Below are 55,662 nucleotides of genomic sequence, written 5' to 3'. Positions count from 1 at the left end.
GGCCGTTCACCAGCCCGACGCTGTCGAAGTGGAACTCGTAGCCGGCGACGCTGGTCTGGTCGCCCGGCTTCATCGACGTGATGGACTCCGTCTGCCAGGCGGAAGTGCCGGTCATGCCCAGGATCGACAGGCCGATGCTGGCATGGGCGATGGTCATGCCCCAGGCGCTGCGCGGCAGATGCACCGCGCGGTTCCAGCTGTTGCGGAAAGAGGTGCGGAACAGGGCGATGCGGTCGGCGAACTCGACCAGAGAACCGACGAAGGCCCAGGCGGCGAGCGCCATACCGACCAGCGCCATCAGCGGTCCGCCGCCCGCCTTGACATAGGCGGTGATGGCGACGGCGATCACCACGGCGACGCCGGCCACCCACAGCCGGGTCAACGCCGACCCCAGATCCGCCCGTTTCCAGGACAGGTAGGGGCCGACCACCATGGCGATCACCACCGGGATGGCGACCGGAACGAAGGTGGCGTTGAAGAAGGGGGCGCCGACCGACACCTTGCCCAGCTTCATGATGTCGAGGAACAGCGGATAGAGCGTGCCGATGAACACCGTCGCCGTCGCGGTCGACAGCAGCAGGTTGTTCAGCACCAGCGCCCCTTCGCGGCTGATCGGCGCGAACAGCCCGCCCGCCTTCAGCGACGGCGCCCGCAGGCTGTAGAGCAGCAGCGAGCCGCCGGTGGCGACCGCCAGCAGCACCAGGATGAAGATGCCGCGCTTGGGATCGACGGCGAAGGCGTGGACCGAGGTCAGGATGCCGGAGCGCACCAGGAAGGTGCCCATCAGCGACAGCGAGAAGGTGACGATGGACAGCAGGATGGTCCAGCTTTTCAGCGCGTCACGCTTCTCCACCACGATGGCGGAATGTAGCAGCGCCGTGCCGGCCAGCCAGGGCATGAAGGAGGCGTTCTCGACGGGGTCCCAGTACCACCAGCCGCCCCAGCCCAGCTCGTAATAGGCCCACCAGGAGCCCATGGCGATGCCCATGGTCAGGGTCGACCAGGCCGCCAGCGTCCAGGGCCGCACCCAGCGCGCCCAGGCGGGATCGACCCGCCCCTCGATCAACGCGGCGACCGCGAACGAGAAGGCCATGGAGAAGCCGACATAGCCGGCATAAAGGAAGGGCGGGTGGAAGGCGAGGCCGGGGTCCTGCAGCAGCGGGTTCAGGTCGTTGCCGTCCAGCGGCGCCGGGACCACGCGGATGAAGGGGTTGGAGGTGATCAGGATGAACAGCAGGAAACCGACCCCGATCAAACCCTGGACCGCCAGAACCCGCGCCTTCAGCGTCGGCGGCAGGTTCCGCCCGAACATGGCCACGGCGGCGCCGAAGATCGTCAGCATGACGATCCACAGCATCATCGAGCCCTCGTGGTTGCCCCAGACGCCCGACACCTTGTAGAGCATCGGCTTGGCCGAGTGGCTGTTCTGCACCACGTTCAGCACGCTGAAATCGGACACCACATGCGCCCAGGTCAGGGCGCCGTAGGCGATCAGCACCAGCATCATCTGGGCGATCGCCGCGGGCACCGCGACGTTCATCCAGGCGGTGTTGCGGGTGGCGGCGCCGACCAGCGGCGGGACCGACTGCACCAGTGCGACGAACAGCGCCAGCACCAGCGCGTAATGGCCGAGTTCGGGGATCACGGGCCCGCTACTCCTTCTTCGCGGTCTTGGTCTCGGACTCCGCCGGCTTCTTGTAGACGCCGGCCTGCTTCAACGCCTCCGACACCTCCGGCGGCATGTAGTTCTCGTCATGCTTGGCGAGCACCTCGCGCGCGACGAAGACGCCGCCGGTCATCTTGCCCTCCGCCACCACGCCCTGACCCTCGCGGAACAGGTCGGGCAGCTGGCCGCGATAGCGGACGTCCACCGTGTTGGCGGTGTCGGTGACGCGGAAGGAGGTGGTGACGCCGTCCGGCAGCTTCTGCACGCTGCCTTCCTCGACCAGCCCGCCCAGGCGGAAATTGCGGTCACCCACATGCTGGGCCTGCAACTGGCTGGGGCTGTAGAAGAAGACGATGTTGTCCTGGAAGGCGGTCAGCGCCAGGGCGGTCGCGGTGCCCAGCCCGAGAAGGGCGAGGCCCAGCATGTAGAGGCGGCGTTTCTTGCGGGTCATCCTTCGCTCGCTTCCGCCGGCGTTCCGGCGTTCTGATCGGCCGCTTTGCGGCCAGCATTATTGGGGCCATTGCGGGTGCGGCGGCGGGCCGGGCGGGCGCTTTCCAGCGCCTTCAGCGTCGCCTCGGCGTTGCGCAGCCCCTTCCAGGTGGCGGCCAGCAGGCCCAGCAGGACCAGGGTGGCGATGCCGTAGGCCGGCCAGACGTAGGCGGCGTACCCGCCCATGTGGAAGAATTCGCTCATCATCCTTACCCCCGCATCCCGTCCGCCACGGCGCCGTCACCGGCGACCGAAAGCCGCAGCGTCTGGATTTTGCGCTGGGCGATCTCGGTGCGCACGCGCAGCATGACGACCGACAGGAAATAGGCGGTGAAGGCGCTGGCCATCACCAGAAGCGGCGTCAGCATGCTGGGGTCGATGCTGGGACCGCCCATGCGCACGACGCTGGCGGGCTGGTGCAGCGTGTTCCACCAATCGACCGAGAACTTGATGATCGGCACATTGACGATGCCGACCAGCAGCAGGACGTTGCCGGCCTTCATGCCGCGTTGCGGATCGTCGAAGGCGTTCACCAGGGCCATGTAGCCGAGATAGAGGAAGAACAGGATCAGCACGCTGGTCAGCCGCGCGTCCCACACCCACCAGGTGCCCCACATCGGCGCGCCCCACAGCGACCCGGTCACCAGGCAGACGAAGGTGAAGCCGGCGCCGATGGGGGCGGCGGCCTTGGCGAACAGGTCGGCCAGCGGATGCTTCCACACCAGACCCGCCGCGGCGGCGATGGCCATGTTGGTGTAGATGAACATGCTCATCCAGGCGGCGGGCACATGGATGTACATGATCCGCACCGTCTCGCCCTGCTGATAGTCGGGCGGCGAGCTGAACAGGCTGAGCCACAGCCCGAGGATCGTCAGGATCACGGTCGCCCCGGCGCACCATGGCAGCAGCACGGCCGAAAGGCGCAGGAAGCGGGCGGGATTGGCGAAACGATGCATAGAACGATGGCCCCGGTACAGGTGACCTTGGTCAGGCTTGCCGACGATATAAGCGCATGTATGGCGGACTGCGAGGGGTTTCGCCTTGATCTCGGTCAGGAAGATTCGCCATTCATTCGTACTCTTACACAAAGGTATCAGGCGCCTCAGGCCATTGCAGGTGCCTGTTTCACTCCCCGTCAGACGCCGGCGGCAGGGATTTTCATCCCTGTCCGCCGGTGATTTTTATGCGATCAGGCCGCCATGTCCTCCCGCACCGCCGCCCGCATCGCCTCGGCGATCCGGTCGAAATCGCCCAGGCTGACCGGCAGCAGGCCAAAGCGGAAGGGATAGCCCCAGTTCCGCACCCCAGCGGTCAACTCCAGTTGGTGCAGCAGCGGCTGGATCGGCGCTTCCTCAGCCGGCCACCAGGACACGTCGCGCCGGAAGGGAATGAAGCCGCCGCCCATGTCGAACTGATAGGGCTCGCCCGGCAGGACGGTGCCGATGGCGGTGAAGGATTTCAGCCCATCCGCCGCCCCGAACTTGTCGGTGGGGGAGTAGTAGACCACCCGGTCGCCCGGCCGGATCCGCCGCAGCGGGGCCGCCTTGCCGTGGCAGACCTGCATGAAGCCACCGGCCCGGCCGCGCCGCACATGCTCGGCGCTGGCCACCGCGATCCAGGCTGCCATCTGGGCGCCGGTGCGCGCGCTGCCGCCGCTCACGACCGCACCTGTTCGGACTGGGCTTCCTCACCCTGGTTGGGGGCGAACACGCGCAGACGGTGGCCGTCGGGGTCCTGTGCAACGAAGGTATGACCGAAATCCATCGCCGTCGGCTGTTGCAGGATGGTCAATCCACGGGCGCTCCAGTCGGCGTGCAAGTCGCGCACCGCGGCCTCGTCGGCGACGGTGAAGGCGATCTCGCCGCCGCCAGGGGCGGTCGATGCCGGCTCCACCGTGTGGCGCGACCACAGGCCCAGCATCAGCCCGTTGCCCGCCTTGAACATGGCGAAGGTGGGGGAGGCTTCCACCGGCGGACGGCCCAGCAGGTCGGCGTAGAAGGCGGCGCTGGCGGCCGGGCTGTCGACGTAGAGCAGGACGAAATCCAGGGCGAGGGCGGCGGTGTTGGTGACGGTCTGGGTCGCGGTCATGGCTGGCTCCGGTCTTGAAGGATTGGGGTGGGGCGGTCGGTTCGATCCGTTCGTCGCCCTCACCGGCAAAGCCAAGACTAAGCCGACATGCTGACAGTTTCCGTCAGCATGGTGTCACCGTTGCGGGATGCCCTCCGCCGTGCGCCACTCCTTCAGCATCGCCTGTCGGCGGCGGGGATAGCGGGTCTCGCTGGCGGTCAGCGCCACGATGCGGTCGGTGCGGAAATGGCGGAAGGACTGGCGCAGCTCGCACCACGCCACCATCACCCGCACCCGGTCGAAGAAGCCCAGCGCGAAGGGCCAGACGATGCGCCGGCTTTCCGACCCGTCACGGTCGCGGTAGGCGATCTCCAGCTTGCGCTCGGTTCGGATGGCGCTGCGGATGGTCGCCAGTTCCGTGTCACCGGCCGGGATCGGTTCACCCGGGCCGACCAGCAGGGCGGAGCCGTCCAGCCCCTCGCGCTTGTCCGGCGGCAGCACCGCGGCGATCTTGGCGAGCGCATTGCGCGCCGCCCCACCCAGCCTGCTGTCGCCGCGGTCCACCACCCAGCGCGACCCCAGCACCAGCGCCTCCACCTCCTCCTCGGTGAACATGAGCGGCGGCAGCAGGAAACCGGCGCGCAGCAGATAGCCGACCCCCGGCTCCCCCTCGATCATCGCACCCTGCGCCTGCAGCGTGGCGATGTCGCGATAGAGCGTGCGCAGGCTGACTCCCAGCTCGCCGGCAAGCGACTTGCCGCTGACTGGCTGGCGATGCCGCCGCAGAACCTGCATCAGATCGAGGAGTCGTTCGGCGCGCGACATCGGGAACTGCGAAAAGGAAAGGGGGTCTCATAATGACAAGGGGCGCTCCCCGATGGGAAGCGCCCCTCTTCATGGCAGGTCTCGCCCGGCAATTGCCGGGCGTTCCCGAACCTATCGGCGGATCACTCCGCCTTCTTGGTCAGGTCCTCGCCGGTGGCCTGATCGACCTGCTTCATCGACAGCTTGACCTTGCCGCGGTCGTCGAAGCCGATGACCTTGACCTTCACCGAGTCACCCTGCGACACGACGTCCGACACCTTGCCGACGCGCTGCTGCGCCAGTTCGGAGATGTGGACGAGGCCGTCGCGCGAACCCAGGAAGTTCACGAAGGCGCCGAAATCGACGACCTTCACCACCTTGCCGGTGTAGACGACGTTCATCTCCGGCTCGGCGACGATGCCCTTGATCCACTCGATGGCGGCGTCCGACTTCTTCTGGTCGACGGCCGAAACCTTGACGGTGCCGTCGTCGTCGATGTCGATCTTGGCGCCGGTCTGCTCCACGATCTCGCGGATCACCTTGCCGCCGGAGCCGATCACGTCGCGGATCTTCTCCTTCGGGATGTTGATGACGGTGATGCGCGGGGCGTTCTCATTGACGCCTTCGCGGGCGCCGGTCAGCGCCTTCGACATCTCGCCCAGGATGTGCAGGCGGCCGTCCTTGGCCTGACCCAGCGCGATCTTCATGATCTCCTCGGTGATCGAGGTGATCTTGATGTCCATCTGCAGCGCGGTGACGCCGACCTCGGTGCCGGCGACCTTGAAGTCCATGTCGCCCAGGTGATCTTCGTCACCCAGGATGTCCGACAGGACGGCGAAGCCGTGGTCTTCCTTGATCAGGCCCATGGCGATGCCGGCGACCGGACGGGCCAGCGGCGCACCGGCGTCCATCAGCGACAGCGAGGTGCCGCAGACGGTGGCCATTGAGGAGGAGCCGTTGGACTCCGTGACTTCCGACACGACGCGCAGCGTGTAGGGGAAGTCTTCCTTCTTCGGCAGCAGCGGATGGATCGCGCGCCACGCCAGCTTGCCGTGGCCGATCTCGCGGCGGCCCGGGCTGCCCATGCGGCCGGCTTCACCCACCGAATACGGGGGGAAGTTGTAGTGCAGCATGAAGTGCTCGCGGTACTCGCCTTCGAGCGCGTCGATGATCTGCTCGTCCTGGCTGGTGCCCAGCGTGGTGACGACCAGCGCCTGGGTCTCGCCGCGGGTGAACAGGGCCGAACCGTGGGCGCGCGGCAGGATGCCGACTTCCGACACGATCGGGCGCACGGTCTTAGTGTCGCGGCCGTCGATGCGGCGGCCGGTCTTCAGGACGGCGCCGCGCAGGATGTCGGCCTCAAGCTCCTTGAACTCGAAACCGATCGACTGGGCGTCGAATTCCTCGGCCAGCGTCTCGAGGGCCTTCGCCTTGGCGGCGCCGACCTTCTCATAGCGGCTCTGCTTCACCGTCTCGGTGTAGGCGGCCTCGACGGCGGCGCCAACGGTCTCGCGCAGGCGGGCCTTCAGGGCCTTGCGGTCATAGGCCGGCTCCGGCAGGTCCCACGGCTCCTTGGCGGCTTCCTCGGCCAGGTCGATGATCATGTTGATCACCGGCTGGAAATTGGTGTGGCCGAACATGACGGCGCCCAGCATGACCTCTTCGGTCAGCTCCTTGGCTTCCGATTCGACCATCAGCACGCCTTCGACGGTGCCGGCGACGACCAGATCCAGGTCGCTGTCCTCGACCTCGTCCATGGTCGGGTTCAGGATATACTGGCCGTTCTTGTAGCCGACGCGGGCGGCGCCGATCGGACCCAGGAACGGGATGCCGGAGATCGTCAGGGCGGCCGAGGCGCCGACCATCGCCACGACGTCCGGATCATTCTCCAGATCATGGCTCAGCACGGTGCAGACGACCTGCGTCTCGTTGCGGAAGCCATCGGCGAACAGCGGACGGATCGGACGGTCGATCAGGCGGCTGACCAGCGTTTCCTTCTCGGTCGGACGGCCTTCGCGCTTGAAGAAGCCGCCGGGGATCTTGCCGGCCGCGAACGCCTTTTCCTGGTAATTGACGGTCAGCGGGAAGAAATCGATGCCCGGCTTCGGCGCCTTGGCGGCGACGGCGGTGCACAGGACGGTGGTGTCACCATAGGTGACCAGAACCGCACCGTTGGCCTGACGGGCGATCTTGCCCGTTTCCAGGACCAGCTTGCGCCCGCCCCATTCGATTTCTTTGCGATGAACAGTGAACATGGATTCTTTCCTTCCATCCGACACCCTGCAACGGCCGGATTGCCGCCCAAGGCCGGGGCCATCGGTCGTAGGACCCCGCGAGAAAACTGGAGATATGGTGTTCGACAACAGGACTAAACGCATCAAGATAGAAGTGTCGTGGATGCAAAAAAGGCCGGTCCCCGAATAATCGGGCCGGCCTGTCCGTCACGAAACGCTCAAGATCGAGTTTCTATTGCCAATAACCAATGAGGTGTTCCGGAACGATACAGGGAAAAGGCATCTTCGATGGTCCGCTGGACTGGGCGGGAAACCCCCGGCCGGTGGCCGGCCAGGGGAACCCGAACCCGTCAGCGGGACAGCGCGCCTGATTAGCGGCGCAGGCCCAGACGCTCGATCAGAGCGGCGTAGCGCGACTGATCCTTCTTCTTCAGGTAGTCGAGCAGACGGCGGCGCTGACCGACCATCACCAGCAGACCACGGCGGGAGTGGAAGTCCTTCTTGTGGCCCTTCAGGTGATCCGTCAGGTTGCTGATGCGCTCCGTCAGGATCGACACCTGGACCTCGGGCGAACCGGTGTCGTTGGTGCCGCGGGAAAATTCCTTGATCAGCTCTTGCTTGCGCTCGGGCGTAATCGACATCGGGGTCTCCTAAATCACGTGAGGTTGAGTACGCGCACCGGACGGACCTCCGCCCCCTCGACGCGGGCCAACGCAACCGGCGTTCCGCCGAAAAGCGCAATGACGGTGCCATCCCCACCGTCAGCACCCTGAACCGCCATCAGGCGGTCACGATCCTGTCGGGTGAGGAGAGCGACCGTCTGGCCGTGCCTCAGTCGGTGCGCTTCCGCTTCCGTCAGGGCCAGCGCCGGGATGTCGTCCAGCGCGGTCTCGATCGGCAACAGAAGTCGTTCGACGGCCGCACCTTGCTCCATGGCGGCCAGTTCGTCCAGGGAAATCGCGCGGTCCAGCGTGAAGGAGCCGACGCGCAAACGGCGCAGAAGCCCGACATGGCCGACCGTGCCAAGCGCTTCCGACAGGTCGCGGGCGAGCGAACGGACATAGGTGCCCTTGCCGCAATCGACCTCGAACACCGCATGGTCGGCGTCGGGTTCCTCGACCAGTTCGAAGCGGTCGATGCGCACGGTGCGGGCGGCCAGATCGACCGCGTCGCCTTCGCGCGCGATGTCATAGGCACGCTCGCCGTCGATCTTGATGGCGCAGAACTGCGGCGGCACCTGCTGGATCTCGCCCAGGAAGGCGGGCAGGGCGGCGCGGATCTGCTCGGTCGTCGGCCGGTGGTCGGAGCGGTCGATCACCGCGCCTTCGCGGTCGTCGGTGGTGGTGCGCTCACCCCAGCGGATGGAGAAGCGGTAGGTCTTGGCGCCGTCCATGGCGTAGGAGACGGTCTTGGTCGCCTCGCCCAGCGCGATCGGCAGGATACCGGTCGCCAGCGGGTCCAGCGTGCCGCCATGCCCGGCCTTCTCGGCGTTCAGCAGGCGGCGCACCTTCGAAAGCGCCTGGGTGGAGGTCATGCCTTCCGGCTTGTCCAGCACGATCCAGCCATGGATCGGCGTACCCTTGCGCTTACGAGCCACGACGGCCGCCCCGGCTCTCGTCCCCGCCTTCGCTCTCGCCCCTATCCTCGCCCCTGTCCTCGCCCTTGTCCTCGTCGTCGAGCATGGCGTGGTCGTCTTCGTCGAGGTCGTCGTCCTCGTCCGTCTCGTCGGGGCCGAGATCGTCGCCGTCCTCATCCCAGGAGTCGTCCTCGTCTTCATCCTCGTCGTGGTCGTCGTCGCCGTTGACGCGGCCCAGCGGATGGCCGCTCAGGTCGCGGGCGACCTCCGGGCTGTGCAGGATGCTGTCGATACGGTGGGCGTAGTCGAAGGAGGTGTCGCCTTCGAAGCTCAGCGTCGGGGCATGGCGCAGGTTGACCATGCGCGCGACCTGCCCGCGCAGGAAGGCGGCCGCGCGCTTCAGGGCGACCTGGGCCTCCTCCATCCGCTCGCCGCCCAGCGTCGAATAGAAGACGGTGGCGTTGGACAGGTCGGGGCTGATCCGCACCTCGGTGACCGTGACGTTCAGCGAGGCCAGCTCCGGATCGTGGAAGTCCCCGCGGCGGAACAGATCGGCGAGGGCGTGGCGCACCTCCTCGCCGACGCGCAGTTGCCGTTGGGACGGGGGCTTGCCGGCGATGAACGCGCCGCGCTTCTTGCTGGCCATGGTACGTGTCTTTCGTCGATGTCTCTTGCCGGGCTGCGTCAGCTCACCGGCCGATCACACACATATGGGCGCCGTCAATCTCCCACCCCACCCACTTCCGCCGGGCGGAAGCAGGGCGGTGGCGATCACCCCAATATAGGAACAGGGCGCAGGACTGATCCCGCGCCCTTCAAAGCGAAGAAGGTCGCCCGATCCGCCCCGACAGGATGCCGGAAGGGATCGGGCGAATAGAACAGGTTACAGCTCGCGAGCGATTTCTTCGATCTCGAAGGCTTCGATCTGATCGCCGGCCTGGATGTTGTCGTAGTTCTCGAAGGCCATGCCGCACTCGTAACCCTCGCGCACTTCCTTGACTTCGTCCTTGAAGCGCTTGAGCGTCTTGAGCGTGCCTTCGTGAATGACGACGTTGTCGCGCAGCAGGCGGACGCCGGCGCCGCGCTTGACGGTGCCCTGCGTGACCATACAACCGGCGACCTTGCCGACCTTCGTGATGTTGAACACCTCGCGGATGGTCGCGTAGCCGATGAAGCGTTCCCGCAGCGTCGGAGACAAGAGACCGGTCAGCGCCGCCTTCACGTCGTCGATCACGTTGTAGATGATCGAGTAGTAGCGGATTTCGACGCCGTCGCGCTTGGCGAGGTCGCGGGCCTGCGGGTTGGCGCGGACGTTGAAGCCGATGATCATCGCGTTGGACGCATTCGCCAGCGTGATGTCGGACTCGTTGATCGCACCGACCGAGTTGTGCAGGACGCGGACCTTGACCTCGGTGTTCTCGGCCGTGAGCTTCTCCAGCGAGCTGGCGATGGCTTCGATCGAGCCCTGCACGTCGCCCTTGATGACGACCGGTAGTTCCTTGGCCTCGCCGGCCTGGATGCGGCTGAACATGTCCTGCAGCGAACCGCGGGCGGAGGCCGCAACCACCGCTTCGCGCTTCTTGCGCTGGCGGAACTCGGCGATCTCGCGGGCACGGGCTTCGGACTCGACGACGGTGAAGTCGTCGCCGGCCATCGGCGTGCCGTTCAGGCCCAGAACCTCGACCGGGACGGCGGGGGCCGCCTCGTTGACGTTCTGGCCGCGGTCGTTGATGAGGGCGCGGACGCGGCCCCATTCGGCACCGGTCACGAACACGTCGCCGACCTTCAGCGTACCGCGCTGGACCAGCACGGTGGCGACCGAACCACGGCCACGCTCCAGCTTCGCCTCGATGACGACGCCTTCGGCGGCGCGCTCGGGGTTGGCCCGCAGCTCCAGGATTTCGGCCTGGAGGAGGATGGCCTCTTCCAGCTTGCTCAGGTTCAGCTTCGCCTTGGCCGACACCTCGACGTCGAGCACGTCGCCGCCCATCTCCTCGACCACCAGCTCGTGCTGGAGCAGTTCCTGACGGACGCGCTCCGGACGGGCGTCCGGCAGGTCGCACTTGTTGATGGCGACGATGATCGGAACCTTGGCCGCCTTGGCGTGGCGGATGGCCTCGATCGTCTGCGGCATGACGCCGTCGTTCGCGGCGACCACCAGCACGACCACGTCGGTGACGTTGGCGCCGCGGGCACGCATCTCGGTGAAGGCGGCGTGACCCGGCGTGTCGATGAAGGTGATGCGCGAACCCGATTCCAGCTGCACCTGATAGGCGCCGATGTGCTGGGTGATGCCGCCGGCCTCGCCCGACACCACGTCGGTCTGGCGCAACGCGTCGAGCAGCGAGGTCTTGCCGTGGTCGACGTGGCCCATGATGGTGACGACCGGCGGACGCGGCACCAGGATGGCGCCCTCTTCCTCGGTGGCACGCAGGCCGATTTCGACGTCGGACTCCGACACGCGGCGGACGCGGTGGCCGAACTCGGTGATCAGCAACTCGGCGGTGTCGGCGTCGATGGTCTGGTTGATGGTCGCCATCACGCCCATGCGCATCAGCGCCTTGATGACGTCCGCACCGCGCTCGGCCATGCGGTTGGCGAGTTCCTGGACCGTGATGACCTCCGGCAGGACGACGTCGCGGGTGACCTTCGCGGTCTCCTGACGGCTCATCTGCCGCATGCGCTCACGTTCGCGGGCACGGCGGACGGCGGCCAGCGAGCGGGTGCGATCGCTGCCGTCGTCGCTGAGCGCCTGCGAGACGGTCAGCTTGGTGCCCTTGCGACGGTCGGCGCCGGCGGGAGCCTTGGCGGCGGGACGGGCGGGAGCGGCCTTGGCCGGAGCGCCACCACGACCGCCCTTGCGGCGGTTGTCGTCCTCTTCCTCGACGGCGCGGGGGGCCGGAGCACCGGCACCGGGCAACGTGCGGCCGGGAGCGGCATCGGCGGCGGGACGGCCGGCGGCACCACCGGGGCGCTGGTCGCCGGCCGGACGGGCACCGGCCGGACGCGCGCCGTCACGGCCCGCACCGTCACGGGCGCCATCGCGGCGGGGCGCCGGTTCGGCGTCGCGGCGCTTGGCGTCCTCGGCTTCCTTGCGCTTGGCCTCTTCCTCCTTGCGGCGGCGTTCGGCCTCTTCGGCGACCTTGCGGTCTGCTTCCTGGATGGCGCGCATCTCGTCCAGCTCGCGCTGGCGCAAGGTATCGGCGTCCAGAATGATCGGCGGCATTTCCGGCGCAGCCTGGGCCGGGGCTTCCGCGGCGGCCGGAGCGGCGGCTTCGGAGGGGGCGGTCGGAGCGGCTTCAGGCTCTTCGGCGGCGCGGGCGGCGGCCTCGGCGGCGCGCGCTTCGGCGCGGACCGCTTCTTCCTCGGCCTCGATCCGGCGCTGCTCTTCGAACGCGGCGGCGCCACGAAGCGCACGCAAGCGCGATTCCAGCTCCTCGCGGGTCAGCTGGCGCCCGGCAGGGGCACCGCCGCCGCGGGGCCGTTGGCCCAGCGCACCGCGCATGGGCAGGCCCTGGGCAGCTTGACGCGCGGCGGCGCCGCCGTCGGCGACGCCGGGCACGGCGCCCTTTTCAACATGACGCTTGCGCTTGACCTCTACGGTCACCGCTTTTGACCGGCCATGGGAGAAGCTCTGCCGGACCTGGGTCTCGACCGGCTTCTTCGACTCCAGCTTTCCTTTGCTGGCGCCGGTTAGGTGCAAGACTTTCTTCTGGTCCTGGTCGTTGCTGTCGGTCATCGGTTCCCGAATGGTCAGACGTTACATCGCAGGCCGGCCGGCCGTATCGCCGACTCCCAAGCCCTTATCAGAATCCTGGTGCGCATCCCGGTCCCCTTGGGGACCTTTCAGGTCCAGGTGCCCCTGGGGACCTTTCAGCCCCCTCAGGCGTGCCGCTTCGCGGACCAGCCCAGCGGCCAGCCTGCCTCGCGCCACCACGGCATGCACCGCATGATCGCGTCCCAGCGCCGCGGCCAAGGCCGAGGACTCGAACAGATCGATCACCGGCAGCGACGGCGCGAGCGCCGTCACCTTGCCGCGTTGGTCGAGCGAGCCGTCCGCGGCTTCGACCAGCAGGGCCGGCGGGGGACCCGCACGGCCGACCTGGTTGGCCCTCAACGCCTCGCGCACCTTCTCGTATCCCGCCAGAACGTGGCCGGCACGGCGGGCAAGGCCCAACGCGTGCAGACAACGCCGTTCCAGCAGCCGTTCCAGCCTTTCGGCCAGATCGGGCGGTACTTTCACCGCCCGGCGGGCCGCCTTGGCAAAAACGGATTTCCCCACGGCTTTCGCCAGGGCATCCCTGTCGGCCGTGACCCAAAGGCCGCGGCCGGGCAGACGTTCCTCCAGGTCCGGTACCACTTCGCCGTCGGGGCCGATCACGAAGCGGATCATGCCCTCCTTCGGCCCGACCGTACCCGACGCGATACAGCGGCGCAGAGGCCCCTTCTCGTCGTCGGCCGGCAGGTGTTCCGTCCCGGCACCTTCGTCCTGTGCCAATTCCTGATCCGGCACCGCATCCGCGGCGGCGGTCGGTGTCCGTTCGTCGGTCCGTTCGGTCATCCGATCGTCATCCGCTCGCGCGGTCCCGAATAATCGTTCCTGTCGGGCACAGTTCCAACCGGCATTGCTGCCGGTCAGGCCTGCGCGCCCTGACCACCAGCGCTGCCATCTGCCGCAGGGGCCGTGGCGGCGCCGTCCTGTTCCTCACCTTCGAACCAGTGGGCGCGCGCGGCCATGATGATCGCGTTCGCTTCCTCTTCCGAAGGAGCGTCTTTGGCGCCGTCCTTGCTCAGGATCTCGACCAGCTCGTCGCCGGCCAGATCGGCCAGGTCGTCCAGCGTCTTCACGCCGTTCTCGCCCAGCTTCACCAGCTGCGTGGCGGTGAAGCCGGTCAGCTCGGCGACAATGTCCTCGACGCCCAGTTCCAGGCGACGCTCGTTGGCCTGCTCGTCCTGCACTTCCAGGAAGGCGAGGGCGCGCTGCTTCAGCTCGTCGGCGACCGACTCGTCGAAGCCTTCGATCTCGGCCAGTTCCTCGGTCTCGACGAAGGCGATCTCCTCGACGGAGGTGAAGCCTTCGGCGACCAGAAGGTGGGCGATCACGTCGTCGACGTCCAGGGCCTGCATGAACAGGGCGGAGCGGTTGTGGATTTCCTCCGACCGGCGCTCCGACTCTTCCTGTTCGGTCAGGATGTCGATGTCCCAGCCGGTCAGCATCGAGGCGAGGCGCACATTCTGGCCGCGGCGGCCGATGGCCAGCGACAGCTGGTCGTCGGGCACCACCACCTCGATGCGGCGGTTGTCGTCGTCGAGCACGACCTTGGCGACCTCGGCCGGGGCGAGCGCGTTGACGACGAAGGTCGCCGCCTCGCCCGACCACGGGATGATGTCGATCTTCTCGCCCTGCAACTCGCCGACGACCGCCTGGACGCGGCTGCCGCGCATGCCGACGCAGGCGCCGACCGGGTCGATGGAGCTGTCGTTGCTGTGCACGGCGATCTTGGCGCGCGACCCCGGATCACGGGCGACCGCCCGGATCTCGATGATGCCGTCGTAGATCTCCGGCACTTCCTGGGCGAACAGCTTCGCCATGAACATGGGATGCGTGCGCGACAGGAAGATCTGCGGGCCGCGCGGTTCCTCGCGGACGTCGAAGATATAGGCGCGGACGCGGTCGCCGTTCTTGAAATGCTCGCGCGGCAGCAGTTCGTCGCGGCGCAGGATCGCTTCGGCGCGGCCCAGGTCGACGGTGACGTTGCCGTATTCGACGCGCTTGACCAGACCGTTGACGATCTCGCCGTTGCGGTCCTTGTACTCGTTGAACTGGCGCTTGCGCTCGGCGTCGCGCACCTTCTGCACGATCACCTGCTTGGCGGTCTGGGCGGCGATGCGGCCGAAATCGATCGGCGGCAGCGGGTCGACCAGGAAGTCGCCGATCTTGGCGCCGGGCTTGCGGCGCTGGGCGTAGGGCAGGGTGACCTGCGTCGCCTCGTTCTCCACCGCCTCGACCACCTCCAGGTGACGGGTCAGATGGATGTCGCCGGTCTTGCGATCGATGCGGGCGCGGATGTCGTGCTCGTGGCCGTACTTGGAGCGGCCGGCCTTCTGAATCGCCTGCTCCATCGCCTCCAGGACTTCGTCCCGGTCGATGTTCTTTTCGCGGGCGACCGCGTCAGCGACTTGCAGCAGTTCCATCCGTTACACTTCCTGAGTCGGTCTTGTGTGATGCCGGTCTTGCGTGATGTCCGGTCGGGTCGGCGGGGTGGGGGCAGGCAATCCAGGCCAGGCAGTCCGATGGCGCGTCCTGATGGACGGGTCCGTCAGTTCTGCAGGCCCTCCTGCTGCTCCTGGCTGGCGCGGATCAGCTCGTCCGTCAGCACCAGCTTGGCGCGCAGGATATTGTCGAACTCCAGCCGGGCGGCTCCCTGTTCGGTGTCGATGCACACGAGGCCGTCCTCGACGCCCTTCAGCATGCCTTTGAAGCGCTTGCGGCCGTCGATGGCCATGCGGCTTTCCAGCCGGGCTTCGAAGCCGGCGAAGCGCTCGAAATCCTTGAGCCGGGTCAGCGGCCGGTCGATGCCGGGCGAGCTGACTTCCAGCGTGTAAGCTTCGCGGATCGGGTCTTCCACGTCCAGCAGGGCCGAAACGGAACGGCTGATGTCGGCACAATCCTCGACGGTCATGGGCGCGCCGTCGGCGCGCTCCGCCATGATCTGGAGGATCGCCCGCTGGCCGCCGGAGATCTGTACGCGCACGACCTCATAGCCCATGGCTTCGACCGACGGCGTGATGATCTGTTCGATGCGACCTGTAGCGTCCATTCCACCTAACCCAAAGCCTGCGGCCGGGATCGAACCGGACGAGGTTTCCACAACAGAAGGTTCAACAAGCGCGTGCTTCCACACGCTCATAAAAAAATAAGTGGGCAAAAGCCCACCCGCAAAGCGTCTCGCCGGCCCGGTTGCCCGGGCCGCCGATCCGTATGGGTTCTCAGCGGTGAATATAGTCATTCCGTCCGATGCCGCAAGCCTTTTCCGGCCTGATCGCCGTGGACGGCCGGAATCTCAAGCGGAACGGGTATGCGTCAGCCTCGCGGGCGGCGGACGAACCGCATGAAGACCGGCTTGCGGCCGGCGGCGATGGCCTTTTCCTCATAGCGGGTGGCGGGCCAGTCGTCGGGGCGGATGCGCCAGTCCGACGGGCGGCGCGCCGTCCATTCGAAATCGGGATGCTTCACCGTGTGTTCAAGCATCCAGCGCACCAGACCCATGTCGTCGCTGGCCAGACGCAGCTCCGCGCCGTCCTTCAGCACGCGGGCGAGCCGCGGCAGGTTCTCAGGCCCGATGAAGCGGCGGTCGGCGTGGCGCTTCTTCGGCCAGGGGTCGGCGAACAGCACGAAGGCGCGGCCGATGGAGGCGTCGGGCAGGGCGTCCAGCAGCGGCCGGGCGTCGTCGGGCTGGATGCGCACATTCCGCAGGTCGTCGTCATCGACCATGCCCAGCAGGCCGGCGATGCCGTTGAGGAAGGGTTCCGCGCCGATGAAGCCGACATCCGGATGGTGCCCGGCCTGCCAGGCGAGGTGATGACCCATGCCGAACCCGACCTCCAGCCAGACCTCCCGTTTCGGGCTGTCGAACAGGCCGGCGGGGTCCAGCCGGTCGCCGGGCTGCGGCAGCGTGATCTGGAGCTGCGGCAGCAGAACGTCGATCAGTTCCGTCCGGCGCTTGCGCAACGGCCGGCCCTTGCGGCGCCCGAACAGGCGGTTGGAGCTTTCGGCGAGGGGGCCGGAGGTGCTGTCGTCGGTCATGTCGGAACGCTGTATCGGGAAAAGGGATGGGCCTCAAAAGAAAGCAGGGGCCGTTGCCAGCCCCTGCCGTCCATCCGCCTTGCGGCGGGTGCTATGCTGCGAACGCGCTTTTACAGGAAGGCGCTGCGCAGGTCGCCGACCAGATCGGTCTTCTCCCACGAGAAGCCGCCGTCCACCTCCGGCTCGCGGCCGAAATGGCCGTAGGCGGCGGTGCGGGCGTAGATCGGCTTGTTCAGTCCCAGATGCGTGCGGATGCCGCGCGGGGACAGGTCCACCAGCTGCTGCAGCACGTCGGACAGGCGATCCTCGTCGACAGTGCCGGTGCCGTGGGTGTCGACATAGACCGACAGCGGCTTGGACACGCCGATGGCGTAGGAGACCTGGATCGTGCACTTGTCCGCCAGTTCCGCCGCGACGACGTTCTTGGCGAGGTAGCGGGCGGCGTAGGCGGCCGAGCGGTCGACCTTCGTCGGATCCTTGCCGGAGAAGGCGCCGCCGCCATGCGGAGCGGCACCGCCGTAGGTGTCGACGATGATCTTGCGGCCGGTCAGGCCGGCGTCACCGTCCGGGCCGCCGATGACGAAGCGGCCGGTCGGATTGACGTACAGGTGCTTCGGGTCGCACATCCAGCCTTCCGGCAGGCAATTGACGATGTGCGGCAGGACGATCTCGCGCACGGCGTCCTGGTCCAGCCCCTCGGCATGCTGGGTCGACAGCACGATGGCGGTGGCGCGGGTCGGGCGGCCGTCGATGTACTGCAGGGTGACCTGGCTCTTGGCGTCCGGACCCAGCTGCGGGGCGGCGCCGGAATGGCGCGCCTCGGCCAGCGACTTCAGGATGGCATGGCTGTAGTAGATCGGGGCCGGCATCAGCGCCGGGGTCTCCCGGCAGGCATAGCCGAACATGATGCCCTGGTCGCCGGCACCCTCGTCCTTGTTGCCCGCGGCGTCGACGCCCACGGCGATGTCGGCGGACTGGGAGTGGACGAAGCACTTGACGTCCATCTTCTCCCAATGGAAGCCGTCCTGCTCGTAACCGATGTCCTTCACCGCGGCGCGGGCGACTTCGACCAGCTGGTCGGCCTTGATGCTGTCGGGGCCGCGAACTTCGCCGGCCAGAACGACCTGATTGGTGGTCGCGAGAGTCTCGACGGCCACGCGGGCCTGCGGGTCGTGCGAAAGATAAAGATCGACGATGGCGTCGGAAATGCGGTCGCAGACCTTGTCGGGATGACCTTCCGACACGGACTCGCTGGTGAAGACGTAGTTCAGCTTTGCCACGGGAAACCTCGGCATTCGGCGGCACGCTATTTCATGAGCCGAAACGGCAGACCGGTACAGCGGCCGCAGACACCGATCCAAAACGGGTTGTGACAAGGAATCCAGCCGGGGTCAAGAAATCTACCGGCGGTAAGGCCCCGGACCGATTATCGCGGGCGCCGCACGAAGGGGGAGCACGGTCGAGCCCGTGCCATCCCCGTTCGGTGGGTATCACATGCCGTGTGGCAACCGGCAGGAGGTACTTGACGACGTTACTGTGCGGCTTCCGCAACGGCGGCGCTGGCCACAGCCTTGGTCAGTTCGAACAGGCGCTTGCGCACCGACGGATCGCTGATCTTGTAGTAGGCGCGGACCAGTTCCAGCGTCTCGCGCTTGGCCATCGGATCGGGCTCGTAGGTGCTGGCGGAGCGCTCTTCGGTCGCACCGGACTCGTCCTCGTCGTCGACGCGGGCGGCAGCCGCTTCGGCCGGCATGTCGTCGAAGAAGAAGGAGACCGGCACATCCAGGACGCGGCTGAGGTCGAACAGACGCGACGCGCCGATGCGGTTGGCGCCGCGCTCGTATTTCTGCACCTGCTGGAAGGTCAGGCCGATCGCCTCGCCGAGCTTCTCCTGGCTCATGCCGAGAAGCGTGCGGCGAAGACGGACGCGGGATCCGACATGGACATCGATGGGATTCGGCTTTCCGGTCTTCGGACGGCCGGCACCCGCACGGCGCCCGCGCGGCGCCCCAGTTTCAGTCTGCATCTCGTTTATCCCTGTAACGGTTGTGCAACCTAGTTACGACATATCCACGTATGCAGTCAAGCCCGCTCCGGTCAAGCCGGTTACACGAAATTGTTCTGCCTGTGGCGGGCGTATTGCCCGTATTGCTGCGTCACCGGTGATATCGCGAGGCCAAGGCCGCCAGAAAACAGCCTAGAAGCACTATGCCGAAAATCCAGTCTCCCATACGGGCATAGGCTGTGACGCCGTCAGGCGCTTCCGGCAACGTGGTATCGATGAAGCCCCGCTCACCCAGACCGAGCAATTGTTGCACACGACCGTAGGAGTCCACCACCCCGGATATTCCCGTATTCGCCACCCGCACGAGCGGCAGTCCTTCCTCCACGGCACGGACCTGATTGATCGCAAAATGCTGGTGCGGACCGGCGGTGCGGCCGTACCAGGCGTCGTTGGTCAGGTTCAGCAGCCAGTGCGGCCGGTCCGCGGTGTCGACCACGGCGCCGGGAAAGATGCTCTCATAGCAGATCAGCGGGCTGAAGGAGGGCAGGCCGGCCACACGACCTTCCAGGTCCAAGGTGCGCGGACCGGGGCCGGCGGAGAATTCCGCCCCGTTGCCGGCGATGGCGCCGACGGGCAGCCATTGCCGCAGCGGCATGTACTCGCCGAAGGGCACGAGGTGGAACTTGTCGTAGTCGGCGACGACCGCACCGCTGCCGTCCACCGCCACCATGCCGTTGAAATAACGACGCTCGCCGTCCGCACCGACCGTCGTGCGCGGCGCCCCGGTGATCAGCAGACCGCCCGGCGGGATGACGGAGGCCATCGCCTGGCGCACCCGCGCATCCTCCTCGACGAAGAAGGGGACGGCGGTTTCCGGCCAGATGATGACGTTGGGCGGCGGGGCCGACGGATCGGCCGGCGGGGCGGCGGACAGGGCGAGATGGTTCTGGAAATTCTGCACCCGCTCGGCCGGCGCCCATTTCAGCCGCTGGTCGATCGCCGCCTGGACCAGCCGAAGCCGCACGCCCGGCACCGGCTCGTCCACCGCGCCGGCCAGCCTCCAGGCGCCCCAGCCGCCCAGCACCGCCAGCAGCGCCAGCCCGGCGGCGACGCCGGCCCAGGCGCGACGCGGTGTGGTGTCGCGGTCGGGCAGGGCGGCGGGCAGAGAGGCGACCAACACCGTCACCAGCGTCAGCCCATAGATGCCGACCAGCGAGACGGTCTGCAGCACCGGCAGCACCCCGACCCAGCCATAGCCGATCAGGTTCCAGGGAAAGCCGGTGAAGACGTGGCCGCGCAGCCATTCCCACAGGCACCAGCAGGCGGCGAACAGCAGCGGTCGGCCCAGCCCAATGCCGAAGCCGCGCCGGCGCAGCATGTGGAAGGTCAGGGTGGCGCCGCCGCTGAACATCGCCAGCAGGATCGGCAGACCGACGGCCGACAGCGGCAGGGCCCACCAGAAGCGCTCGATATCGGTGAACAGCGCGGCGCTGATCCAATAGAGCCCCAGCAGGTGATGGCCGAAGCCGAAGAACCAGCCGAGGGCGAAGGCGCCCTTCTTCGTCTCCACCCCGTCCAGCAGCCAGATCAGGCCGGGAAAGGCGACCAGCAGCACCGGTATCAGGTCGGCCGGCGGCACCGCCAGCGTGGCGAGCCCACCCAGCAAGGCCGCGGCAGCCAGCCGGCGCCAGCCGGTCAGCGCGGCCAGCCGCGCGGAAACACGGCCCAGCCGGGCGGGGACGGGCAGCGCATCGGTGACGGTCAAGACGGGAAACTCCGGCAGCGGCAAGGAATGGCGGGCGGCGCCATAGGTAATGCGGCCGGACAGGGGCGCCAAGGCTGTTGTGGGCGGAGCTGTGTTGTGGGGGTAGGGGAGGCGTCAGACCCCCACCCCAATCCTTACGCCGTCTCCGCCAGTTCCGAACTGTTGGCCGGGACGTTGTGGACGCGCAGGCGCTTCAGGCGGCGGGAGTCGGCGTCGACGATCTCGAACTCCAGGCCCGAGGGATGGATCAGCCGTTCGCCCAGCCCCGGCACGCGGCCGGCGATGGAAACGACCAGACCGCCCAGCGTGTCGATATCCTCGCGCTCCTCCTCGGACAGGACCGGGCCGACGCGATGCTCGAAATCCTCGATGGGCAGGCGGGCGTCGGCGATCAGGCTGCCGTCGGGACGCTCGACCAGCCGCGGCGCCGCGGTCTCGTCATGCTCGTCCTCGATCTCGCCGACGATCTCCTCCACCAGATCCTCGATGGTGACGAGGCCGTCGATGCCGCCGAACTCGTCCACCACCAGGGCCATGTGCTGGCGGGTCTGGCGCATCTGCACCAGCAGGTCGAGCACATGCATGGAGGGGGCGACGATCTTCGCCTCGCGGATGATGCCGGTCAGGTCCGGCTTCTGGCGCAGGCCCTCGGGCGAGGCGGCCTGCTTCGCCAGCAGGGTCAGCACGTCCTTGATGTGGATGATGCCGACCACGTCGTCCAACGTCTCACGGTACACCGGCAGGCGGGAATGGCCTTCCTCGGCGACGCGCTGGACCAGGGCGGGGAAGGGGGTGTCGATGTCGACGGAGATGATGTCGGCCCGCGGCACCATGACGTCGGCGACGGTGCGGTCGCGCAGCTTCAGGATGTTGGTCAGCAGCGCCCGCTCGCCGGCGCCCAGCGAATCCTCGCCGTCCTCGCTCGCGGCATCGTCCAGGCCGGAGATCAGTTCTTCGATCGTGCCGCGCAGGGAATTGTCCTCGCGGCCGCCCCAGACGGTGCGGAGCCACCCCTTGAACAGGTGGCCCAGGGAATGGTCTTCGGCCCCGTGGTCATCACGGGGCGTGCGACTGTCGGATATCTCGCTCATCGGTCCGGCGGTTGGTGGTTGGCGGCGTAAGGATCGGCGATTCCGAGCGTGGCGAGCAGCCGGGTTTCCAGCGCCTCCATCTCCTCGGCCTCGTCGTCCGTCTCGTGATCATAACCCAGCAGATGCAGAACACCATGCATCACAAGGTGAGTCATGTGGTCTTTGAAGCTTTTCCCCTGTTCGGACGCCTCGCGGGCGACCGTTTCATAGGCGAGGATGACGTCGCCCAGCATCACCGGCACGCCGTCTTGCGCCTCCGGCTCCTCCGCCTCGGTCAGGGCGAAGGACAGGACGTTGGTCGGCTTGTCCTTGCCGCGATACTCGCGGTTCAGCCTGTGGACCAGCTCGTCGTCGGCCAGCACGACCGACAGCTCGGCCGGGCCTTCCTCGTCGTCATAGGCCGCACCCAGGGCGGCGAGCGCCGCGCGCTCCGCCAGCCACTCGGCATCCTCGGCCCAATCGCCGGCTTCACGTGAAACAGTGATGTCGACCGCGCTGGTCATTCCGGATCTCCAACGATCGCAGGGCCGCTGACGGTCGTTTCGGATGCGGAACTGATGCGGCGGGCCTGCTTGCGTTCCGCCTCGCGGGCATCGGCCTGGTCATAGGCGCGGATGATGCGGGCGACCATCGGGTGGCGGACGACGTCGGCGTCGGTGAAGCGGACGAAGCGCACACCCTCCACCCCGCGCAGGATGTCCAGCGCGTCGCGCAGGCCCGACCGGGTGCCCGACGGCAGGTCGATCTGCGAGATGTCGCCGGTGATGACCATCCGCCCGCCTTCGCCGAGACGGGTCAGGAACATCTTCATCTGCATCGGCGTGGTGTTCTGCGCCTCGTCCAGGATGACGAAGGCGTTGCCCAGCGTCCGGCCGCGCATGAAGGCCAACGGCGCGATCTCGATCTCGCCGGACTCCAGCCGCTTCTTCACCTGTTCCGCCGGCAGCATGTCGTGCAGTGCGTCATAGAGCGGACGCAGGTAAGGATCGACCTTTTCCTTCAGGTCGCCGGGCAGGAAGCCCAGCCGCTCGCCCGCTTCGACCGCCGGGCGCGACAGCACGATGCGGTCGACCTGACCGGTGGTCAGCAGCGCCACCGCCTGCGCCACCGCCAGATAGGTCTTGCCGGTGCCGGCCGGGCCGAGACCGAAGACCAGTTCGCTCTCCGCCAGGGCTTGCAGATAGGCGGCCTGGGTGGGGGAGCGCGGTGTGATCGGGCCGCGCCGGCGGGTGCGCAGGGCAATCTCGGCTCGGGTGATGGTCGCCTGCTGGCCGGGCGCGCGCGGCTCCTCACCCGTCGCCACACCGGCGAAACCGGCATCTGCGGTCGCCATACGGACGGCGCCGTCGACTTCGCCGCCGTCGATGGTCTGGCCGCGGGTCAGCCGGCCATACAGGCCGTTCAGCGCCGTCCGCGCCGTTTCGGCGGCCTCGGACGGGCCGGAGATGGTCAGGGTGTTGCCGCGGGAGATCAGCGACACGCCGAGAAGGGATTCGATGCGGGCGAGGTGGCGATCATGCTCCCCGTACAGCATCGGCAGAAGCCGGTTGTCATCGAATTGAACGTCGATACGCCGTTCGGGCAGACCGTTCAAGCGCTTGCCTCCAAGGTTACGGCAGGCTGGAAGGGAGAGGCGGTGGTGTGTTCACCCGTCACCACGGTGCCGGCGAGGCTGTTGGCGAGCGCCGCATCGACCTGCACCTCGACGATGCGGCCGAGCAGCCGTTCGTTCGCCTCGGCATGGACCGACTGCATCCACGGGCTGCGGCCCAGCAGCTGGCCGTCGCGGCGCCCGACACGGTCGAACAGGACCGGCACGCTGCGGCCGATGAAGCTGTGGTTGAAGGCGACCTGCTGGGCGTTCAGCAACTGGTGCAGAGCCGCCAGACGGGATTCCTTCACCTCTTCCGGCACCTGGGCACCGTCGACCGAGGCCGGGGTGCCGGGACGCGGGCTGTATTTGAAGGAATAGGCCTGGGCATAGCCGATCTCGGTGACCAGCTTCAGCGTCGCGGCGAAATCGGCGTCGCTCTCGCCGGGGAAGCCGACGATGAAGTCGCCGGACATCGCCAGATCGGGCTTGGCCGTGCGCAGCCGGTCGACCAGCCGGCGGTAATCGTCGGCGGTGTGCTTGCGGTTCATCGCCGCCAGGATGCGGTCGGACCCGGCCTGCACCGGCAGATGCAGGTAGGGCATCAACTGCGGCACCTCGGCGTGTGCGCGGATCAGGTCGTCGGCCATGTCGCGCGGGTGCGAGGTGGTGTAGCGGATGCGCTCCAACCCGTCGATCTCCGCCAGCTGGCGGATCAGCCGGCCGAGGCCCCAGGTGGTGCCGTCCGGCCCGTCGCCGTGCCAGGCGTTGACGTTCTGGCCCAGCAGGTTGATCTCGCGCGTGCCGCCGGCCACCAGCCGCTTCGCTTCGGCCAGGATCCGGTCGGCGGGACGGGAGAATTCGGCGCCGCGGGTGTAGGGCACGACGCAGAAGGTGCAGAACTTGTCGCAGCCCTCCTGCACCGCCAGGAAGGCGGAGACGCCCTGGCTGCCGGCTTCCTCCGGCAGGAAATCGAACTTGGATTCGGCCGGGAAGTCGGTGTTCAGCACGCTGCCGGCGGCACGACTGGCCTTCGCCACCATCTCCGGCAGGGTGTGGTAGGTCTGCGGGCCGAAGACCATGTCGACGAAGGGGGCGCGGGCGACGATCTCCTCGCCCTCGGCCTGGGCGACGCAGCCGGCGACCGCCAGGATCATCCGGCCGTCCTCGGCCTCCGCCTTGCGGTCCTTCATCTGGCGCAGCCGGCCCAGTTCGGAGAAGACCTTCTCGGCGGCCTTTTCGCGGATGTGGCAGGTGTTCAGGATCACCATGTCGGCGCCGTCCGGCTCATCGACCGGTTGGTAGCCCAGCGGTGCCAGGACGTCCGCCATCCGGGCGGAGTCGTACACGTTCATCTGGCAGCCCCAGGTCTTGATGAACAGCTTCTTGGTCAACCCGCACCCTTCCGCTCAGAACAAAAACGAATAGCGCGCTCACGATGCTGCGTGGCGCGCGGCACGCCGCATGTCCGGCGTCGCTCCTGAAAAGATGGTATCGCGTGTGGGGCGAATCGAGTCAATCCCGCTTCGCCCCACCCATGTTTGCAACGACGTCGTTTCCGCAATGCGGACCGAGGGCCGGAATGGTCACGCCGCGCCGGCTTGCAGGCCGTCGCGCCAGAACCAGTCGGTCCGGCGCACGCGGTCAGTCCAAAGTCGCTCCGCCGCCGTCCGGCTGAACAGGGCGCTGAAAGGGACGGGGGTGTCTCCCGCCAGGACGGGCGCGTTCGCAGCCGGGGCGGCCAGCACCGAGCTCATCACCGGGGTGGCGCCAATGGCGACGTCCTGCGCGTCCGCCTGTTCCGGCTTGCCGATCATGCCGGCGGCGCCGGCCAGCGAGCCTTCGACCAGTTCCAGGCCCAGTAGCCGGTTCATGTCGACCGGACCGGGCATCTGCATGCCCAGCGTCAGGGCGCGGGAGAAGCCGAACCGCTCGTAATAGGGGGCGTCGCCGACCAGGATCACCGACTTGTGGCCCAGCGCCACCGCCTTGTTCAGGCTCATCCGGATCAGCTTGCTGCCCAGCCCGCTGCCCTGCAGATGGGCGGCGACCGCGATGGGGCCGAGCAGGATGGACTGGGTGGTGCCGCCGACCAGGATCGGCCAGTAGCGGATGGTGCCCACCACCACCTCGCGCCCATGCTCGTCATGCTCGATGGCGACGAGGTTCAGGGCGGGGATGGAGTCGACGCCGTCGCGCAGCCGATAGGCGGTCTTGGTGAAACGGTCCGGACCGAAGGAGGCGTCCAGCAGGGCTTCGATGGCGGCGGCGTGCTTCGGCTCTTCGACGGTGATGATCATGCGTGGGGCTCCCGGCGGGAAGAAAGTCTTCTCAGAAGGCTTTTGGAGGGCGGATCGCGCCGCCGCCGGAAGGCCGGGGGTGTCAGGTCCCCGTTGTGCCTCTGGCGTTCGCACGCGACCCAAGGACGGCCGCAACCGCGATGCGCGGTGCGAGGCTCCGTCGTCGGATGCGAAGGGCGTGCGAACGAGACATGGACAAGGCTCTTCGGCCGTTGCTGGGACTTGCGCATATATCATCGTCTCCCCCCCGTCGCAAGACCATGCAGACCCGGAGACTGTGCATGACTGTGTCCATCCCAGTGCGGGCATGTCGCATCATTGTCCGGCGGCGTTCTGGACAGTGCGGAGAGGGGACTTTATCCTGCGCGGAACCGCCGCCCGGCCACCCGGAATCCCCAGCCGGAACCCCAAGCCGCCGGCCCGTTTTTACGGCCGGCGCCGTTCATCGGACCGCCCGCCATGTACACCGCCGTTACCCACGACATCCGCGTCACCGTCCAGCCCGTTTTCCTGGAAGACCAGTCGGCTCCGGCCGAGGGGCGCTTCGTCTGGGCCTATCACGTCCGCATCGAGAACGAAGGCAGCGAGACGGTGCAGCTGCGCACCCGCCACTGGCGCATCACCGACGCCATGGGCCGCGTGCAGGAGGTGCGGGGGCCCGGCGTGGTCGGCGAGCAGCCGGTGCTGGAGCCGGGCGACCACTTCGAATACACCAGCGGCACCCCGCTCGGCACGCCGTCCGGCATCATGGCCGGCAGCTATGGCATGGAGGGGGAGGACGGACGCGCCTTCGACGTGACCATCCCGGCCTTCTCGCTGGACAGTCCGCACCAGCCGATGCAGCTGAACTGATCGGACGGCCCGACTGCCCGGCAATTCCGGACGCAGACGAATAATACAATAGAATGTGTGTGGATATTGGAAGAAATTAACAGGCGGCTTTGACAATCCGCATGGCTGTCCGTACTTTGTCCATAGCTTGCAGGCCATGGGGCGGGACCTAAATCTAGGGACTTCCGAAAGGCGGCAAGCGGCGGAAACCGTGGCTGGCGCCGCCGCTCCGCATTCTGCGAATGGGTTCTTTCGTCTTGCCGCCCGTTCGGTTGATCCGCCGGGGCTTCGGCTCCGTACTGACGACGGAAGTGACGCCAGACACGATGGGCGTGTTGCGCGACGGCCGTCGGATTGCGGCCATCGGCTTCGCGCAGGGCGTTTCCCAGTTATGGAAAGGATGTTTCCCGTGACGGCTACCAAGACCCCGCACGCCAAGCCCCCGGTCGCCGACAACGTGCTTCGCGGCCCCGGCCTGTCCCGGCCCGACCCCGTCGCCCGTCCGTCCCGCACCGAGGCGGAAGAGGCTGTGCGCACCCTGATCCGCTGGGCCGGCGACGACCCGGCGCGCGAAGGGCTGGTCGGCACGCCGGACCGCGTCGTCCGCTCCTATGAGGAATTCTTCGCCGGCTACGGCATCGACCCGGTCGAGATCCTGTCGCGCACCTTCGAGGAGACCGACGGCTACGACGAGATGGTCGTGCTGCGCGACATCCGGGTGGAGTCCTATTGCGAGCACCACATGGTGCCGATCATCGGCAAGGCGCATGTCGCCTATCTGCCGCGCCGCCGCGTCGTCGGCATCTCCAAGCTGGCGCGCCTGGTCGAGGCCTATGGCAAGCGCCTGCAGATCCAGGAGAAGATGACGGCGCAGATCGCCAACACCATCGACGAGGTCCTGCAGCCCGAGGGCGTCGCCGTCGTGGTCGAGGCGCAGCATCAGTGCATGACCACCCGCGGCGTCCACAAGACCGGTGTGACCATGGTGACCAGCCGCATGCTGGGCGCCTTCCGCACCGACCCGTCGACCCGTCGCGAGTTCCTCACAATGATCGGCAACCCGTCCTCGCGCGGGATGGAGTGAGGTCCAGAGGGCTTTACACCCACAACGCCGCCTGCCAAGCTCCCGCCGCACTTTGTCAGTGAGTGGTGTGGAATTCGGGGTGTAAGGTATGGCGGCGAAGGTGACACCGGCGGTCAATGCGGCGAAGGCGGCTGGCGTCGCCTTCCGGCTGATGGAGTACGAGTACGATCCGTCGGCCGACGCCATCGGCCTGCATGCGGCCGAATCGCTCGGGCTCGACCCTGCCATCGTCTACAAGACCCTGATCGTCCAGCTTGAACCCAAGGCGCTGGCCTGTGCCGTCATCCCGGTCGCGGCCAAGCTGGATTTGAAGGCCATCGCCGCGGCGGCGAAGGCGAAGAAGGCCGACCTTGCCGACCCGGCGCTGGCGGAAAAGACCACGGGATTCCTGGTCGGCGGCATCAGCCCGCTGGGCCAGAAGAAGGCATTGCCGACCTTCATCGACGCGAGCGCCGAAGCGCTGCCGGAAATGGTGGTGAATGGCGGCCGGCGCGGCCTGCAGATCGTGCTGGCGCCGGCCGATCTGGCCAAGGCGACGAAGGCGACGGTCTGCGCCATCGTCGCGCACTGAAACCGGAACGGTGGTGGTGACCCCGGCAGGACTCGAACCTGCTGCCTCAAGTTTAGGAAACTCGCGCTCTATCCTGATGAGCTACGGGGCCACTTGCGCCGCACCTTAACGGTTTCGCCGGCAAGGTGAAAGCGGCTTTTGGGGGAAGCGCCTCCTCACGGCGTCAGTCGGAATAGCGTTCCTCCAGCCACGGGTCGGCGTGGTTGTTGTAGCCGCGGACCTCCCAATAGCCTTTGTGGTCGCTTGCCAGCAACTCGATCCGCTTCACCCACTTGGCGCTTTTCCAGAAATACAGCTTGGGCAGCACGATGCGCACCGGCCCGCCATGGTCGCGGCTGATCGGCTGGCCTTCCCAGGTCGTGGCGAGCAGCACGCCGTCGTCGTCGAAGTCCGACAGGGCGACGTTGGTGGTGTAGCCGTCGAAGGAATGGAAGACGACGAAGCGCGCCTCCGGCTTCGGCCGGGCAAGCTCCAGCAGGCGGCGGGCGCTGACGCCCTCCCACCGGTTGTCGTAGCGCGACCAGGTGGTGACGCAATGGATGTCGGAGACGAAGCTCTCCTGCGGCTGGGCCTGGAAGTCCTCCCAGGTCCAGGACAGCCGGTTCTCCACCAGCCCGTCGACGGCGAGCGTCCAGTTGTCCGTCGTCACCTTCGGCGTGATGCCGAGGTCCAGCACCGGCCAGTCGGTCACCAGACGCTGGCCAGGCGGCAGCCGGTCGCGCGCCGGGTCGGCGGCTTGTCCGGTCAGCGCGCGGCCGTCGCGCGCCCATTGCTCCTTGGTGGCGACCAGCTTGTCGCGGACGGAACCGTCCTGCCCGATCCCTTGATCCGGTTCCAATCCGCTGCTTCCGTCCGATCCGGCGGGTGTGTCGTTCATGGCTCGTCCTTTTCTCCGATTCCGGCTTTTCCGGTAGGGGGCCCGCTTAAAAAAGGAACAGACAGTCGGGTTGGCAAGCGGAAGCGGGGGAACTAACTTCCCGAAGCCCGGCATATTGGAGCCACAGTTCCGCGCCAGGGTTCCGCTTTGCCGCTGTTTGCCACCGCTTTCCAAAGACCAGCCGAGTGATTTGCCGATGATCCGGTCCGCAACGCCTGCCGCACCCGCCCTTGCACGGGGCTGGCGTTTGTTTTTGTCCGGCGGCTTCGCCGTCCTGCTGCTTGCGGCTCTGCTCGCCGGGGTGGGGTTGGCGGGCTCCGCCGCGCTGGCCGCGTCGCCGGCACCGGCCGCCGCCGCTCCGGCCGCCGGTGCCGCCACCCCAGCCTCCGCCGCCCCGGTGGTGGTCGACGAGGGGACCGTGCAGCAGCTGGAGGCGCTGGTCGGTACGCTGGAGAACCAGGATGCACGCACCCAGCTGGTCAGCCAGCTGCGCAATCTGATCGCCGCCCAGCGCGGCCTCGCCCAGGCCAAGGAAGCCGAGGGCGAGTCGGCGCTGCCGCAGACCCTTGGCGCCCGCGCGCTCTCCTTCCTGGCGGCGCGGATGGATGTGGTCAGCCGCCAGTTGGTGCAGGTCGCCAACGTCTTCTCCGACCTGCCGGGGGCGCTGTCCTGGGTCCAGCGGCAGGCGCAGGACGACACCGCCCGTGAACGCTGGGTGCAGATCGGCATCCAGCTGGCGATGATCCTCGGCATCGGCGCGGTGGCGGCCCGCGGAATCGCCTGGCTGCTCAGCCGGCCGCGACAGGCGATGGCGGCCCACCATGTCGGCTCCCCCCTGCTGCGCATCCCGATGCTGCTGGGCCGCGCGGTGCTGGAACTGGCGCCGATTCTCGGATTCATCGTCGTCGCCTACACGATCCTGTCGGTGACGGAGCCGGCGCCGCGCGTGCGGCTGGTGGCGCTGGCGGTGGTGAACGCCACCGTCATCACCCAGGCGCTGCTGATCCTGGTGCGGATGCTGTTCGCGCCGGACGCCCCCAACCTGCGGCTGGTCCACACCAGCGAAGCCGGGGCGCGCCGCTGCTATATCTGGTCGCGCCGGCTGATCGCGGTTGCGGTCTACGGCTATTTCCTGGCGGAGGGCGCCTATGTGCTCGGCCTGCCGCTGGGTGCCTACGGCGCGCTGCTGAAGCTGCTGGGCGTGGTGATCGCCGGCATGCTGATCGCGCTGATCCTGCAGAACCGCGTCGGCGTCGCCGAGTGGATGCGCGGCAACCCGCTGTCGGGCGACGGCGACCCGCTGGCGACCGCCCGGCGCGAGGCGGAAGGGCAGGGGGCGGTCCTGCGCACCGCGCGCCGCCGCTTCGCCGAGATCTGGCACGTGCTGGCCATCCTCTATGTCGTGGTGACGCTGGGCGTGTGGGTGCTGAACGTTTATGGCGGGTTCGAGTATCTGGCCCGCGGCACCGCCGTGACCGTGCTGTCGGTGGTGGTGGCGCGTCTGCTGGTGACCGGGCTGAACCGGACGCTGCGCCGTGGCCTGACGATGAACCGCGAGCTGGCCGGCAACCTGCCGCAGCTCCACACCCGCGCCTTCCACTATCTTCCCATCGTCCAGCGCATCGGCAAGGTCATCATCTGGCTGGTCGCGCTGGGTGTCGCGCTGAATGGCTGGGGCATCGACACGCTGGGACTGGTCGAGTCGGCCGCCGGCCGCCGCATCGTCGGCAGCGCCATCTCCATCGGCCTGCTGCTGGCCGGCGCCATCGTCGCCTGGGAGGTGGTGAGCGCGCTGATCGAGCATTTCCTGCGCGCCACCGACAAGAACGGCGCCCGCATCGAGCGCAGCGCCCGCATGCGCACGCTGCTGCCGCTTCTGCGCAACGCCTTCCTGATCCTGCTGGTGACGATGGTGTCGCTGATCACCCTGTCGGAACTGGGCGTCAACATCGCGCCGCTGCTGGCCGGTGCCGGTGTCGTCGGTCTGGCCATCGGTTTCGGCTCGCAGACCCTGGTCAAGGACATCATCACCGGCCTGTTCATCCTGTTCGAGGACACGGTGTCGGTCGGCGACGTGGTGGATGTCGGCGGCGGCCATTCCGGCACGGTGGAGGCGATCTCCATCCGCTCCATCCGTCTGCGCGACGGGGCCGGCGCCGTCCATTCCGTGCCGTTCAGCGCCGTCACCACCGTGAAGAACATGAGCAAGGACTTCTCGGTCACCCTGTTCAACATCACGGTGTCCAACCGCGAGGATCCCGACCGCATCATCGCCGCGCTGAAGGAGACCGGGGCCGAGGTGCAGGCCCAGCCGCAGTTCGCCGCCGACATCCTGAACCCGCTGGAGGTGCTGGGCGTCGACAAGCTGTCCGACACCGGCATCAACATCCTGGCCCAGTTCAAGACCCGCCCGACCCGTCAGTGGGGCGTCACCCGCGAGTTCAACCGCCTGCTGAAGAAGAAGTTCGACGAACTGGGCATTTCCATGCCGACCCAGTCGATGCAGCTGGTCGTCGGCCAGAACCCGCACGACCGTGCGCTGGCGGAGGCGCTCAGCCAGGGGTCCTGACGGCCAGGGGCCCAACCGGGGGCCAAGCTCCGACTGTACCGGAAAGGGAACCGCCCGGCTTTGCCGGGCGTTTTCCTTTGTCCGTCCGATGAACCGGAGCGTGCTGCAAAATGCTCAGCGATGCCTTTTCCCGTTTCGCCCGCTGGATGGAGCGTCAGTCCGGCCGGCCGGGTGCCTTCGTCACCGCCTTCGCGGTCGTGCTCATCTGGGGCCTGACCGGGCCGCTGTTCCACTTCTCCGACACATGGCAGCTGGTGATCAACACCGGCACCACCATCGTCACCTTCCTGATGGTGTTCATCATCCAGAACGCCCAGAATCGCGACACCCAGGCCATCCACCTGAAGCTGGACGAGCTGATCCGCGCCACCCACTCCGCCCGCAACGGCATGATCGACCTGGAGGAGATGCCTGAAACCGAGGTGGCGAAGGTGAAGCGCAGCTTCGAACACCTCGCCAAGACGGCCGAGTGCCTGGACCACCGCATCGACGAGAAGGTGGAACGCGCGGTCGAACGCGAGGTGGACGAGGAACTGGACGAACGCGGGGTGCCCGATCCGCCGGATCGGCGATAGAAGGCATTCCGTCGGATCGGCGGTAGGAGGCTTTATCCTGCGGGCGCCGGCGGGCAGGGCGGACGGCGCCAAGCGCGCAGTGCATCGTCCAGCGCGCGGGCGAAGGTGGAGCGTTCGGCCGGCGACAGGAAGGACCCGACCCCCACCGACTGGCCGTGCGAACTCAGCGTGACCTGCCCGGCCGGACCACGGCGGTCGTGGTCGGCACGCTCGTCGTGGGTGATCCGCAGCCAGTAGGGATGGAAGGACCAGCGGCGTTCCGGCGCCTTCCAGTGGACGCGCTGCACCGTCAGCGCGCTCTCCGTCAGCTGCACCCGCTCATACTGGCGGGCGGAGCGGTAGCTGACGCGGAAGGCCAGCCACAGCGCCAGCACGTCCAACCCGCAGAAGGGCACCACCGGCCAGGCGCCATGGGAGACGAAGATGCCGGCCACGATCAGGTTCATCATCACCACCACGCCCATCAGAACCCGGAAGCCGTTGCGGCCAAGGCTGCGGTGCGGATGGAGGATGGCGTCGAAGAACACGCGCACGGCACCGCTTCCGCCGCTGCTCTCCGCAGGGGCGGGGCCGTCGCCGGGCTGGCCATCAGGCTGGGGGCCGCAGATGTCGATGGGCATGGCCGCCATCCTAACCCAGCGGAGGCCGGCAAAAAACCGTGACGAATACGGGGTTATGCCGCCTTCGACACCATTGGCACCGCGCCGCCGTTCAGCACCCAGGCCATGGCGCTGTCCATTCCGGTGAAATCGGCCCCTGAGTGATCGGTAGCGCAGAAATTGGCAGCCGGTCCGCCGTCAAGCTCTCCGGCAAGGTCGCCGTCGGCCGGCGTCACCTTGGCCTGGACGAAAATCCGCGCCTGATCGTCGGTGCCCGCCGCGATCATCGCATCGGCCATCACCGAGGCCCAGTGCCAGTCGGTCATCACCACCGCGCAACGCAGTTGGCCGCAGCGTCGCGCCAGCTTCATCAGGGCGACGACGATCTCCGGCCGGAACCCGTCGGCCTCGAAGCGGTCGAACTCGACGAGGCTGCTCCATGGCGTGCCGCGGGCGCCCAGGTTGGCGCAGTGCACCTCCACCTGCCGGGCGACGGCGTCGCGCTGCTCCATCGACAGGGTGCCCTGCAACCGGACATGCAGGCCCCAGTCCTTTATTTCCACAAGATAAGACGCGCTCATTTCGAAATACCCTTATCCGATCCGAACGCCACAACCCGGAAGATCCGTGGTTCGATTGACGGCGTTCAAACGGTGCCTTGGCAGTTAGCAAATCATACGCCACCGCCGAAGGAGCCGGAAAGCGGGATTCCTGCGACCAAATCTGTTGGTTTGACGTCAATTACTCCGATTTTTGTCGCAAATTGCGACGCAACGCTGCAGTTTGGACACCGACTCAAGACTGGGGCTCAAGACTGGCCGCCATCCGATCGTGACGGCACGCCCCGCCTCTGGCGCAAGCCCGGCCGTTGCGGCTATGGTGGCGGCCATGAAGCCCGCCGCCATCCAGGAATTCTTCCGCCGCCTGTCCGCCGCCAACCCGGAACCCCGGAGCGAGCTGGAATACGTCAATCCTTACACGCTGCTGGTGGCCGTGGTGCTGTCCGCCCAGGCCACCGACGTCGGCGTGAACAAGGCGACCGGTCCGCTGTTCAAGGTCGTCACCACGCCCCAGCAGATGGTGGCGCTGGGTGAGGAAGGGCTGCGCCAGTACATCAAGACCATCGGCCTGTTCAACACCAAGGCCAAGAACGTCATCCGCCTGTCGGAACTGCTGATCGAGCGCCATGGCGGCGAGGTGCCGCGCGACCGCGAGGCGCTGGAACAGCTTCCCGGAGTCGGCCGCAAGACGGCGAACGTCGTCCTGAACGTCGCCTTCGGGGAGGAGACCATCGCGGTCGACACCCACATCTTCCGCGTCGGCAACCGCACCGGGCTGGCTCCCGGCAAGACGCCGGACGCGGTGGAGGCGAAGCTGCTGAAGGCGGTGCCGAAGCTGTACCGCCGCCATGCCCACCATTGGCTGATCCTGCACGGCCGCTATGTCTGCAAGGCGCGCAAGCCCGACTGCCCGATCTGCCCGGTCGCCGACCTCTGCGGCTACAAGGACAAGATCATCGCCTGATCCTTGAGGGGAAACGCAGAACGCCCGGCATGGCGGGAGCCAGCCGGGCGTTGCTTTGCGTGCCTTGCGCTTCGGAAAGCGGGTCAGACGGCCTCGGCCGCCGGAACCTGCCCGACGGGCGCCTGGACCGGCGCCTGAACCGGGGCCGGAGCGGCGGCGGGCTTGGCGCTGTACAGCTGGATGTCGCCGATCAGCTGGCCGCCGGCATCGACCGCCAGCTCGCCGAAGCGGATCGAGCCGGTGATCCTGCCGGTGGAGCGGACGGTCAGACGGCCGCGGACGGAGATGTCACCCTCGAAGCGGCCGGCGATGTCGGCCTCCTCGATCTCGACGGAGCCCTTGAACAGGCCGCTCTCGGCGATCTCGACCGAGCGGCCTTCGCGCAGCTTGGCCTCGACCGTGCCCTCCACCACCAGCACGTCGCAGGAGCCGATCTCGCCGGTCAGGGAGATGTCGCGGCCGACGGTCAGGCGGCGCTGCTCCGGCATGGCGGGAGCCATCGGGGCCTGGGCGACCGGAGCCTGGACAGGCGCCTGGGCTGCGTGAGCCGCCGCCGGGGTGGCGACGGGAATCGACGGCTGGCGCGGGGCGGAGCCCGGCATGTCGACGACCCGGCGCGGCACGTCGGGCTTGAAGCCGGCACCCGGCATGGACGGCGCGGACGGGGGCTTGGGGATGCTGTTCATGTCGGGTCCCTTCGAGGCGGAAGGCATGTCGGGATAGGCCGGAGAGGCGCTCTGCGGATCGGTCAGGGCGTGGGCCATGCTGGGTGCGGCGTCTCCGGCCGCGGCGGCGGAAACCGGATGGTGTCCAGGAGCCTGTGCCGGATTGTTGAGGGAGGCGAGCGGCGACGAGACGGCGCCGGGCTCGCCCGGGGTGTACGGACGGACACCCGGCTGCGGCGGGACGGGGCTGTCTGCCTTGGGAGCGGCGGGCGGTGTCTTTCGTCCGAACAGCATGAGCGGTTCCCCCAATCTGGACATGCGGGTGGCGGGATGGCCTGGAAGTCGAAAGGCCCGGTGCCGGAAGCGCGCCGCCGGGAAGGCGGGCACCGCAGGCGATATCCGGGCAGGCGACGGCGTGCGGCCGTGCCGCCTAGCGGCGTATCACGGTCGTCCGGCCCGCCGCAAGGGGAGCCGACATGGACTGTAGGACATGAACCATGAAGGCGCTGGCGACGACCGGGACCAGCAAATTGACGAAGGGGATTGTCGAAAGGAAGGCAATGACGGTCCCGGCCAAAAAAGGTTTCAGCGGCCGGGCCCGCCGCATCGCCCGCGCCGTGGCACGGTCCATCCGGCGGTGCGCCACCATCTCGAAATACTCCCGCCCCAGCAGATAGCCGTTGACGGTGTAGAAGACGATCAGGTTCAGGCCGGGCGCGAAGATATAGATCGGCAGCGCCAGCAGGTTGATCGCCAGCACCAGCAGCAGGAACCGCAGCGCCGTCGCCAGTTCCTCCAGCCAGCCGGCATGGCGCGGAGCGGGCAGGGCGGGGTAATGCCGCGCCTCCACCCGCTCCACCACCTCGTCCAGGAAGAAGCTCGACACCGTGCCGACGGTGGCCGGGAACAGCAGCCACGCCAGCACCAGCACCCCCAGCCCGCCCATCACGTCGATGGTGGCATCGACCCAGCCGTAACCGGTCAGCGGCGTCACCGACAGCGCCCACCATGCGCCGCCGGCCAGCAGGGCATAGGCGATCACCGAAACGAGCACCCCGGTCCACACCACCCGGCGCACGCGCGGGTCGGACAGCTGGGCGAAGGCAAGCACGAGGGCGCGGATCATCGGCGGTCCGTGAGCGGTTGGGGAGGAGGGGGGAACGGCCGCCCGCATATCTACGGTGGCCGGGCGCCGGGTTCCAGTCCCCCCTTCCGACATCCCGTCAGGCCACCGGACTGAACACCAGCGCGGCGTTGGTTCCGCCGAAGCCGAAGCTGTTCGACAGGACATGGCGGATGCGCCGTTCCTTCGGCCGCAGCGGGACGAGGTCCAGATCGCAGCCCTCCGACGGCGCTTCCAGGTTCAGGGTGGGCGGCGCCACCTGATCGCGCAGGGCCACGATGGCGAAGATCGCCTCCACGGCGCCCGCCGCTCCCAGCAGATGGCCGGTCGCCGATTTGGTCGAGGACATGGAAAGGCCGGCCGCCGCCGGGCCGAACAGACGCTTGACCGCCGCGATCTCCACCGGGTCGCCGGCGGGGGTGGAGGTGGCATGGGCGTTGACGTAATCGACGGCGTCCGGCGCCAGCCCCGCCCGCTTCAGCGCGGCGCGCATGGCGCGGAAAGCCCCGTTGCCGTCCTCCGCCGGAGAGGTGATGTGGTAGGCGTCGCCCGACAGGCCGTAGCCGGTCACCTCGGCGTAGATCCTGGCCCCGCGCCGTTTCGCGTGCTCCAGCTCTTCCAGCACCAGCACGCCGGCTCCTTCCGCCATGACGAAGCCGTCGCGGTCGCGGTCCCAGGGGCGCGACGCGCGGGCCGGGTCGTCGTTGAAGCCGGTCGACATGGCGCGGGCGGCGCAGAAGCCTGCCAATCCGAGACGGCAGATCGCCGCCTCGCTGCCGCCGGCCAGCATGACGTCGGCATCGTCCATGGCGATCAGCCGGGCGGCATCGCCGATGGCGTGCGCCCCGGTCGCACAGGCGGTCACGGCGGCATGATTCGGTCCGCGGAAGCCGTAGCGGATCGACACGTGGCCCGATGCAAGGTTGATGAGGGTCGACGGCACGAAAAAGGGCGAGATGCGGCGGGGCCCTTTCCCGTGCAGGGTCAGCGCCGCCTCCGCCAAGCCCGGCAGGCCGCCGATGCCGGAGCCGATCATCACGCCGGTGCGCTCCTGCGCCTCCGCGTCCGTCGGGTGCCAGCCGGCATCGGCTACCGCCTCTTCCGCGGCGGCGAGCGCCAGCAGGATGAAACGGTCCATCTTGCGCTGGTCCTTGGGCGGCACCACCGCATCCGCGTCGAAGGCGGCGTCGCCGCTGTCCGGCACCTGGCCGGCGATGCGGCAGGGCAGGTCGGCGGCATCGACCCCGCTCACCGCCCGGATGCCGCTTCGGCCGTCCAGCACGGCGCGCCAGCTCGGCGCCACGCCGGCACCGAGCGGCGTGACCGCGCCCAGACCGGTGACCACGACTCGTCTCATTCGGTTTCGTCCTTTTCAGGGATCGTCAATTCCGGACGCAGCCGGTCCGGCCGGATCGGTTCGCCGCTGTTGCGATCGACCAGCACCGGCTCGACCGGCAGCCCGGTCTCGCGGTCGACCAGCCGGAACGTTCCGTCGGGCAGCAGCCAGCGTCCGCCCCAATCGGCCATGGCGATCAGCACAGGCAGGAAATCCCGTCCCTTGTCGGTCAGGTGGTAGCCGTGGCGCAGCGGGCGTTCCTGGTAGGGCCGCCTTTCCAGCAGCCCGGCCTGGACCAGGGCCTGCAGTCGCCGGGTCAGCATGTTGGTGGCAAGCCCGATGCTGCGCTGGAACTCGTCGAAGCGGGTAACGCCCAGCATCGCGTCGCGCAGGATCAGCAGGGACCACCATTCCCCGACATCGTCGAGGCCGCGGGCGATGGGGCAGGGAAAGTCGGTCAGCCGGGTGCGTCGCATGGCGGCGACTGTCTCACAGTCACTTTCATCATGCAAGTGACTGAGGTCGGCTCCAACCCGCGGGAGTATCGGGAGTGCTTCCAGGAGCCGCACTTGTGATGCGGGTGGCGGTCGCTATACTCGCGCCGCAATTCCGCCCATACCGCAAGACCCCTCAGGAGAGCCAATGGCCACGTCTGCCTACGACGTCACCGGCATCGGCAACGCCATCGTGGACGTGATCGCCCACGCCGACGATGCCTTCCTCGCCGCCAACACCATCGAGAAGGGGGCGATGACGCTGATCGACGCTGCCCGGGCGGAGGAGCTGTACGGCCGGATGGGGCCGGGCGTCGAGGTCTCCGGCGGCTCGGCCGGCAACACCATGGCGGGCATCGCCATGCTCGGCGGTCGCGGCGCCTATGTCGGCAAGGTCGCCAAGGACCAGCTGGGCGACGTGTTCCGCCACGACATCCGCGCCTCCGGCGTCGCCTTCGACAGCGCGCCGCTGCTGGGTGGGGCACCGACCGCGCGCTGCCTGATCCTGGTCACGCCGGACGCCCAGCGCTCCATGAACACCTATCTCGGCGCCTGCGTCGAGCTGGGGCCGGAGGACATCGACGAGGCGCTGATCGCCGGGTCGCAGGTGACCTATCTGGAAGGCTATCTGTGGGATCCGCCCCGCGCCAAGGAGGCATTCCGCAAGGCAGCGGAGATCGCGCACGCCGCCGGCCGCAAGGTGTCGCTGTCGCTGTCCGACAGCTTCTGCGTCCACCGTCACCATGCCGAGTTCGTCGATCTGGTGGAGCGCCACGTCGACATCCTGTTCGCCAACGAGCACGAGATCGGCGCCCTCTATGGCACCGACAGGTTCGAGGACGCGCTGGCGGCGGTGAAGCGCCTGGGCAAGACCGCGGCGCTGACCCGCAGCGAGAAGGGCGCCGTCATCGTCTCCGGCGGCGAGGTGGTCGAGGTGGCGGCCGAGCCGGTGGAGCGGGTGGTCGACACCACCGGCGCCGGCGATCTCTATGCCGCCGGTTTCCTGTTCGGCCATACCCGCGGCCTGTCCCCGGCGGTTTGCGGCCGTCTGGGCGCCGTTGCCGCGGCGGAGATCATCAGCCATGTCGGCGCCCGGCCGGAAGTGAACCTGCGCGAGCTGGTCGCCGCCAAGGGCCTGCTGGCGTAAGCCGTCCCCGGGGCGCGATTTGCGCGTCAAATCGCGAGGGCGTTGCCGGCCGCGTTGCATTCTGCAACTGCGGCCGGTTCCGTTTGGGGGTCAATTCAACTGGTCATCGATCACAGGACGTTCCGGCACCGTGATCCTGGCGCACAGCAGCGCCATCGCCGTCCCGCTGTCGGGGGCGGCCACCGCCCAGCGCTCCGGCCGGTCCGGTCGCGGGACGGTCAGCAGCCACAGCCGGTCTTTCTCGCCGAAGCGTTCGTTGAAAAGTGTGTATTCGCGCGGCCCCTGCCGGCGCAGGTCGTTCAGCCGGGTCTGCAGCTCCACCGCCTGGGCGTTGCGCACGGCGATGGCCTCTTCCGCCTGCCGCAGTTCCGTCTCCTGGTGGTGCATGTCGCGGCGCAGCGACTCGGTGGTTCGGGTCAGCTCCGTCCGTCCCTGATGCAGCTGCGAGCGGCGGCGCTGGACGGCGGCGATGCGCTGGCCGATCCGCAGGATCGACAAGGCGATCCAGCAGAGGCATGCCATCAGGATCACCATTTCCAGCACGAGCAGCAGCGGCATCGGCTCGCCCATCCGTCTCTCCGCTTCTTCGGCACGCTCCTTGCGTGCTTGCGCCGACGCTGCAGCAACGGGCGTGCCAAGGGCGGATGCTCGGGCATCGGGATGATGGGCCAAGCGATGGGCCAAGCGATGGGGTGGTGATGGAGGCGGTGCGGACGATTCTCGACTCGACGATTCCACTGGCGGCGCTGGCGGTCCTTTGCCACCTGTGCTGGGTCGGCATCCGGCGCAGCTGGGACCGGCTCGCCGGGCTGGACCGGCTGCGCCAGTCGGTGGTGCCCCTGAAGGAACGCCAGCGCGCGGACACCGAGGCGCTGGCCGACCTGACCTGCCGGCTGGAGGAGGCGAAGGGCCGCCTGTCGGCCGCCGAACAGCGGACCGGCCATCTTCAGCGCCAGATCGATGCGGTGGACAAGGAACCGCCGGTTTTCCTGCACATCCTGGGCACGGCCGGCGGCAACCGCCGCGCCTTCCGGGCGGAGGTGCAGTACGACACCGCCGTCGCCACCGCCGCCCGTTCCGCCGGAAAACCGGTGAACCCGGTCTGGCGTTATGACAACCGGGTGCTGGTCCATGCGCTGGACCTGCAGTCTGCCCGGCGCGAGGCGGAGCACGTCTTTCCGCACAAGGCCGGCTTCAAGGTCTTCTTCCACGCGCCGGTGCCCTGATACCTCCCTCTTGCGCCGGGATTCCAGCCCCAAAGGCCGGCTCTGCGGTCTTCCGCCACAGCGTCGGCTCGGGTAAGCTGCCGGTCCCGCCGCCCATCCTGAACATCCCGACAGATTGCCGATTCATGCAAGTCTACCTGCCGATTGCCGAGATGTCGGTCAACGCGCTGCTGGTGCTCGGCATGGGCTGGCTCGTGGGGTTCCTGTCGGGGATGTTCGGTGTCGGCGGCGGATTCCTGATGACGCCGCTGCTGATCTTCATCGGCGTTCCCCCCGCCATCGCCGTCGGCACCCAGGCCAACCAGCTGGTCGCCGCCAGCGTGTCGGGCGTGCTGGCCCATTGGCGGCGCGGCAACGTCGACGTCAAGCTGGGCGTGGTGATGCTGGGCGGCGGCGTGATCGGCACCGCGGTGGGGGTGTGGATCTTCGGCATCCTGCAGCGGCTGGGCCAGATCGACATCGCCATCACCCTGTCCTACGTCTTCTTCCTGGGCACCATCGGCGGCATGATGCTGGTGGAAAGCAGCCGCGCCATCCTGCGCCGCCGCGCGCCGACGGCGAAACGCGGCAAGCTGCACCGTCACATCTGGCTGCACGGCCTGCCCTTCAAGATGCGGTTCCAGCGGTCGAAGCTGTACATCTCCGCCCTGCTGCCGGCGGGGATCGGGGCGGTCGGCGGCATGCTGGTGGCGATCATGGGCATCGGCGGCGGCTTCCTTCTGGTGCCGGCGATGATCTATCTGCTGAACATGCCGGCCGGGCTGGTCGCCGGCACCTCGCTGTTCCAGATCATCTTCACCACCGCGGCGGCGACCCTGCTGCAGGCCGCCACCAACCAAACGGTGGACGCCATGCTGGCGCTTCTGCTGCTGATCGGCGGCGTGATCGGCGCCCAGTTTGGAACGAAGGCGGGCAGCCGCCTGCGCGGCGAAACCGCCCGGCTGGCGCTGGCGACCATCGTGGTGGCGGTGGCGCTGAAGCTGGCCTGGGACCTGTTCTCCCGCCCCGACGACCTGTTCACCCTGACCACGGGGTTGAGATGATGGCGGGGCGGACGAAACGCCGGCTGATCCAGGCCGCCGCGGCGCTGGCCGGGCTGCTGCTGGGCGGCACGGTGGCGGCGACGGTGTGGGCGCAGCAGCTGGTCGCCGACCTGTCCAGCCACCTGATCGCCATCACCACCGGCTTCACCGGCACGGAGGTCGTGCTGTTCGGCACCACCGACGGGGCGGGCGACGTCGCCATCGTCGTCACCGGCCCGCGCGGCCCCGCCACCGTCCGCCGCAAGCAGCGGGTGGCCGGCATGTGGATGAACACCGACAGCGTGCGCTTCGAGCAGGTGCCGAGCTTCTACACGGTGGCGGTCAGCCGGCCGCTCGACCAGCTGGTCGGCCGCCCGGTTCTGGAACGCCAGCAGCTGGGGTTGCCGCAGCTGCAATTGCCGGCCGACGCCACCCTGCCGCCGGAAGAGCTTGCTGCCTACCGCAGCGCGCTGATCCGCAACAAGCAGCGCCAGGGGCTCTACGCCATTTCCATGGGACAGGTCGCCTTCCTGGGCGAACGGCTGTTCCGCACCAACATCTATTTTCCGGCAAACGTCCCGACCGGTCTGTACAATGTCGAAGCCTTGCTGATTCGCGACGGCGACGTGGTCAGTGCCCAGACCACGCCGCTGGTGGTGTCCAAGATCGGGTTCAGCGCCGAAGTGTCGGACTTCGCCCGCAACCGCCCGGTCATCTACGGGGTGGCCGCCGTCGTCGGCGCCATCGCGGCCGGCTGGGCGGCCGGCGCCGCATTCCGCCGGATCTAAGCCGAGAGGGTGATCGAGATGAGCGACGCGACGCAGTCCACGACGCCGGAAACGCCCGCCCAGCCACCGGCTCCCAAGCCGGTGCGCATCTTCCTTGTGGTGGTCGACGACAGCCCGGAGCTGAAGGTGGCGCTCCGCTATGCCTGCCTGCGCGCCCGCAAATCGGGCGGCAAGGTGGCGCTGCTGACCGTCCTGGAAAAGGGCGAGATGCAGCACTGGCTGGCGGTGGAGAACCTGATCCGCGAGGAACAGCGCGCCGAGGCGGAGCAGATGCTCCAGAAGCTGGCGCGCGAGGTCAACCAGCTGACAGGCACCCTGCCGGCGCTCTATGTCCGCGAAGGCAACCGCACCGAGGAGGTGCTGGCCCTGATCGGGGAGGAGCCGAGCATTTCCATCCTGGTGCTGGCCGCCGGCACCGATCCCGAAGGTCCCGGTCCGCTGATCTCCTACTACACCGGGCGCGGCTTGGGGCGGCTGCGCATCCCGCTGACCATCGTGCCCGGCGGGCTCAGCAACGAGGCGCTGGACGCTATTACCTGAGCGGAGGCATGTAAGTAAGGATAGCGGCGCATGCCGGATGCCGAATACCCACACAGTCCGGGTCCTTGATCCGCCCGGCGATTCGGCCCAAATTTCCCCCAATCGTGCCGCGGCCCAATCCCGGGCGCGCCGGCGGTTCCATTCCGCCGCCGATGGAGGACCAGACCATGTTCATTCAGACCGAGCAGACGCCCAACCCGGCGACTCTCAAGTTCCTGCCGGGGCGTGACGTGCTCGGACGCGGCACCGCCGACTTCACCAGCCGCGAGGATGCCGTCCGTTCGCCGCTCGCCCAGCGCCTGTTCGAGATCGACGGCGTCGTCGGCGTCTTCCTGGGCGCCGACTTCATCACCATCACCAAGACCGACGCGCGTGACTGGTTCCTGCTGAAGCCGTCGATCCTCGGCGTCATCATGGAGCATTTCACCGCCGACCGCCCGGTCCTGCTGGAAGACGGCGGCGACGGCCATGCCGCGGCGTCGAACGCCGACGACGAAGAGATCGTCGAGCAGATCAAGGAGCTGCTGGACACCCGCGTCCGCCCGTCGGTCGCCCAGGACGGCGGCGACATCACCTTCCAGGGCTTCGAGAAGGGCGTCGTCTATCTGGCGATGAAGGGGGCCTGCTCCGGCTGCCCCAGCTCGACCGCCACGCTGAAGCACGGCATCGAGAACATGCTGCGCCACTACATCCCCGAAGTGGTCGAAGTCCGTTCGGTCCAGTAAGGCCAGACTGCGGATGATGCCGGCTCGCCCTTGATGCGGCGGGCCGGCATTCCCATGCTGGCACCATGATCATCTCCGCCAGCTACAAGACCGACATTCCCGCCTTCTATGGGGACTGGTTCCTGAACCGCCTGGACGCCGGCTATTGCCGGATGGTCAATCCCTATGGCGGCCAGACCTACCGCATCGACCTGACCCGGCCGGCGGTCGACGGCTTCATCTTCTGGACCAAGAATCTGGGACCGTTCCTCGGCGCGCTCGACAGCGTGGCGGAGCGGGGCTTTCCCTTCATCGTGCAGTACAGCGTCACCGGTCTGCCCACCGCGCTGGAACGCTCGGTTCCCGATTGGGAGACGGCGGTCGGCCATATGGCGAGGGTGCGCGAGCGCTGGGGACCGCGGGCGGCGGTCTGGCGCTACGACCCCATCGCACTGACCGACGCGACCCCGCCGGACTGGCACCGCGAGACCTTCGCCCGGATCGCGCGGGCGCTGCGCGGGGTGACGGACGAGGTGGTGGTTTCCTTCCTCCAGCCCTACCGCAAGACCGCCCGCAACCTCGCCGCCGCCGGCATCGTCTGGCGTGACCCGGAGGCGGAGGAGAAACGCGCACTGCTGGCGGATTTGGCGGAGATCGCGGCGGGGGAGGGGATGGCGCTGACGCTCTGCACCCAGCCGGAACTGGTGGGGGCGCCCGGCACGGCGCCGGCCCGCTGTGTCGATGCGGTGCGGCTGTCGGATGTCGCGGGGTATCCGGTCGCGGCGAGGGAGAAGGGAAATAGGCCCGGTTGCCTGTGCGCCGAAAGCCGCGACATCGGCGATTACGACAGCTGTCCGCACGGATGCGTCTACTGCTATGCCGTTGCCGACCGTGGAACGGCGCAGCGGTGGTTCGCCGCGCATGATCCTGAGGGGGAGTTTCTGGTGGCGCGGCGGTCAGCCACCGCCTGAGAGTGACGGCCCCGCCCGTTCAGGCGGGGCCGCTTCCCTCACGCTACTGAACGCAGGCGATGGTCGCCGGCCAGATCGGCGATGCTGACGATGGGCAGATCGTGCTCCACGGCGAAGGCAACCAGCTCCGGCAGGCGGGCCATTGTGCCGTCGGGGTTCATCACCTCGCACAGGACACCGGCGGGCTTGCGGCCGGCCCGGAACATCAGGTCGATGGTAGCCTCGGTATGGCCGCGGCGGGCGGCGAGGCCGCCGGGATTGGCGCGGATCGGGAAGACATGGCCCGGCCGCGCCAAGTCCTCGGGCCGGCAATCTTCAGCTATGGCCGTTCGGATGGTGGTGACGCGGTCGGCGGCCGATACCCCGGTGGTGACACCGGTTCGGGCCTCGATCGACACCGTAAAGGCAGTGCCGAAGCGGGCGCTGTTGGCCGACACCATCGGCGGAAGATCGAGCCTTTCCAGTCGTTCTTCCGGCAGGATCAGGCAGACAATTCCGCTGCAGGTCCGGATCAGGAAGGCCATCTGGTCGATGGTGATGGCATCGGCCGGGTAGATGATGTCGCCTTCGTTCTCGCGGTCGTCATCGTCGACGACGATGACTCCGCCGCCCTTGCGGATGCGCTCGACTGCGAGGGCGATCCGCTCTTCCGGCGTACCGAAACGGGAAAGAAGGCCATCATGGGTCTGGGGCTGATTCATGGTTCTCACTCCAAAAATTGGGCGAGCCTGAATCAGGGCGCAAAAGAGATCCTCCGGCATCGGGAAGCAATGCATCCACGGTGTCGGCGCAAGCCATCGCCGTCACCCCGGCCCAGGCTTTACGTCCGGCATGGGTGGCTGCGTAGCCAGCTCATTCTCTTCCATCCGGACTGTAACCGTCGGCCCCGGCCTTGCACCGGGTCTGCTGTCCCCGTGGCGGGTGCCACGGGCGCTCGCGGGCTCCCCTTCAGTTGAAGGGATACCGCCGGTCGGGAGTTTCACCCTGCCCTGAGAACAAGCATATGTCGCCGCCCGTTTGCGGACGGCGGCCTCAGCTTCGTGGGCGGAGTGATGTCTGTCAAGGGTGCGGGTGACGGGTGCGCACAGGCTTTACGGACAAACCTTCCGCACCGTCTCCACCAGCTTTTCCGGGTTGAACGGCTTCACCAGCCAGCCGGTGGCACCGGCTTCGCGGCCGGCGGACTTCTTGGCGGGGTCGGCTTCGGTGGTCAGCAGCAGGATCGGGGTGGCGCGGTTGAGGGCCGAGCCGCGGATAGCGCGGGTCAGGGCCAGCCCGTCCAGGCCCGGCATGTTCAGGTCGGTGATTATGCAGTCGAACTTGCGCTGGTTGACCAGGGCGAGGCCGGCATTGCCGTCCGACGCCTCCGCCACCTCATAGCCGGCGCCTTTCAGCGTGAAACCGACCATGTCGCGGATGGTCTTGGAATCGTCGACGGTCAGGACGCTCTTGGTCGCAGAGGGGGGCATGAAAGGCGGCTCCGGTTGCTCGGCCGAAAGGAATATGGGAAAGGCCTAGGCAATTTCCCGGCAACCGTCAACCGCTGGCGTTCCCTATCCCGAACAACGCCAAACCCCCGGTCCGGCGGCATCGCCGCTGAACCGGGGGTTTGGCAGGGCGATATGGTTACGCCTTCGTATCGACGTGCTGGCCGCCGGCGTCACCGCCCTTGGCGACGCCGACCATCGCCTCGCGCAGCAAGCGGCCGTGGATGGTGTAGCCGGGCTGCAGGACCTGGACGACGGTGCCGGCGGCCTTGCCGGTGTTCTCGATCTCGAACATCACCTGATGGAAGTTCGGGTCGAACGGTTCGCCGGCCGGGTCCAGCTTCTTGATGCCGGCGCGGTCGAAGGCGGCGAACAGCTGGCGCTCGGTCGCCTCGACGCCGACGGCGAGGCCCTTCAGCATCTCGTCCTGCTCGCGGCCCTCGGCGGGCACGGCGTCCAGCGCGCGGCGCAGGTTGTCGGCGACCGACACCAGCTCCTTGGCGAAGCTGGACACGGCGAACTTGCTGGCGTCCTCGCGGTCGCGCTGGGCACGGCGGCGGGTGTTCTCCGTCTCCGCCATGGCGCGCAGAAGCTGGTCCTTCAGGCTGGCGACCTCGGCTTCCAGCTTGGCGACGCGGTCCTCGGGCGAACCGGTTTCCGCAGCGTTGGCGGCGGCGGTCTCGGCGGTGGCCTCGGTCGGCTCCACCGTGGCGTCGGAGGGCTTGTTCTGCTCTTCGCTCATGGTTTTCTCAATTCTTGCTTCGTCAAAAGGCGGAGTGAGTGAGGGAGGCGGCGCTCAGCCGATCAGCCGGCTGACCACCTTGGCGGTGTAATCCACCAGCGGAATGATGCGGGCGTAATTGATCCGGGTCGGGCCGATGACGCCGATGGCGCCGATCACCTGTTCCCGGCTGTTCTGGAAGGGGGAGATGATCATCGAACAGCCGGAATGGCTGAACAGCACATTCTCCGCGCCGATGAAGATCTGCACGCCGTCGCCGCGCCCGGTGGCGTCCAGCATGCGCAGCATCGTCTCCTTGGTCTCCAGCGCCTCGAACAGGCCGCGCACCCGCTCCAGGTCGGACAGCGCGGTGACGTCCTCCAGCAGGCGGGACTGGCCGCGGACGATCAGCTGGCCGGCGTTCGACCCGCCGCTGCCGGCCCAGGTGGCCAGACCGGCGGCGACCACCTTGCGCGACAATTCGTCCAGCTGGGTCTTCTGCTGTTCGATCTCCTGCAGCACCTCCTGCCGCGCCTCGTCCAGCGTGCGGCCGGCGAGCTTGGCGCTGAGGAAGTTCGACACCGTCTGCAGGGTGGAGGTCGGCACCCCCATCGGCACCTCGATCACCCGGTTCTCGACCAGCCCGTCCTCGTTCACCAGGACGACCAGGGCGCGGCCGGGGCCGAGCGACACGAATTCGATATGCTTCAGCGGCCGGTCGGTCTTGGGCGCCACCACCAGCCCGGCACAGTGCGACAGGCCGGACAGCATGGTCGACGCCTCGCCCAGCACGTCGGCGAAGGCGCGGCCGGAGGCGGAGCATTTCGCTTCGATCGAGGCGCGCTCGTCCTCGGTCAGCGACCCGATCTCCAGCAGGCCGTCGACGAAGATGCGCAGGCCGGCGTCGGTCGGGATGCGGCCGGCAGACGTGTGCGGGGCATAGAGCAGCCCCTGCTCCTCCAGGTCGGCCATCACGTTGCGGATGGTCGCGGGCGACAAGGCCATGCCAAGCCGCCTGGAGATCGTGCGCGAGCCGACCGGTTCGCCGGACGCGACATAGGCGTCGACGATCAGCCGGAAAATCTCGCGCGATCGCTGGTTCAGCTCGTTGATCATGGACTAGGGCGGTCGGGCTCTGTTCGGGCTGGTCGGCTGCGGAACGGGAGTTCCGTCAACCGGTCCGAATTTAGGCAGGTCCGACCGCCGAATCAACGTGCGGGGCGAAGAAGCTCTGCGGCCTTGCGACCTTGAAACGGTCGCAAGGCCGTTTCATCACGACCGCTCGACGCCCCTTACTGCTCCGCCAGGAAGTTGCGGTACTGGGTGGCGATGGCGGCGACCGCCGCCTCGTACAGCTGCCGGCCATGCTCCGGGCGGGCGAGGCCGGGGGCGGAGCCGATGCGGCCGTCGGGATAGCGGCGGCGGAAGTCACGGGCGTCGTGGAAGCCGCCGGCCGGCGCCTGTTCCGGCTCCAGCGCCGCGGTCTTGATCGAGTCGGGATAGGCGTACTGGGTCAGCGACACCTCGCTGGGGGTGGCGTGCGAGCCCTCCTTGCCCTGGTACAGCTCACGCGACAGGCGGGCGACCTCGCCATTCTCCCACCAGCTCACCAGGGCGCAACGCAGGTCCGGCGCATCGCGGCCGCGCAGCGCCCGGTTCTCCGCATGGATCTCGTAGAAGGCGGCGCGGACGGTGGCGATGTTGCCGCCATGGCCGTTGACGAAGAAGAAGCGCTCGAACCCGTGTTCGGCCAGCGAGCCGACATAGTCGCGCAGCAGGGCGATCAGCGTCGACGGCTTCAGCGTCATCGAGCCGGGGAATTCCATATGGTGCACGGCCATGCCGACCGGGATGGTCGGGCCGACCAGCGCGCCGGTGGCGTCGCCGACGCCCTTGGCGATGACCTCGGCACAGATGGCGTCGGTGCCGACCAGCCCGTTCGGCCCATGCTGCTCGGTCGAGCCGATCGGCATGATGATGCCCTTGGAGGTCTTGAGGTAGGTTTCGACCTCGGCCCAGGTGCTCAGGTGAAGCTGCACGGTGGCGGATCCTTTTCGACGATGCGTGCCGGGAATGCGGCCCGGAATGCGGTTGTCCTCATGTTAGGCGGCCGAACGGCCGCGACAACCGCTCCCTGCGCCGGGCGGGCATGACGGGGCCGTTGCGACGGCCGTTCTCATCCCGCGCTGGCGCATTGCTCCGGTGGTGACTACAATCGCGTGCAATTTGCCCGCATGGGCGTCTGTTTCGGGGTGCGGTGGTGGTTGCGCGCGTCAACACGGTGGCGTTCCAGGGCATCGAGGTGCTGGGGATCGACGTCCAGGTCCAGATGTCCGGCGGAATCGTCGCCTTCACCGTCGTCGGCCTGCCCGACAAGGCGGTGGGCGAAAGCCGGGAGCGGGTGCGTGCCGCGCTGCATGCGCTGGGGCTGGCGCTGCCGGCCAAGCGCATCACCGTCAACCTCGCCCCCGCCGACGTTCTGAAGGAGGGCAGCCATTTCGACCTGCCGATCGCGCTTGGCCTGCTGACGGTGATGGGGGTTCTGCCGGATGCGGAGATCGCCCGCTACGTGGCGCTGGGCGAACTGGCGCTGGACGGGGCGCTGACCCCGGTGGCCGGCGTGCTGCCCGCCGCCATCGACGCGCTGGCCAACGACCGCGGCCTGATCTGCCCGGCGGTCTGCGGCGGCGAGGCGGCCTGGGCCGGTCCCGATCTGGACGTGCTGGCGCCGGCCAACCTGCTGGCCCTCATCAACCATTTCAAGGGCACCCAGGTGCTGACCCCGCCCAAGCCGCGGCTGCAGGAACAGGACGCGCCGCCGCCCGACCTGCGCGACGTGAAGGGCAACGAGACTGCCAAGCGCGCGCTGGAGGTTGCCGCCGCCGGATCGCACAACCTGTTGATGATCGGGCCGCCCGGTTCCGGCAAGTCGATGCTGGCCGCCCGCCTGCCCGGCCTGCTGCCGCCGCTCGACCCGGCGGAGGCGCTGGAGGTGTCGATGATCCACAGCGTCGGCGGGCTGCTGGAGGGTGGGCGTCTGCTGCGCCAGCGTCCTTACCGCGCGCCGCACCAGTCCGCCAGCCTGCCGGCACTGGTCGGCGGCGGCACGCGGGCCAAGCCGGGCGAGATTTCCCTGGCCCACCAGGGCGTTCTCTTCCTCGACGAGTTGCCCGAATTCCCCCGCGCGCTGCTGGAGGCGTTGCGCCAGCCGCTGGAGACTGGCAAGGCGGTGGTCAGCCGCGCCAATCATCATGTAACCTATCCGGCACGTGTGCAACTGGTGGCGGCGATGAATCCGTGCCGCTGCGGCCATCTCGACGATGCCTCGCTCGCATGCGCGCGGGCGCCGAAATGTGCGGCAGATTATCAATCTAAGATCAGCGGACCGCTGTTCGACCGCATCGATCTGCATATCGACGTGCCGGCTGTCAGTCCCGCCGACCTCAGCCTGCCGCCTCCCGCCGAGGGAAGTGCCGACATCGCCGCCCGCGTTGCCGTCGCCCGCGCCATCCAGGCGGAACGCTATGGCGGCTTCGGTCCTTACCCGGCCGGCCGGGCGGTGCGGACGAATGCCGAGGCCGACGGCGAACTTCTGGAGAAGGTCGCGTCCCCCGACGCCCCCGGCCGCGCCCTGCTGACCGAGGCGGCGGAGCGGCTGAAGCTGTCGGCCCGCGGCTACCACCGGGTGATGCGGGTGGGGCGGACGCTGGCCGATCTGGACGGGGTCGAGGGGGTCAGGCGTCGCCACATCGCCGAGGCGCTGAGCTACCGGCGGATCGCGCCGGGGCGGTAGCGGTCCGTCTGGCGCCGCTGCCGGGGCTGCGCTTCGGATTGGTTGCGATTGTCAGCGGTCCGCCGGGGCGGGTCGGCCGATCAATTGCCACAGCCGCCGCTCGAGCCCGCGGCCATATTTCACCACGGTGCCGGCCCACAGCCGGTTTTGCCAGTTCACCGCGGCCCGGCGATTGACGAAGAGGACGTCGGTGTTGTCCAGGGAGAATGGCAACATATGAAATCCCAGCGACCGCATCCGCTGCTTCACCGCCTCCACCGCCGGCCGCATTTCCGGATAGAGGAAGTCGTGGAATTCGATGGTGATCTGATCGATGTCCGAAAATTCCTCGTCCGCAGCGGCCGCGAACATGTCCAATTCGGCACCCTCGATATCGATCTTCAACAAGGCGATGCGGCCGATGCCGGAGCGGCGCCGGAACTCCGCCAGGGTCATGGCGTCGGCCCGGATTGTCCGAATCGCCTGTTCTCCCGGAGAACGGTTGAAGCCGCTCGCACAGCGGTCCGGATAGACATGGATGTCCAGGCTGCCCGATGCGCCTGAAATCGCAACCTGCTGAAGCGTCAGCCTGGGATGTCGAGCGATCTGTTCGGCACATTCAGGGACAGGCTCGGCTGAAAAGACCTTGCAGCCATACCGCTCGATGACGGTATGCGCGAATTTTCCTTCATTGCAGCCGAAATCGAGCACAATGGAATTTTCGTCGATCAGGGAGAAAAATGTGTGCTCACAAATTCGGTCCAGTTTAATCATTTCAAATCCTCTAATCGTTGCTTAAAAATTTCTACATTTCTGTGAATGTATTTAGCAATCTATCCAGATGTTCTTTCAGAAAGTCACGGCCCCTCGAACACCGGCGGCTTGCCCGCCCCCGGACAGACGGTCGCCGGCACCGACTCCTGCTCCACGAAGGTCACGGCGGCGGCCATGGCGCAGTCCTCGCTGGAGGTCACGATGTGGCTGGCGGCGCGGAAGACCAGATGGCGGCTCTTCGGCAGGGTGGCGGCGGCACGGTCGCCCCAGTCCGGCGGGGTGACGGGGTCGTAGGCGCCGGACAGCAGCAGGACCGGCACCGGGCTGGCGACCGGCAGGCGCTCGGCCGGTTCCTGATGGCCGGCGGGCCAAAGACGGCAGACGCGCCGGCCCGGATCGTCGGCGGCGACGAGCCCGTAGGGGGCATAGCGGCGGGCGTTGTCGGCGCGTTTCTGCGGGTCGGCGGTGTTGACCGACTCGCGGCATTCGACGGAAAAGGCCAGCCCGTCGGCGACCTCCGGATCGCCCAGCCAGTTGGTCGGCGCCCATTCGGCCAGCGTGGCGTATTGGCCGCGGATGGCGCGGTCGAGCATGATCGGCAATGCCGGTACCGCTTCGCTGACCGCCATCGCCTCCAGCCCGGCGGCGATGACCGCGCCGCCGGTCAGCCGCAGGACACGGCGCGTCTCATGATCGCCGACCACGATATCGACGGGATTGCGATCCAGCCGTTCGACCAGGGAGACGAAGCGCTTCTCCAGGTCGGGAAAGGCGGAGCGGCAGGTCCGGTTGGCGGCGCAGTCGTCGAACAGCCGGCGGTAGGCACGCTGGGCCAGCCCGGCGGTCTCCTCCTGTGCATTGACGTCGGGCGGATAGATGCTGTCGAACACGGCGGTGCGGACGCGGCCGCCCTGCCGCCGCAGGATCTCCAGCCCGACGCGCGTGCCGTAGGACACCGCGAACAGGTTCACCCGTTGGGCGCCCAGCGCCGTCGCGATGTCCAGCGCATCCTCCGCCGCGACGGGGGTGGAGAACTGCGTGGTATCCAGCCCGGCCGCCTCCAGCCGCGCGATGCAGGCGCTGATTGCGGAGCGTTCCGCCGCCGACCGCTGCTCGCGCGTCTGCGGCCGGGTGGCGCGGGTGGCGTCGACGGCGTCCAACTCCGGGCAATCGGTGTCCGGCTCCGCCCGGCCGACGCCGCGCGGGTCGAACAGGATCAGGTTGCGGGTGCGGCGGAAGGGGGCCGACAGCTCCCACCACACCTCCATCCGCTCTTCCGTCGCCTCGCCGGTGCCGAAGGGGGAGGCGCCGGGACCACCCTCCAGAAACAGCACGGGGTCCGGGTCGGGCTGGCGCGCGGTGCTGAGCAGCACGGCGACCGGCAGGCGCAGGCTGCGGCTGTTGGCGCGGTCGCGGCGTTCCGGCACCGCCACCGTCCCGCACAGCGCCGCTTCGCCGTCGGGAACGGTGAACCAGCAGGGGCCAGGGGTGAAGCGGGTCTCCGCCGCCGCGGGCAGGGCCAACAGCGCACCCATCACCACGGCAGCCGCCGCGAGCGCAGCCCGCAGCTTGCGGGCGGAGCGCACCGCTATCGGCCATGCGGGAGAGGAGAGGATGGACACGGACGGACGACCTGGACCTGATGGATGGAGTACCGCAGACGGTTTTGGGCGGCGGCTTTGTGTTTGACCGAGCGACCTTCGCTTGTCCAGAGGCGCCCGGCGCCATCCCGATGGATAGCCAAATGGGGGCAAAACGGCCGATAGGTGATGCTGATCCGCAACAGCCGTGCGGCAAAGATCACGTCGTTGACGGATGGACGGGTTGACGGAACACATCCGCATGCGGAATTATTTCGCCACCAGAGGCCCGACGGACGGAGCCTCTCATTTGTAGGAGCAGATCATGCCGACCTTGTGGACGGCGATGCGGAGCCGCTGGCTCGATTCCGGGGCATCCTCCGGACCGGGCCGATTGTGCGACCACCTGCGGCGCGACATGGGACTGGTGGATGGGGAAGCGGCGGATGGAGAAGGGCCACCGCTCGGCTGCCGTCTCCCGCCTTTTCACATCCGCGATCGGAACCTATCGGACGCGCGGACATTTTTGACCTTGCAACCGTATCGCTGACCGGCGATACCGGATCCGCCGGCCTCTCAGGCCGGTATCACTCAACCCCTGGAGAGTATCGATGAAAGCCATCGTAACCACCGCCTGGACTCGCCGATCGGGCGATCCGGCCATCACCGCCCATATGGCCGCCAATCATGCCCAGCCGGCCCGCCTTCTTCCCGCACCCTTCGAACGTGAATTCCGGATATCGAGAGGATCCCATGTGTGTCTTTCTGGGTTTTTGCGGTCACCGTCTCTTCGTTGAACACGCCCGCTGGGCATCGCCGGCCGGGTCCTTCGACCTGCGGCGTGAGAACGGGGAAGTCATCCTATGGCTTGGACGCCTGAACATCATCTACACACCGGCCCGTTGGGGACCACCCTCCCGCGCTGCATAGCGCGCGGCGCCGCGGAGACCTGCTGAATGCCGGCCCGCGTTCGTCATGACGAGGTCCTTACCGTCGTCCAGGTGCTTGAGGCGTTCCGCAAGCTCGACCCCGACCTGCCCATCCAGTATGCGCTGAGTTTCATGACCATCGCGCAGAGCGAAGGCATCTCCATCGGCGAACTGGCGGAACGCCTGGGCATCGCCCAATCCTCCGCGTCGCGCAACGTTGCGGCGCTCAGCCGCTGGCACAGCTTCGGCAAGGCCGGCCTCGATCTGGTGCAGGCGCAGGAAGACCCGCGCGAACGTCGCCGCAAGATCGTCACCCTGACCGACAAGGGCCGTGAGTTCCTGGACGCGCTGCGCGCCATCGTGAACCCGCCCGAGCAGCGCCGCGCCGCCAAAACAGCCTGAATTTCGTAACTAAGCGATCCCGTTCAGCGCCGTGCGCAGCATTCCCACCAGCGTGCGCACCGCCAGCTCCTGCCGCTCCAGCGCCAGACCGCCGAACCGTCGCAACTCCTTGGCCCGTTCGGGCAGCGGCGGCATGTGGAAGAAGCCGTAGGGGATATCCAGGTCGGCGCTCTCGATGACGTGGCGCGCCCGGTAGAACAGATGGTTGCCGAGGAAACCGCCGGAGAAATCGCCGAAAGTCACCGGCAGCCCGGCCATCGACAATTCCCGCATGACCCGCGGCACCGGCAGGGTGCTGCCATAGGCGGTCGGCCCGTCGGGCACGATGTCGGCGTGTTCCCGTACCGTGCCGGCGGCATCGGGCAGCGGGCTTTCGTCGCGGTTCCAGGCCAGACGTTCCAGCCGGATGTAATCGCTCGACTCGAGGTAGGCGAAGCTGAGCGCCGCCAGCGGCTGGTGTTCCGCCAACAGTTCGGCGAAGGCGTCGCCGCAGGCGTCATAGAGAGGGGGCAGGGTGGCGGTGACGACCCCCGGCTCCCCCGCCAGCCGGTCCATCAGCAGAGCGGTCGGATCGGCCGTCCAGGGATGGTCTGACTCTGGGGCCGGCTCGCCGTCCGGGATGGTCCCGAACGGCGCGAAGCCGGTGAGCAGGATGGGAGCCGTCACGGGCAAGGCATCCTTACAGTCACATCCTTACGGCCGCAGCAGGCCGATGATGTCCTTGACGTCGTTCAGGTTCTTCTCCGCGATGGCGGAGGCGCGCTCGCCGCCCTTCTTCAGCAGCCGGTCGATCTCCGCCTTGTCGGCCAGCAGCTCCTTCATGCGGGTGGTGATCGGCGCCAGCTTGTCCACCGACAAATCGACCAGCGACTTCTTGAAGTCGGAGAACTGGGCACCCGCGAACTGCGCCAGCACCTGCTCGCGCGACTGGCTGGCCAGCGCGCCATAGATGGTGACGAGGTTGTCGGCCTCGGGACGGGCTTCCAACTCGGTCACGGTTTCCGGCAGGGGTTCCGGGTCGGTCTTGGCCTTGCGGATCTTCTGCGCGATGGTGTCGGCGTCGTCGGTCATGTTGATGCGCGAATATTCGGACTCGTCCGACTTCGACATCTTCTTCTTGCCGTCGCGCAGGCTCATTACCCGCGTCGCCTCGCCCAGGATCTGAGGCTCGGGCAGCGGGAAGAATTCGGTCTCGTAGCGGCGGTTGAAGGCGCCGGCAATGTCGCGCGCCAGTTCCAGATGCTGCTTCTGGTCCTCGCCCACCGGCACATGGGTGGCCTTGTAGAGCAGGATGTCGGCGGCCATCAGCGTCGGGTAGGCGTACAGGCCCAGATTGGCCATGTCCTTCTGCTTGCCGGCCTTTTCCTTGAACTGCGTCATGCGGTTCAGCCAGCCCAGCGGCGTGTGGCAGGACAGGATCCAGCCCAGCTCGGCATGGCCGGAGACGACCGACTGGTTGAACAGGATGTTCTTGTCCGGGTCGATGCCGGCGGCGATGTAGGCCGCGGCGACCTCGCGGATGTTGTTGCGCAGGACTTCCGGGTCCTGGTCGATGGTCAGTGCGTGCAGGTCGACGACGCAGAAGATGCACTCGTAGCTGTTCTGCAGTTCCACCCAGTTGCGCAGCGCCCCCAGATAGTTGCCGAGGTGAAGCTGCCGGGTCGGCTGCATGCCGGAGAAAATGCGGTTCACGGGTGGTCTCGCTCGAAAACTCTGGGAGGCGGCAGTTATCGCCCCCCGAAGTCCGCCGGTCAAGGCGCGGCGCGCTCATGGCGGCCGTCCGCGCGGATCGTCGCGGCCGGGTGGCTCCGGTTGTATTGAATGCGCTTGTGTGCTACCGCCGCGTTCGTGTGGTTGGGAGGGGGCGGACCTGCCGCCCCCGCCACACGAGAAGGAGAAGAAGGATGAAAGAGATCCTTACCCTTCTGGTCCTGATCCTGGAGATCATCAAGCGCG

The 55,662-nt window shown here is 67.9% G+C and carries 57 protein-coding genes, 1 tRNA gene and 1 riboswitch (1 of these 59 only partly in view); of the genes, 15 read left to right on the top strand and 43 right to left on the bottom strand.

Annotated features, from left to right (window positions below; genetic code table 11):
* From TSO5_RS00540 to TSO5_RS00425, 24 genes are all read right to left on the bottom strand, one after another.
* Positions 1-1,645: the 5' portion of a heme lyase CcmF/NrfE family subunit gene (locus tag TSO5_RS00540; protein ID WP_109149779.1), read on the bottom strand. Its footprint begins 350 nt before the window's first position; 1,645 of the gene's 1,995 nt are visible here — the first part of the coding sequence; its start codon is at positions 1,643-1,645; its stop codon lies off the left edge, out of view.
* Positions 1,646-1,652: 7 nt separating this feature from the next.
* Positions 1,653-2,117 carry a cytochrome c maturation protein CcmE gene (ccmE, locus tag TSO5_RS00535; protein ID WP_109074907.1) on the bottom strand — a complete coding sequence of 155 codons (465 nt, stop codon included), beginning with the start codon at positions 2,115-2,117 and terminating at the stop codon, positions 1,653-1,655.
* A complete protein-coding gene (ccmD, locus tag TSO5_RS00530; RefSeq protein WP_247870510.1) occupies positions 2,114-2,362 on the bottom strand; it encodes a heme exporter protein CcmD in 249 nt (82 codons plus the stop codon). The genes ccmE and ccmD overlap by 4 nt, the downstream gene beginning before the upstream one ends.
* Positions 2,363-2,364: 2 nt before the next feature.
* A complete protein-coding gene (locus TSO5_RS00525) occupies positions 2,365-3,111 on the bottom strand; it encodes a heme ABC transporter permease (RefSeq protein WP_109149778.1) in 747 nt (248 codons plus the stop codon).
* Positions 3,112-3,344: 233 nt separating this feature from the next.
* A complete protein-coding gene (locus tag TSO5_RS00520; protein ID WP_199230778.1) occupies positions 3,345-3,815 on the bottom strand; it encodes an EVE domain-containing protein in 471 nt (156 codons plus the stop codon).
* Positions 3,812-4,243, bottom strand: a complete 432-nt coding sequence (locus TSO5_RS00515; RefSeq protein ID WP_109149777.1) for a VOC family protein — start codon at positions 4,241-4,243, stop codon at positions 3,812-3,814. Before TSO5_RS00515 ends, TSO5_RS00520 begins: the two co-directional genes overlap by 4 nt.
* A gap of 114 nt (positions 4,244-4,357) precedes the next feature.
* On the bottom strand, positions 4,358-5,047 hold the full coding sequence (locus tag TSO5_RS00510; protein ID WP_109149776.1) for a YafY family protein: 690 nt from the start codon (positions 5,045-5,047) through the stop codon (positions 4,358-4,360).
* A 122-nt stretch (positions 5,048-5,169) separates the two neighbouring features.
* Positions 5,170-7,281, bottom strand: coding sequence for a polyribonucleotide nucleotidyltransferase (gene pnp / locus TSO5_RS00505; RefSeq protein ID WP_109149775.1), 2,112 nt, complete (start codon positions 7,279-7,281; stop codon positions 5,170-5,172).
* Positions 7,282-7,631: 350 nt separating this feature from the next.
* A complete protein-coding gene (gene rpsO, locus TSO5_RS00500; protein WP_063635662.1) occupies positions 7,632-7,901 on the bottom strand; it encodes a 30S ribosomal protein S15 in 270 nt (89 codons plus the stop codon).
* A gap of 14 nt (positions 7,902-7,915) precedes the next feature.
* The gene (truB, locus tag TSO5_RS00495; protein WP_109149774.1) at positions 7,916-8,857 is read right to left on the bottom strand and encodes a tRNA pseudouridine(55) synthase TruB; all 942 of its coding nucleotides are present in this window, start codon (positions 8,855-8,857) and stop codon (positions 7,916-7,918) included.
* Positions 8,847-9,482 carry a 30S ribosome-binding factor RbfA gene (gene rbfA / locus TSO5_RS00490; RefSeq protein ID WP_109149773.1) on the bottom strand — a complete coding sequence of 212 codons (636 nt, stop codon included), beginning with the start codon at positions 9,480-9,482 and terminating at the stop codon, positions 8,847-8,849. The genes truB and rbfA overlap by 11 nt, the downstream gene beginning before the upstream one ends.
* Positions 9,483-9,719: 237 nt before the next feature.
* Positions 9,720-12,575: a translation initiation factor IF-2 gene (gene infB, locus TSO5_RS00485; RefSeq protein ID WP_109149772.1), complete on the bottom strand. Its 2,856-nt coding sequence runs from the start codon at positions 12,573-12,575 to the stop codon at positions 9,720-9,722.
* A 21-nt stretch (positions 12,576-12,596) separates the two neighbouring features.
* On the bottom strand, positions 12,597-13,397 hold the full coding sequence (locus tag TSO5_RS00480) for an RNA-binding protein (protein WP_109149771.1): 801 nt from the start codon (positions 13,395-13,397) through the stop codon (positions 12,597-12,599).
* 74 nt (positions 13,398-13,471) lie between these two features.
* Positions 13,472-15,031: a transcription termination factor NusA gene (gene nusA, locus TSO5_RS00475; protein WP_109149770.1), complete on the bottom strand. Its 1,560-nt coding sequence runs from the start codon at positions 15,029-15,031 to the stop codon at positions 13,472-13,474.
* A 125-nt stretch (positions 15,032-15,156) separates the two neighbouring features.
* Positions 15,157-15,657, bottom strand: coding sequence for a ribosome maturation factor RimP (rimP, locus tag TSO5_RS00470; RefSeq protein ID WP_085090529.1), 501 nt, complete (start codon positions 15,655-15,657; stop codon positions 15,157-15,159).
* Positions 15,658-15,920: 263 nt separating this feature from the next.
* Positions 15,921-16,643, bottom strand: a complete 723-nt coding sequence (locus TSO5_RS00465) for a tRNA (guanine(46)-N(7))-methyltransferase TrmB (protein ID WP_109149769.1) — start codon at positions 16,641-16,643, stop codon at positions 15,921-15,923.
* Between the two features lie 110 nt (positions 16,644-16,753).
* Positions 16,754-17,923: a methionine adenosyltransferase gene (gene metK, locus TSO5_RS00460; protein WP_109149768.1), complete on the bottom strand. Its 1,170-nt coding sequence runs from the start codon at positions 17,921-17,923 to the stop codon at positions 16,754-16,756.
* 251 nt (positions 17,924-18,174) lie between these two features.
* Complete coding sequence (locus tag TSO5_RS00455) at positions 18,175-18,669, bottom strand: helix-turn-helix transcriptional regulator (RefSeq protein WP_109149767.1); 495 nt, start codon at positions 18,667-18,669, stop codon at positions 18,175-18,177.
* 130 nt (positions 18,670-18,799) lie between these two features.
* Positions 18,800-20,413: an apolipoprotein N-acyltransferase gene (lnt, locus tag TSO5_RS00450; RefSeq protein ID WP_109149789.1), complete on the bottom strand. Its 1,614-nt coding sequence runs from the start codon at positions 20,411-20,413 to the stop codon at positions 18,800-18,802.
* A 134-nt stretch (positions 20,414-20,547) separates the two neighbouring features.
* A complete protein-coding gene (locus TSO5_RS00445; protein ID WP_109149766.1) occupies positions 20,548-21,504 on the bottom strand; it encodes a hemolysin family protein in 957 nt (318 codons plus the stop codon).
* Positions 21,501-22,007 (bottom strand): rRNA maturation RNase YbeY, encoded by a 507-nt coding sequence (ybeY, locus tag TSO5_RS00440; protein WP_109074890.1) that lies wholly within the window; start codon positions 22,005-22,007, stop codon positions 21,501-21,503. The genes TSO5_RS00445 and ybeY overlap by 4 nt, the downstream gene beginning before the upstream one ends.
* On the bottom strand, positions 22,004-23,098 hold the full coding sequence (locus TSO5_RS00435) for a PhoH family protein (protein ID WP_109149765.1): 1,095 nt from the start codon (positions 23,096-23,098) through the stop codon (positions 22,004-22,006). The genes ybeY and TSO5_RS00435 overlap by 4 nt, the downstream gene beginning before the upstream one ends.
* The gene (gene miaB / locus TSO5_RS00430; protein WP_109149764.1) at positions 23,095-24,489 is read right to left on the bottom strand and encodes a tRNA (N6-isopentenyl adenosine(37)-C2)-methylthiotransferase MiaB; all 1,395 of its coding nucleotides are present in this window, start codon (positions 24,487-24,489) and stop codon (positions 23,095-23,097) included. Before miaB ends, TSO5_RS00435 begins: the two co-directional genes overlap by 4 nt.
* Positions 24,490-24,681: 192 nt before the next feature.
* Complete coding sequence (locus tag TSO5_RS00425; protein ID WP_109149763.1) at positions 24,682-25,395, bottom strand: N-acetyltransferase; 714 nt, start codon at positions 25,393-25,395, stop codon at positions 24,682-24,684.
* Between the two features lie 459 nt (positions 25,396-25,854).
* Between TSO5_RS00425 and apaG the strand changes: the two genes are divergently transcribed.
* From apaG to ybaK, 3 genes are all read left to right on the top strand, one after another.
* Complete coding sequence (gene apaG, locus TSO5_RS00420; RefSeq protein WP_109074886.1) at positions 25,855-26,247, top strand: Co2+/Mg2+ efflux protein ApaG; 393 nt, start codon at positions 25,855-25,857, stop codon at positions 26,245-26,247.
* Between the two features lie 436 nt (positions 26,248-26,683).
* Positions 26,684-27,310, top strand: a complete 627-nt coding sequence (gene folE / locus TSO5_RS00415; RefSeq protein WP_109075001.1) for a GTP cyclohydrolase I FolE — start codon at positions 26,684-26,686, stop codon at positions 27,308-27,310.
* Between the two features lie 88 nt (positions 27,311-27,398).
* On the top strand, positions 27,399-27,881 hold the full coding sequence (gene ybaK, locus TSO5_RS00410) for a Cys-tRNA(Pro) deacylase (RefSeq protein ID WP_199230777.1): 483 nt from the start codon (positions 27,399-27,401) through the stop codon (positions 27,879-27,881).
* Positions 27,882-27,895: 14 nt separating this feature from the next.
* On the opposite strand, the gene TSO5_RS00405 is transcribed toward ybaK, so the two are convergent.
* Together TSO5_RS00405 and TSO5_RS00400 are read right to left on the bottom strand one after the other, a co-directional pair.
* Positions 27,896-27,972 (bottom strand) — tRNA-Arg (locus TSO5_RS00405).
* A gap of 72 nt (positions 27,973-28,044) precedes the next feature.
* The gene (locus TSO5_RS00400; RefSeq protein ID WP_247870509.1) at positions 28,045-28,758 is read right to left on the bottom strand and encodes a sulfite oxidase-like oxidoreductase; all 714 of its coding nucleotides are present in this window, start codon (positions 28,756-28,758) and stop codon (positions 28,045-28,047) included.
* Positions 28,759-29,005: 247 nt separating this feature from the next.
* Here TSO5_RS00400 and TSO5_RS00395 point away from each other — a divergent pair, with 247 nt between their 5' ends.
* Positions 29,006-31,327: a mechanosensitive ion channel domain-containing protein gene (locus TSO5_RS00395; protein ID WP_247870508.1), complete on the top strand. Its 2,322-nt coding sequence runs from the start codon at positions 29,006-29,008 to the stop codon at positions 31,325-31,327.
* 110 nt (positions 31,328-31,437) lie between these two features.
* Positions 31,438-31,902 (top strand): low affinity iron permease family protein, encoded by a 465-nt coding sequence (locus TSO5_RS00390; RefSeq protein ID WP_109149761.1) that lies wholly within the window; start codon positions 31,438-31,440, stop codon positions 31,900-31,902.
* Positions 31,903-31,934: 32 nt separating this feature from the next.
* On the opposite strand, the gene TSO5_RS00385 is transcribed toward TSO5_RS00390, so the two are convergent.
* Positions 31,935-32,522 carry a DUF2244 domain-containing protein gene (locus TSO5_RS00385; protein ID WP_109149760.1) on the bottom strand — a complete coding sequence of 196 codons (588 nt, stop codon included), beginning with the start codon at positions 32,520-32,522 and terminating at the stop codon, positions 31,935-31,937.
* A 53-nt stretch (positions 32,523-32,575) separates the two neighbouring features.
* On the bottom strand, positions 32,576-33,082 hold the full coding sequence (locus TSO5_RS00380) for a hypothetical protein (protein WP_109149759.1): 507 nt from the start codon (positions 33,080-33,082) through the stop codon (positions 32,576-32,578).
* Between the two features lie 307 nt (positions 33,083-33,389).
* Between TSO5_RS00380 and nth the strand changes: the two genes are divergently transcribed.
* The gene (nth, locus tag TSO5_RS00375) at positions 33,390-34,025 is read left to right on the top strand and encodes an endonuclease III (RefSeq protein WP_109149786.1); all 636 of its coding nucleotides are present in this window, start codon (positions 33,390-33,392) and stop codon (positions 34,023-34,025) included.
* 83 nt (positions 34,026-34,108) lie between these two features.
* Here the strand turns inward: nth and TSO5_RS00370 are convergent, their stop codons facing one another.
* The 4 genes from TSO5_RS00370 to TSO5_RS00355 all read right to left on the bottom strand — a co-directional run bounded on the left by TSO5_RS00370 (position 34,109) and on the right by TSO5_RS00355 (position 37,625).
* A complete protein-coding gene (locus tag TSO5_RS00370; RefSeq protein WP_109149758.1) occupies positions 34,109-34,984 on the bottom strand; it encodes a polymer-forming cytoskeletal protein in 876 nt (291 codons plus the stop codon).
* Positions 34,985-35,120: 136 nt separating this feature from the next.
* Entirely contained in the window at positions 35,121-35,816 is a 696-nt protein-coding gene (locus TSO5_RS00365) for an EI24 domain-containing protein (protein WP_109149757.1), read from the bottom strand.
* A gap of 97 nt (positions 35,817-35,913) precedes the next feature.
* Positions 35,914-37,170, bottom strand: coding sequence for a beta-ketoacyl-ACP synthase II (gene fabF / locus TSO5_RS00360; RefSeq protein ID WP_109149756.1), 1,257 nt, complete (start codon positions 37,168-37,170; stop codon positions 35,914-35,916).
* On the bottom strand, positions 37,167-37,625 hold the full coding sequence (locus TSO5_RS00355; protein ID WP_109149755.1) for a helix-turn-helix domain-containing protein: 459 nt from the start codon (positions 37,623-37,625) through the stop codon (positions 37,167-37,169). The genes fabF and TSO5_RS00355 overlap by 4 nt, the downstream gene beginning before the upstream one ends.
* Before the next feature lie 166 nt (positions 37,626-37,791).
* Here TSO5_RS00355 and TSO5_RS00350 point away from each other — a divergent pair, with 166 nt between their 5' ends.
* A complete protein-coding gene (locus TSO5_RS00350; RefSeq protein ID WP_109149754.1) occupies positions 37,792-38,790 on the top strand; it encodes an adenosine kinase in 999 nt (332 codons plus the stop codon).
* Between the two features lie 90 nt (positions 38,791-38,880).
* Here TSO5_RS00350 and TSO5_RS00345 read toward each other — a convergent pair whose 3' ends face one another.
* The gene (locus TSO5_RS00345; protein WP_109149753.1) at positions 38,881-39,360 is read right to left on the bottom strand and encodes a hypothetical protein; all 480 of its coding nucleotides are present in this window, start codon (positions 39,358-39,360) and stop codon (positions 38,881-38,883) included.
* A gap of 128 nt (positions 39,361-39,488) precedes the next feature.
* On the opposite strand from TSO5_RS00345, the gene TSO5_RS00340 reads away from it, so the two are divergent.
* From TSO5_RS00340 to TSO5_RS00315, 6 genes are all read left to right on the top strand, one after another.
* A complete protein-coding gene (locus TSO5_RS00340) occupies positions 39,489-40,016 on the top strand; it encodes a hypothetical protein (protein WP_109149752.1) in 528 nt (175 codons plus the stop codon).
* 125 nt (positions 40,017-40,141) lie between these two features.
* Positions 40,142-41,059 (top strand): sulfite exporter TauE/SafE family protein, encoded by a 918-nt coding sequence (locus TSO5_RS00335; RefSeq protein WP_109149751.1) that lies wholly within the window; start codon positions 40,142-40,144, stop codon positions 41,057-41,059.
* Positions 41,056-41,826 (top strand): TIGR02186 family protein, encoded by a 771-nt coding sequence (locus TSO5_RS00330; protein ID WP_109149750.1) that lies wholly within the window; start codon positions 41,056-41,058, stop codon positions 41,824-41,826. The genes TSO5_RS00335 and TSO5_RS00330 overlap by 4 nt, the downstream gene beginning before the upstream one ends.
* 18 nt (positions 41,827-41,844) lie before the next feature.
* Positions 41,845-42,366 (top strand): universal stress protein, encoded by a 522-nt coding sequence (locus TSO5_RS00325; protein ID WP_109074873.1) that lies wholly within the window; start codon positions 41,845-41,847, stop codon positions 42,364-42,366.
* A gap of 167 nt (positions 42,367-42,533) precedes the next feature.
* Entirely contained in the window at positions 42,534-43,091 is a 558-nt protein-coding gene (locus tag TSO5_RS00320; RefSeq protein WP_109149749.1) for a NifU family protein, read from the top strand.
* A 65-nt stretch (positions 43,092-43,156) separates the two neighbouring features.
* On the top strand, positions 43,157-44,041 hold the full coding sequence (locus TSO5_RS00315; protein ID WP_109149748.1) for a DUF1848 domain-containing protein: 885 nt from the start codon (positions 43,157-43,159) through the stop codon (positions 44,039-44,041).
* Between the two features lie 38 nt (positions 44,042-44,079).
* Here TSO5_RS00315 and ribB read toward each other — a convergent pair whose 3' ends face one another.
* The 5 genes from ribB to TSO5_RS00290 all read right to left on the bottom strand — a co-directional run bounded on the left by ribB (position 44,080) and on the right by TSO5_RS00290 (position 48,288).
* On the bottom strand, positions 44,080-44,742 hold the full coding sequence (ribB, locus tag TSO5_RS00310) for a 3,4-dihydroxy-2-butanone-4-phosphate synthase (protein ID WP_109149747.1): 663 nt from the start codon (positions 44,740-44,742) through the stop codon (positions 44,080-44,082).
* Positions 44,743-44,891: 149 nt separating this feature from the next.
* A riboswitch (FMN riboswitch) is annotated at positions 44,892-45,042 on the bottom strand.
* A 90-nt stretch (positions 45,043-45,132) separates the two neighbouring features.
* Positions 45,133-45,510, bottom strand: coding sequence for a response regulator (locus tag TSO5_RS00305; RefSeq protein ID WP_109149746.1), 378 nt, complete (start codon positions 45,508-45,510; stop codon positions 45,133-45,135).
* A 157-nt stretch (positions 45,511-45,667) separates the two neighbouring features.
* Complete coding sequence (gene grpE, locus TSO5_RS00300; protein WP_109074868.1) at positions 45,668-46,270, bottom strand: nucleotide exchange factor GrpE; 603 nt, start codon at positions 46,268-46,270, stop codon at positions 45,668-45,670.
* 54 nt (positions 46,271-46,324) lie between these two features.
* Entirely contained in the window at positions 46,325-47,365 is a 1,041-nt protein-coding gene (hrcA, locus tag TSO5_RS00295) for a heat-inducible transcriptional repressor HrcA (protein ID WP_109149745.1), read from the bottom strand.
* A 176-nt stretch (positions 47,366-47,541) separates the two neighbouring features.
* A complete protein-coding gene (locus tag TSO5_RS00290; RefSeq protein ID WP_109149744.1) occupies positions 47,542-48,288 on the bottom strand; it encodes a creatininase family protein in 747 nt (248 codons plus the stop codon).
* Positions 48,289-48,509: 221 nt separating this feature from the next.
* On the opposite strand from TSO5_RS00290, the gene TSO5_RS00285 reads away from it, so the two are divergent.
* Positions 48,510-50,042: a YifB family Mg chelatase-like AAA ATPase gene (locus TSO5_RS00285; RefSeq protein WP_109149785.1), complete on the top strand. Its 1,533-nt coding sequence runs from the start codon at positions 48,510-48,512 to the stop codon at positions 50,040-50,042.
* Positions 50,043-50,093: 51 nt separating this feature from the next.
* On the opposite strand, the gene TSO5_RS00280 is transcribed toward TSO5_RS00285, so the two are convergent.
* Both TSO5_RS00280 and TSO5_RS00275 read right to left on the bottom strand, forming a co-directional pair.
* Entirely contained in the window at positions 50,094-50,795 is a 702-nt protein-coding gene (locus tag TSO5_RS00280; RefSeq protein WP_109149743.1) for an FkbM family methyltransferase, read from the bottom strand.
* A gap of 83 nt (positions 50,796-50,878) precedes the next feature.
* On the bottom strand, positions 50,879-52,417 hold the full coding sequence (locus TSO5_RS00275) for an alpha/beta fold hydrolase (protein WP_247870507.1): 1,539 nt from the start codon (positions 52,415-52,417) through the stop codon (positions 50,879-50,881).
* 914 nt (positions 52,418-53,331) lie between these two features.
* Here TSO5_RS00275 and TSO5_RS00270 point away from each other — a divergent pair.
* Positions 53,332-53,706: a MarR family transcriptional regulator gene (locus TSO5_RS00270; RefSeq protein ID WP_109074864.1), complete on the top strand. Its 375-nt coding sequence runs from the start codon at positions 53,332-53,334 to the stop codon at positions 53,704-53,706.
* 9 nt (positions 53,707-53,715) lie between these two features.
* Here the strand turns inward: TSO5_RS00270 and TSO5_RS00265 are convergent, their stop codons facing one another.
* The 3 genes from TSO5_RS00265 to TSO5_RS33120 form a co-directional block, all read right to left on the bottom strand.
* On the bottom strand, positions 53,716-54,372 hold the full coding sequence (locus tag TSO5_RS00265) for a pyrrolidone-carboxylate peptidase (RefSeq protein ID WP_109149741.1): 657 nt from the start codon (positions 54,370-54,372) through the stop codon (positions 53,716-53,718).
* A gap of 27 nt (positions 54,373-54,399) precedes the next feature.
* The gene (gene trpS / locus TSO5_RS00260) at positions 54,400-55,398 is read right to left on the bottom strand and encodes a tryptophan--tRNA ligase (protein ID WP_109149740.1); all 999 of its coding nucleotides are present in this window, start codon (positions 55,396-55,398) and stop codon (positions 54,400-54,402) included.
* A gap of 59 nt (positions 55,399-55,457) precedes the next feature.
* The coding region (locus TSO5_RS33120) for a hypothetical protein (protein WP_211099778.1) at positions 55,458-55,662 on the bottom strand (205 nt) is incomplete at its 5' end.

Origin of the sequence: Azospirillum sp. TSO5 (assembly GCF_003116065.1) — a bacterium.
Classification (GTDB): domain Bacteria; phylum Pseudomonadota; class Alphaproteobacteria; order Azospirillales; family Azospirillaceae; genus Azospirillum.
This window is presented reverse-complemented; position numbering and strand designations above follow the sequence as displayed.

Bases quoted from the DNA above. Each gene is read 5' to 3' on its own strand.
- ccmE (WP_109074907.1), bottom strand. From the start codon at position 2,117: ATGACCCGCAAGAAACGCCGCCTCTACATGCTGGGCCTCGCCCTTCTC.
- ccmD (WP_247870510.1), bottom strand. From the start codon at position 2,362: ATGATGAGCGAATTCTTCCACATGGGCGGGTACGCCGCCTACGTCTGG.
- TSO5_RS00525 (WP_109149778.1), bottom strand. From the start codon at position 3,111: ATGCATCGTTTCGCCAATCCCGCCCGCTTCCTGCGCCTTTCGGCCGTG.
- TSO5_RS00515 (WP_109149777.1), bottom strand. From the start codon at position 4,243: ATGACCGCGACCCAGACCGTCACCAACACCGCCGCCCTCGCCCTGGAT.
- TSO5_RS00510 (WP_109149776.1), bottom strand. From the start codon at position 5,047: ATGTCGCGCGCCGAACGACTCCTCGATCTGATGCAGGTTCTGCGGCGG.
- pnp (WP_109149775.1), bottom strand. From the start codon at position 7,281: ATGTTCACTGTTCATCGCAAAGAAATCGAATGGGGCGGGCGCAAGCTG.
- rpsO (WP_063635662.1), bottom strand. From the start codon at position 7,901: ATGTCGATTACGCCCGAGCGCAAGCAAGAGCTGATCAAGGAATTTTCC.
- rbfA (WP_109149773.1), bottom strand. From the start codon at position 9,482: ATGGCCAGCAAGAAGCGCGGCGCGTTCATCGCCGGCAAGCCCCCGTCC.
- infB (WP_109149772.1), bottom strand. From the start codon at position 12,575: ATGACCGACAGCAACGACCAGGACCAGAAGAAAGTCTTGCACCTAACC.
- TSO5_RS00480 (WP_109149771.1), bottom strand. From the start codon at position 13,397: ATGACCGAACGGACCGACGAACGGACACCGACCGCCGCCGCGGATGCG.
- nusA (WP_109149770.1), bottom strand. From the start codon at position 15,031: ATGGAACTGCTGCAAGTCGCTGACGCGGTCGCCCGCGAAAAGAACATC.
- rimP (WP_085090529.1), bottom strand. From the start codon at position 15,657: ATGGACGCTACAGGTCGCATCGAACAGATCATCACGCCGTCGGTCGAA.
- TSO5_RS00465 (WP_109149769.1), bottom strand. From the start codon at position 16,643: ATGACCGACGACAGCACCTCCGGCCCCCTCGCCGAAAGCTCCAACCGC.
- TSO5_RS00455 (WP_109149767.1), bottom strand. From the start codon at position 18,669: ATGCAGACTGAAACTGGGGCGCCGCGCGGGCGCCGTGCGGGTGCCGGC.
- TSO5_RS00445 (WP_109149766.1), bottom strand. From the start codon at position 21,504: ATGAGCGAGATATCCGACAGTCGCACGCCCCGTGATGACCACGGGGCC.
- ybeY (WP_109074890.1), bottom strand. From the start codon at position 22,007: ATGACCAGCGCGGTCGACATCACTGTTTCACGTGAAGCCGGCGATTGG.
- TSO5_RS00425 (WP_109149763.1), bottom strand. From the start codon at position 25,395: ATGATCATCACCGTCGAAGAGCCGAAGCACGCCGCCGCCATCGAAGCC.
- apaG (WP_109074886.1), top strand. From the start codon at position 25,855: ATGTACACCGCCGTTACCCACGACATCCGCGTCACCGTCCAGCCCGTT.
- ybaK (WP_199230777.1), top strand. From the start codon at position 27,399: ATGGCGGCGAAGGTGACACCGGCGGTCAATGCGGCGAAGGCGGCTGGC.
- TSO5_RS00400 (WP_247870509.1), bottom strand. From the start codon at position 28,758: ATGAACGACACACCCGCCGGATCGGACGGAAGCAGCGGATTGGAACCG.
- TSO5_RS00390 (WP_109149761.1), top strand. From the start codon at position 31,438: ATGCTCAGCGATGCCTTTTCCCGTTTCGCCCGCTGGATGGAGCGTCAG.
- TSO5_RS00385 (WP_109149760.1), bottom strand. From the start codon at position 32,522: ATGCCCATCGACATCTGCGGCCCCCAGCCTGATGGCCAGCCCGGCGAC.
- TSO5_RS00380 (WP_109149759.1), bottom strand. From the start codon at position 33,082: ATGAGCGCGTCTTATCTTGTGGAAATAAAGGACTGGGGCCTGCATGTC.
- nth (WP_109149786.1), top strand. From the start codon at position 33,390: ATGAAGCCCGCCGCCATCCAGGAATTCTTCCGCCGCCTGTCCGCCGCC.
- TSO5_RS00370 (WP_109149758.1), bottom strand. From the start codon at position 34,984: ATGCTGTTCGGACGAAAGACACCGCCCGCCGCTCCCAAGGCAGACAGC.
- TSO5_RS00365 (WP_109149757.1), bottom strand. From the start codon at position 35,816: ATGATCCGCGCCCTCGTGCTTGCCTTCGCCCAGCTGTCCGACCCGCGC.
- fabF (WP_109149756.1), bottom strand. From the start codon at position 37,170: ATGAGACGAGTCGTGGTCACCGGTCTGGGCGCGGTCACGCCGCTCGGT.
- TSO5_RS00355 (WP_109149755.1), bottom strand. From the start codon at position 37,625: ATGCGACGCACCCGGCTGACCGACTTTCCCTGCCCCATCGCCCGCGGC.
- TSO5_RS00350 (WP_109149754.1), top strand. From the start codon at position 37,792: ATGGCCACGTCTGCCTACGACGTCACCGGCATCGGCAACGCCATCGTG.
- TSO5_RS00345 (WP_109149753.1), bottom strand. From the start codon at position 39,360: ATGGGCGAGCCGATGCCGCTGCTGCTCGTGCTGGAAATGGTGATCCTG.
- TSO5_RS00340 (WP_109149752.1), top strand. From the start codon at position 39,489: ATGGAGGCGGTGCGGACGATTCTCGACTCGACGATTCCACTGGCGGCG.
- TSO5_RS00335 (WP_109149751.1), top strand. From the start codon at position 40,142: ATGCAAGTCTACCTGCCGATTGCCGAGATGTCGGTCAACGCGCTGCTG.
- TSO5_RS00330 (WP_109149750.1), top strand. From the start codon at position 41,056: ATGATGGCGGGGCGGACGAAACGCCGGCTGATCCAGGCCGCCGCGGCG.
- TSO5_RS00325 (WP_109074873.1), top strand. From the start codon at position 41,845: ATGAGCGACGCGACGCAGTCCACGACGCCGGAAACGCCCGCCCAGCCA.
- TSO5_RS00320 (WP_109149749.1), top strand. From the start codon at position 42,534: ATGTTCATTCAGACCGAGCAGACGCCCAACCCGGCGACTCTCAAGTTC.
- TSO5_RS00315 (WP_109149748.1), top strand. From the start codon at position 43,157: ATGATCATCTCCGCCAGCTACAAGACCGACATTCCCGCCTTCTATGGG.
- ribB (WP_109149747.1), bottom strand. From the start codon at position 44,742: ATGAATCAGCCCCAGACCCATGATGGCCTTCTTTCCCGTTTCGGTACG.
- TSO5_RS00305 (WP_109149746.1), bottom strand. From the start codon at position 45,510: ATGCCCCCCTCTGCGACCAAGAGCGTCCTGACCGTCGACGATTCCAAG.
- grpE (WP_109074868.1), bottom strand. From the start codon at position 46,270: ATGAGCGAAGAGCAGAACAAGCCCTCCGACGCCACGGTGGAGCCGACC.
- hrcA (WP_109149745.1), bottom strand. From the start codon at position 47,365: ATGATCAACGAGCTGAACCAGCGATCGCGCGAGATTTTCCGGCTGATC.
- TSO5_RS00280 (WP_109149743.1), bottom strand. From the start codon at position 50,795: ATGATTAAACTGGACCGAATTTGTGAGCACACATTTTTCTCCCTGATC.
- TSO5_RS00270 (WP_109074864.1), top strand. From the start codon at position 53,332: ATGCCGGCCCGCGTTCGTCATGACGAGGTCCTTACCGTCGTCCAGGTG.